49 protein-coding genes and 4 pseudogenes (2 of these 53 cut by a window edge) are annotated in these 57,671 nt (G+C 27.6%); 32 read left to right on the top strand and 21 right to left on the bottom strand.

Annotation, left to right across the window (positions count from 1 at the left end):
* The 6 genes from gtfA to EGD97_RS06705 form a co-directional block, all read left to right on the top strand.
* Positions 1–650, top strand: partial view of a sucrose phosphorylase gene (gene gtfA, locus EGD97_RS06730; RefSeq protein ID WP_078681842.1) — the final stretch only. The gene continues 820 nt to the left of window position 1, outside the view; the window shows 650 of its 1,470 coding nt (coding positions 821–1,470); its start codon lies beyond the left edge, outside the window; its stop codon occupies positions 648–650.
* 13 nt (positions 651–663) lie between these two features.
* A complete protein-coding gene (locus EGD97_RS06725) occupies positions 664–1,638 on the top strand; it encodes a LacI family DNA-binding transcriptional regulator (RefSeq protein ID WP_078681841.1) in 975 nt (324 codons plus the stop codon).
* Between the two features lie 235 nt (positions 1,639–1,873).
* Positions 1,874–3,538, top strand: coding sequence for a glycoside hydrolase family 13 protein (locus tag EGD97_RS06720; protein WP_127836851.1), 1,665 nt, complete (start codon positions 1,874–1,876; stop codon positions 3,536–3,538).
* 130 nt (positions 3,539–3,668) lie between these two features.
* Positions 3,669–4,958 (top strand): ABC transporter substrate-binding protein, encoded by a 1,290-nt coding sequence (locus EGD97_RS06715; RefSeq protein WP_078681839.1) that lies wholly within the window; start codon positions 3,669–3,671, stop codon positions 4,956–4,958.
* 115 nt (positions 4,959–5,073) lie between these two features.
* Positions 5,074–5,958: a carbohydrate ABC transporter permease gene (locus EGD97_RS06710; RefSeq protein ID WP_078681838.1), complete on the top strand. Its 885-nt coding sequence runs from the start codon at positions 5,074–5,076 to the stop codon at positions 5,956–5,958.
* On the top strand, positions 5,958–6,794 hold the full coding sequence (locus EGD97_RS06705) for a carbohydrate ABC transporter permease (RefSeq protein WP_078681837.1): 837 nt from the start codon (positions 5,958–5,960) through the stop codon (positions 6,792–6,794). The genes EGD97_RS06710 and EGD97_RS06705 overlap by 1 nt, the downstream gene beginning before the upstream one ends.
* A 108-nt stretch (positions 6,795–6,902) precedes the next feature.
* Here the strand turns inward: EGD97_RS06705 and EGD97_RS06700 are convergent, their stop codons facing one another.
* A complete protein-coding gene (locus tag EGD97_RS06700; protein ID WP_078681836.1) occupies positions 6,903–7,850 on the bottom strand; it encodes an L-lactate dehydrogenase in 948 nt (315 codons plus the stop codon).
* Between the two features lie 373 nt (positions 7,851–8,223).
* On the opposite strand from EGD97_RS06700, the gene EGD97_RS06695 reads away from it, so the two are divergent.
* The 7 genes and pseudogenes from EGD97_RS06695 to EGD97_RS06665 all read left to right on the top strand — a co-directional run.
* Positions 8,224–8,625, top strand: coding sequence for a bacteriohemerythrin (locus EGD97_RS06695; protein ID WP_078681835.1), 402 nt, complete (start codon positions 8,224–8,226; stop codon positions 8,623–8,625).
* Between the two features lie 62 nt (positions 8,626–8,687).
* A complete protein-coding gene (locus EGD97_RS06690) occupies positions 8,688–9,482 on the top strand; it encodes a thymidylate synthase (RefSeq protein WP_078681834.1) in 795 nt (264 codons plus the stop codon).
* Positions 9,483–9,977, top strand: coding sequence for a dihydrofolate reductase (locus EGD97_RS06685; RefSeq protein ID WP_127836850.1), 495 nt, complete (start codon positions 9,483–9,485; stop codon positions 9,975–9,977).
* A gap of 188 nt (positions 9,978–10,165) precedes the next feature.
* Positions 10,166–10,930, top strand: a complete 765-nt coding sequence (locus EGD97_RS06680) for a MurR/RpiR family transcriptional regulator (protein ID WP_127836849.1) — start codon at positions 10,166–10,168, stop codon at positions 10,928–10,930.
* Between the two features lie 133 nt (positions 10,931–11,063).
* Positions 11,064–11,378: pseudogene (locus tag EGD97_RS06675) on the top strand (PTS transporter subunit EIIC); the annotation flags it as partial.
* Positions 11,332–12,006 carry a family 4 glycosyl hydrolase gene (locus tag EGD97_RS06670; RefSeq protein WP_127836848.1) on the top strand — a complete coding sequence of 225 codons (675 nt, stop codon included), beginning with the start codon at positions 11,332–11,334 and terminating at the stop codon, positions 12,004–12,006. The pseudogene EGD97_RS06675 and the gene EGD97_RS06670, both read left to right, overlap by 47 nt.
* 117 nt (positions 12,007–12,123) lie before the next feature.
* Positions 12,124–12,234, top strand: a pseudogene (locus EGD97_RS06665) (IS200/IS605 family transposase); the annotation flags it as partial.
* A 31-nt stretch (positions 12,235–12,265) separates the two neighbouring features.
* Here the strand turns inward: EGD97_RS06665 and EGD97_RS12790 are convergent.
* From EGD97_RS12790 to EGD97_RS12560, 3 genes and pseudogenes are all read right to left on the bottom strand, one after another.
* Complete coding sequence (locus EGD97_RS12790; protein ID WP_407643131.1) at positions 12,266–12,352, bottom strand: hypothetical protein; 87 nt, start codon at positions 12,350–12,352, stop codon at positions 12,266–12,268.
* A 26-nt stretch (positions 12,353–12,378) separates the two neighbouring features.
* Positions 12,379–12,561, bottom strand: a pseudogene (locus EGD97_RS12785) (IS3 family transposase); the annotation flags it as partial.
* Between the two features lie 197 nt (positions 12,562–12,758).
* Positions 12,759–12,998, bottom strand: a pseudogene (locus EGD97_RS12560) (IS982 family transposase); the annotation flags it as partial.
* A 131-nt stretch (positions 12,999–13,129) separates the two neighbouring features.
* Between EGD97_RS12560 and EGD97_RS06650 the strand changes: the two are divergent.
* The 4 genes from EGD97_RS06650 (at position 13,130) to cutA (ending at position 16,670) form a co-directional block, all read left to right on the top strand.
* Complete coding sequence (locus tag EGD97_RS06650; RefSeq protein ID WP_127836846.1) at positions 13,130–13,882, top strand: hypothetical protein; 753 nt, start codon at positions 13,130–13,132, stop codon at positions 13,880–13,882.
* On the top strand, positions 13,866–15,362 hold the full coding sequence (locus EGD97_RS06645; protein WP_078681828.1) for a hypothetical protein: 1,497 nt from the start codon (positions 13,866–13,868) through the stop codon (positions 15,360–15,362). Before EGD97_RS06650 ends, EGD97_RS06645 begins: the two co-directional genes overlap by 17 nt.
* Complete coding sequence (locus tag EGD97_RS06640) at positions 15,349–16,026, top strand: ATP-binding cassette domain-containing protein (protein WP_078681827.1); 678 nt, start codon at positions 15,349–15,351, stop codon at positions 16,024–16,026. Before EGD97_RS06645 ends, EGD97_RS06640 begins: the two co-directional genes overlap by 14 nt.
* Positions 16,027–16,334: 308 nt before the next feature.
* Entirely contained in the window at positions 16,335–16,670 is a 336-nt protein-coding gene (gene cutA / locus EGD97_RS06635; protein WP_078681826.1) for a divalent cation tolerance protein CutA, read from the top strand.
* Positions 16,671–16,826: 156 nt separating this feature from the next.
* Here the strand turns inward: cutA and EGD97_RS06630 are convergent, their stop codons facing one another.
* Positions 16,827–17,396, bottom strand: coding sequence for an ANTAR domain-containing response regulator (locus tag EGD97_RS06630; RefSeq protein WP_078681825.1), 570 nt, complete (start codon positions 17,394–17,396; stop codon positions 16,827–16,829).
* Positions 17,397–17,431: 35 nt separating this feature from the next.
* On the bottom strand, positions 17,432–18,751 hold the full coding sequence (glnA, locus tag EGD97_RS06625; RefSeq protein ID WP_078681824.1) for a type I glutamate--ammonia ligase: 1,320 nt from the start codon (positions 18,749–18,751) through the stop codon (positions 17,432–17,434).
* 429 nt (positions 18,752–19,180) lie between these two features.
* Here glnA and gltB point away from each other — a divergent pair, with 429 nt between their 5' ends.
* The 4 genes from gltB (at position 19,181) to asnA (ending at position 28,204) form a co-directional block, all read left to right on the top strand.
* Complete coding sequence (gene gltB, locus EGD97_RS06620) at positions 19,181–23,692, top strand: glutamate synthase large subunit (protein ID WP_127836845.1); 4,512 nt, start codon at positions 19,181–19,183, stop codon at positions 23,690–23,692.
* 72 nt (positions 23,693–23,764) lie between these two features.
* Positions 23,765–25,183: a glutamate synthase subunit beta gene (locus tag EGD97_RS06615; protein WP_127836844.1), complete on the top strand. Its 1,419-nt coding sequence runs from the start codon at positions 23,765–23,767 to the stop codon at positions 25,181–25,183.
* 38 nt (positions 25,184–25,221) lie between these two features.
* Positions 25,222–27,129 (top strand): type I glutamate--ammonia ligase, encoded by a 1,908-nt coding sequence (locus EGD97_RS06610; protein ID WP_078681821.1) that lies wholly within the window; start codon positions 25,222–25,224, stop codon positions 27,127–27,129.
* A 67-nt stretch (positions 27,130–27,196) separates the two neighbouring features.
* Entirely contained in the window at positions 27,197–28,204 is a 1,008-nt protein-coding gene (gene asnA / locus EGD97_RS06605; protein ID WP_127836843.1) for an aspartate--ammonia ligase, read from the top strand.
* Positions 28,205–28,309: 105 nt separating this feature from the next.
* Here asnA and EGD97_RS06600 read toward each other — a convergent pair whose 3' ends face one another.
* A complete protein-coding gene (locus EGD97_RS06600; RefSeq protein WP_164850170.1) occupies positions 28,310–29,080 on the bottom strand; it encodes an N-acetylmuramoyl-L-alanine amidase in 771 nt (256 codons plus the stop codon).
* Positions 29,081–29,447: 367 nt separating this feature from the next.
* Here EGD97_RS06600 and EGD97_RS06595 point away from each other — a divergent pair, with 367 nt between their 5' ends.
* From EGD97_RS06595 to EGD97_RS06580, 4 genes are all read left to right on the top strand, one after another.
* Positions 29,448–30,635, top strand: coding sequence for an anaerobic nitric oxide reductase flavorubredoxin (locus EGD97_RS06595; RefSeq protein ID WP_127836842.1), 1,188 nt, complete (start codon positions 29,448–29,450; stop codon positions 30,633–30,635).
* A gap of 58 nt (positions 30,636–30,693) precedes the next feature.
* Positions 30,694–31,071 carry a fluoride efflux transporter CrcB gene (gene crcB, locus EGD97_RS06590; protein ID WP_078681817.1) on the top strand — a complete coding sequence of 126 codons (378 nt, stop codon included), beginning with the start codon at positions 30,694–30,696 and terminating at the stop codon, positions 31,069–31,071.
* Between the two features lie 20 nt (positions 31,072–31,091).
* Positions 31,092–32,162 carry a lactonase family protein gene (locus EGD97_RS06585; protein WP_078681816.1) on the top strand — a complete coding sequence of 357 codons (1,071 nt, stop codon included), beginning with the start codon at positions 31,092–31,094 and terminating at the stop codon, positions 32,160–32,162.
* 220 nt (positions 32,163–32,382) lie between these two features.
* Complete coding sequence (locus EGD97_RS06580; RefSeq protein ID WP_078681815.1) at positions 32,383–33,075, top strand: Yip1 family protein; 693 nt, start codon at positions 32,383–32,385, stop codon at positions 33,073–33,075.
* A gap of 83 nt (positions 33,076–33,158) precedes the next feature.
* Here the strand turns inward: EGD97_RS06580 and EGD97_RS06575 are convergent, their stop codons facing one another.
* The 5 genes from EGD97_RS06575 to pdxS all read right to left on the bottom strand — a co-directional run bounded on the left by EGD97_RS06575 (position 33,159) and on the right by pdxS (position 37,593).
* On the bottom strand, positions 33,159–34,445 hold the full coding sequence (locus EGD97_RS06575; protein WP_127836841.1) for an ABC transporter permease: 1,287 nt from the start codon (positions 34,443–34,445) through the stop codon (positions 33,159–33,161).
* 1 nt (position 34,446) lies between these two features.
* Positions 34,447–35,310: a COG1361 family protein gene (locus EGD97_RS06570; RefSeq protein ID WP_078681814.1), complete on the bottom strand. Its 864-nt coding sequence runs from the start codon at positions 35,308–35,310 to the stop codon at positions 34,447–34,449.
* Complete coding sequence (locus EGD97_RS06565; RefSeq protein WP_078681813.1) at positions 35,307–35,990, bottom strand: ABC transporter ATP-binding protein; 684 nt, start codon at positions 35,988–35,990, stop codon at positions 35,307–35,309. The genes EGD97_RS06570 and EGD97_RS06565 overlap by 4 nt, the downstream gene beginning before the upstream one ends.
* Positions 35,991–36,143: 153 nt before the next feature.
* Positions 36,144–36,722, bottom strand: coding sequence for a pyridoxal 5'-phosphate synthase glutaminase subunit PdxT (gene pdxT, locus EGD97_RS06560; RefSeq protein WP_078681812.1), 579 nt, complete (start codon positions 36,720–36,722; stop codon positions 36,144–36,146).
* Position 36,723: 1 nt separating this feature from the next.
* Positions 36,724–37,593 carry a pyridoxal 5'-phosphate synthase lyase subunit PdxS gene (gene pdxS, locus EGD97_RS06555; RefSeq protein ID WP_078681811.1) on the bottom strand — a complete coding sequence of 290 codons (870 nt, stop codon included), beginning with the start codon at positions 37,591–37,593 and terminating at the stop codon, positions 36,724–36,726.
* Between the two features lie 184 nt (positions 37,594–37,777).
* On the opposite strand from pdxS, the gene EGD97_RS06550 reads away from it, so the two are divergent.
* Positions 37,778–38,749, top strand: a complete 972-nt coding sequence (locus EGD97_RS06550; RefSeq protein WP_078681810.1) for a 2-hydroxyacid dehydrogenase — start codon at positions 37,778–37,780, stop codon at positions 38,747–38,749.
* A 246-nt stretch (positions 38,750–38,995) separates the two neighbouring features.
* On the opposite strand, the gene EGD97_RS06545 is transcribed toward EGD97_RS06550, so the two are convergent.
* Positions 38,996–40,342 (bottom strand): DUF346 domain-containing protein, encoded by a 1,347-nt coding sequence (locus EGD97_RS06545; protein ID WP_164850169.1) that lies wholly within the window; start codon positions 40,340–40,342, stop codon positions 38,996–38,998.
* A gap of 247 nt (positions 40,343–40,589) precedes the next feature.
* Here EGD97_RS06545 and EGD97_RS06540 point away from each other — a divergent pair, with 247 nt between their 5' ends.
* Positions 40,590–42,146 carry an ABC-F family ATP-binding cassette domain-containing protein gene (locus EGD97_RS06540; RefSeq protein ID WP_127836840.1) on the top strand — a complete coding sequence of 519 codons (1,557 nt, stop codon included), beginning with the start codon at positions 40,590–40,592 and terminating at the stop codon, positions 42,144–42,146.
* Between the two features lie 54 nt (positions 42,147–42,200).
* Here the strand turns inward: EGD97_RS06540 and EGD97_RS06535 are convergent, their stop codons facing one another.
* Both EGD97_RS06535 and EGD97_RS06530 read right to left on the bottom strand, forming a co-directional pair.
* The gene (locus tag EGD97_RS06535) at positions 42,201–42,659 is read right to left on the bottom strand and encodes a DUF3231 family protein (protein ID WP_078681807.1); all 459 of its coding nucleotides are present in this window, start codon (positions 42,657–42,659) and stop codon (positions 42,201–42,203) included.
* A 175-nt stretch (positions 42,660–42,834) separates the two neighbouring features.
* Complete coding sequence (locus EGD97_RS06530) at positions 42,835–43,986, bottom strand: GerMN domain-containing protein (protein ID WP_228201978.1); 1,152 nt, start codon at positions 43,984–43,986, stop codon at positions 42,835–42,837.
* A gap of 482 nt (positions 43,987–44,468) precedes the next feature.
* Here EGD97_RS06530 and EGD97_RS06525 point away from each other — a divergent pair, with 482 nt between their 5' ends.
* The 4 genes from EGD97_RS06525 to EGD97_RS06510 all read left to right on the top strand — a co-directional run bounded on the left by EGD97_RS06525 (position 44,469) and on the right by EGD97_RS06510 (position 49,072).
* Positions 44,469–45,233, top strand: coding sequence for a putative ABC transporter permease (locus tag EGD97_RS06525; RefSeq protein WP_127836838.1), 765 nt, complete (start codon positions 44,469–44,471; stop codon positions 45,231–45,233).
* A 180-nt stretch (positions 45,234–45,413) separates the two neighbouring features.
* Positions 45,414–45,782: a phage holin family protein gene (locus tag EGD97_RS06520; RefSeq protein WP_127836837.1), complete on the top strand. Its 369-nt coding sequence runs from the start codon at positions 45,414–45,416 to the stop codon at positions 45,780–45,782.
* Positions 45,783–46,202: 420 nt separating this feature from the next.
* The gene (locus tag EGD97_RS06515) at positions 46,203–47,474 is read left to right on the top strand and encodes a hypothetical protein (protein ID WP_127836836.1); all 1,272 of its coding nucleotides are present in this window, start codon (positions 46,203–46,205) and stop codon (positions 47,472–47,474) included.
* Between the two features lie 89 nt (positions 47,475–47,563).
* Positions 47,564–49,072 (top strand): DUF1846 domain-containing protein, encoded by a 1,509-nt coding sequence (locus EGD97_RS06510; protein WP_078681803.1) that lies wholly within the window; start codon positions 47,564–47,566, stop codon positions 49,070–49,072.
* A 107-nt stretch (positions 49,073–49,179) separates the two neighbouring features.
* On the opposite strand, the gene EGD97_RS06505 is transcribed toward EGD97_RS06510, so the two are convergent.
* Positions 49,180–49,956 (bottom strand): alpha/beta hydrolase, encoded by a 777-nt coding sequence (locus EGD97_RS06505; RefSeq protein ID WP_078681802.1) that lies wholly within the window; start codon positions 49,954–49,956, stop codon positions 49,180–49,182.
* A 318-nt stretch (positions 49,957–50,274) separates the two neighbouring features.
* On the opposite strand from EGD97_RS06505, the gene EGD97_RS06500 reads away from it, so the two are divergent.
* Positions 50,275–51,984, top strand: coding sequence for a hypothetical protein (locus EGD97_RS06500; RefSeq protein WP_078681801.1), 1,710 nt, complete (start codon positions 50,275–50,277; stop codon positions 51,982–51,984).
* 239 nt (positions 51,985–52,223) lie between these two features.
* On the opposite strand, the gene EGD97_RS06495 is transcribed toward EGD97_RS06500, so the two are convergent.
* The 5 genes from EGD97_RS06495 to EGD97_RS06475 form a co-directional block, all read right to left on the bottom strand.
* Positions 52,224–53,921 carry an extracellular solute-binding protein gene (locus EGD97_RS06495; RefSeq protein WP_078681800.1) on the bottom strand — a complete coding sequence of 566 codons (1,698 nt, stop codon included), beginning with the start codon at positions 53,919–53,921 and terminating at the stop codon, positions 52,224–52,226.
* A gap of 87 nt (positions 53,922–54,008) precedes the next feature.
* On the bottom strand, positions 54,009–54,902 hold the full coding sequence (locus EGD97_RS06490; protein WP_228201977.1) for a carbohydrate ABC transporter permease: 894 nt from the start codon (positions 54,900–54,902) through the stop codon (positions 54,009–54,011).
* 15 nt (positions 54,903–54,917) lie between these two features.
* The gene (locus EGD97_RS06485) at positions 54,918–55,808 is read right to left on the bottom strand and encodes an ABC transporter permease (RefSeq protein ID WP_078681799.1); all 891 of its coding nucleotides are present in this window, start codon (positions 55,806–55,808) and stop codon (positions 54,918–54,920) included.
* 613 nt (positions 55,809–56,421) lie between these two features.
* Positions 56,422–57,495 carry a response regulator transcription factor gene (locus EGD97_RS06480; protein WP_164850168.1) on the bottom strand — a complete coding sequence of 358 codons (1,074 nt, stop codon included), beginning with the start codon at positions 57,493–57,495 and terminating at the stop codon, positions 56,422–56,424.
* Between the two features lie 52 nt (positions 57,496–57,547).
* On the bottom strand, positions 57,548–57,671 hold the final stretch of the coding sequence (locus tag EGD97_RS06475) for a sensor histidine kinase (protein ID WP_127836835.1). Its footprint extends 1,643 nt past the window's final position; the window shows 124 of its 1,767 coding nt (coding positions 1,644–1,767); its start codon lies beyond the right edge, outside the window; the stop codon is at positions 57,548–57,550.

Below are 57,671 nucleotides of genomic sequence, written 5' to 3'. Positions count from 1 at the left end.
CTAGTGAAAAGCTTTTAAATTATATTAAAACAAGACCAAGTAAACAGTTTACAATGCTTGACTGTCATGATGGTGTTCCTGTTAAACCCGATATGGATGATTTAATAGATACAAAAGAAGCTAGAAAAGTAGTTGATATATGCCTTAAAAGAGGTTCAAATTTAAGTTATATTGTATCTGATGAACATAAAGATCCAGATGGTTTTGATGTTCATCAAATTAGAGGAACATATTATTCAATGCTTAACTGTGATGATGATGCATATTTAGCAGCTAGAGCTATACAATTATTTGTACCAGGAATTCCTCAAATATATTATGTAGGGTTACTTGCTGGAGAAAATGACTTTAAAGCTGTAGAAAAAACTGGTGAAGGACGTGAAATTAACCGTCATAATTTTACTTTAGAAGAAATTGAAAAATCACTTGAAAAGCAAGTTGTACAAAGATTATTAAAACTTATAAGATTTAGAAATGAATATCCAGCTTTTGACGGAGAGTTTAAAGTTTTAGATTCTAAAAATAATGAAATTCGTCTTTCTTGGCAAAAGGATGAAAAATATTGTATACTATTTATAGATTTAAGAACTAATAAATCTGTAGTAGATTATGTTGATGAAAACAATAATGTGGTAAAATATTTTATATAGGGTGAGGATTTTTATGGCTACTATAAAAGATGTTGCACGAATAGCAGGAGTAACGGTAACAACAGTTTCAAGAGTTTTAAATAATAGAGGATATATAAGTGAAGCAACTAGGAAAAAAGTATATGATGCAATGGAAGAATTAAATTATCAGCCTAATGAGATAGCTCGTTCTTTGTTTAGAAGAAAATCTAATATTTTAGGGCTTATAGTACCTAATGTATCTCATCCATTCTTTGCAGAATTTGCAAATTATGTAGAATACTATGCATATGAAGCTGGATATAAGGTTCTTATATGTAATTCTTATCAAGACAGCGTTAAAGAAAAAGATTATGTTGAAATGATTAAAAGAAATCAGGTAGATGGAATAATAATGGGAAGTCATACTTTAGAAACTTCAGAATATTTAATTCCAGAACTTCCCATAGTAGCCCTTGATAGAAATTTTGGGAATAATATACCTTTTGTTACATCGGATAATTATCAAGGGGGATTATTAGCTACGAACCTCTTAATAGATAAAGGCTGCAAAAAACTTGCACATATAAGCGGGCCGCTAGAGCTTAGTACTCCAGCTAATAAACGTTATCAAGCCTTTATAGATGTAGTAAATTCTAAAGGTGTTGATTATATTATAAAAGAAGCAAAGCTTGATATATTTGAAAGTTATGAAAAGTTAGCATATAGTTTATTAAATGAGCATCCTGATATAGATGGGATTTTTGCAAGTAGTGATATGATAGCTGCATCTATAATACATGTGGCTAATTCAATTGGGAAAAAGATACCTGATGACTTAAAAATAGTAGGTTATGATGATATTAACCTTTCTTATTTAATAGTTCCTCCATTAACAACTATAAAACAGCCAATTAAAGAAATGGGAGAGCTATCAGTAAAGCTTTTAATTGAACAAATAGAAGAAAAGAAAAAAACTGCTATAGAAAATATTCTTCCTATAAGTTTAGTAGAAAGAAAAACCACATAAATAAATTTAAAAAGTTTAATTTAATAAGCAAAAGCTTTTATAATGCTTTTGCTTATTAAAAATTTTGTGCAAACGATTGACAAAGATTTAAACAAGGTGTAATATAATTCTGTAAAGTAAAATTAAACTTAAAATCTAAATATAATATAATTTAATATTTAATATTTAATTTGGGGATATTAACATATAAAACATATAAAAATTTTATTTTATTGACAATAAAGGAGTGCAGATAATGAATAAAAAATGGTGGAAGGAAGCGATATGTTACCAAATATATCCTCGAAGTTTTATGGATTCTAATGGAGATGGAATAGGTGATTTAAAAGGTATTATTTCTAAATTAGATTATATAAAAGATTTAGGAGTAGATGTAATTTGGATTTGCCCTATATATAAATCACCTAATGATGATAATGGCTATGATATTAGCGATTATCAAGATATAATGGATGAATTTGGAACAATGAAAGATTTTGATTTTCTTTTAGATGAAGCTCATAAACGTAATATGAAAATAATATTAGATTTAGTTATTAACCATACAAGTGATGAACATCCATGGTTTTTAGAATCTCGCTCTTCAAAAGATAACGATAAGCGTGATTGGTATATTTGGAGAGATGGCAAAAATGGGAAAGAACCTAATAATTGGGAAAGTATTTTTGGTGGTTCTGCTTGGGAATATGATGAAAAAACTGATCAATACTATTTACATATATTTTCTAAAAAACAGCCTGATTTAAATTGGGAAAATAAAGATATGCGTAAAGCTGTATATAATATGATTAATTGGTGGCTTGATAAAGGAATTGATGGTTTTAGAATAGATGCTATTAGTCATTTAAAAAAAGAAGAAGGTTTAAAAGATATACCCAATGAAAAAGGATTAAAATATGTACCAAGTTTTGATAAGCATATGAATGTAGAAGGCATACATGAATATTTAGAAGATATAAAAAAGAATACATTTTCTAAATATGACATTATGACAGTTGGAGAAGCAAGCGGAGTTAATGTTGATGAGGCACCCCTTTGGGTAGGAGAAGAAAAAGGCAAATTTAATATGATATTTCAATTTGAACATTTAAAATTATGGGATAATGAAGGCAATAAAAAACCTGATATTAAAGCATTAAAAAATATTTTATCAAAATGGCAAAAAGGACTTGAAAATAAAGGATGGAATGCTTTATTTATTGAAAATCATGATTTGCCTCGTGCGGTTTCTACTTGGGGAGAGGATAAAAAGTATTGGAGAGAAAGTGCAACTTCTTTAGCAGCCATGTATTTTATGATGCAAGGTACACCTTTTATATATCAAGGTCAGGAAATTGGTATGACTAATGTTAAATTTGAAAATATAGAAGATTATAATTGTGTAAGTACTAAAAATATGTATGTTTTAAAAAGAGAAGAAGGTGTACCACATGAAAAAATAATGGAAATTATATGGGCATCTTCAAGAGATAATTCTCGTACTCCAATGCAATGGAATAGTTCGCTTAATGCTGGATTTTCCACAGGAAAACCTTGGCTTAAGGTAAATCCTAATTATTTAAAAATTAATGTAGAATCTCAAGAAAAAGATCCTGATTCAATACTTAATTTTTATAAAAAAATGATTTCATTAAAAAAACAAAATCCATTATTTATATATGGCACTTATGATTTAATTTTAGAAGAAGATGAACAAATTTATGCATATACTCGCACTTTAAATAAAGAAAAAGCTGTTATTATATGTAATTTAACAGAAAAAGAAGCTATTTACGATTACAATGATATTGAATTGTTTTATGAAGAATTAATATTAAATAATTATCCTGTTAAAGAGCATAAAAAAACTACTAAATTAATATTAAACCCCTATGAAACAAGAATTTATTTAAAAAGATAAAAATTTTTTTAATATTTAAAAAAATATAGAAAAAAATATGTGAAACGCTTGACATATTATGAAAACGAATGTATAATCAAATCATGGTAAACGTATAAAACCCAAATTCAAAATTAACGGAGGGAAAAATATGAAAAAGTTCTTATCAATTAGTTTAGCATTAGCACTTACAACATCATTAGCAGCTTGTACTCCAAAACAAAAAACTGCTGAAGAAGATAAATCCAATGGTAAAGTTTCAATTATCATAACAAATGGTAAAGGAGAAATTGCAAACCAATTTACACAAGCAGCAAAAGATTTTATGGCATCAAATCCAGATATAAATGTTGAAGTACATTCAGTAGCTGTTGGAGATCCTGTAAATATACTTGATAAGCTTACATCATCAGGTAAAACTGTTACACTTGCAATGGTAGAACCAAGTTCTGTATTAGGTAAATATAAAGATTTTGGTATAGATCTTTCAGATCAAAAATGGAACCAAGATACAGTTTATGGATTTAAAAATGCAGAGGGTAAAGTTGTAGGATTCCCATTTGCAATTGAAGGTTTCGGACTTGTTTATAATCAAAAAGTACTTGATAAAGCAGTTGGAGGTACTTTTGATCCATTTACAATAAATACACGTGATAAACTTAAAGATCTTCTTGATAAAATTAAAGCTTCAGGAGTTAAATATCCAGTAGCTTATCAAACAGAAGATTGGTCAGTAGCTAATCATTATAGCTCACAGTTTCTCAATCAAGCTGAAGATCCAAATAAATTGGTATCAGATATTATAGAAGGTAAATTTGACTTTGCATCAAATCCAGTATGGAATGGATATTATGATACATTAGACCTTTTAACTTCAAAAGAATACAATAAATATGGAGAACGTCCTCTTGGAAAATACTATGATGACGCACATTTATCAGTAGGTAAAGGAGAATCCGCTATATTATTCAATGGAAACTGGGCTTATGATTCACTTAAAGCAGTTGCAGATGAAAAATTTGGATTTATACCTGTACCTGTAGATAATAACCCAGATAATCCTTTAAACAATAAAATTACTGCTGGACCAACTCAAGTATTTTTAATAAACAAAAAAGCTACTGCAGCTCAACAAGAGGCAGCAAAGAAATTCCTTAATTGGTTAGTATATGATAAGGCTGGTCAAGATTTTGTAGTAAATAAATGTCAAATAATTTCTGCATTTAAGAATAATCCTAATAAAGTAACTAATCCTTTAGGCGTAGCTATTGCAAATGCTATAGAAAAGGGTAAAACAATGCCTTTTAGCACAAACTATGTAGTAACTTCTGAATATCAAAATATACTTGGACCTCATGTTCAAAAATATATTGATAAAAAAGAAACTCGTGCAGAATTAGCAAAGAATTTTGCAGACTACTATAAGACAAAAAAACAATAAAATAAGTTATAATAACTTTAATTAGATGGGTGAGTCTAAAATTCACCCATCAGTTTTATAAAAAATTATTTTTGCAGCACATAAGTTTTACTAAATATAGAAGTGGAGGTAGCCTATGATTTCAGAAAAAAAACCGTTAAAAAAACTTGGTGAGCAAATGTTTTTTACATTTCCTACGATGTTTGTTTTTACTATTACAGTATTAATTCCTTTTATATATGGTATTTATCTAACATTTATGAAAATGGAAACAGTTATAAGCACTCCTGAATTTGGAGGACTTATTAACTATAAAGCAGCAATTAAAGATCCTCTTTTTTGGAGTTCAATGAGATTAACTGTTAAATATGTTATAATTTCAATAATACTTGTTAATGCTCTTGGATTTCTTCTTGCATATCTTGTTACTTCAGGAGTAAAGGGGCAAAACTTTTTTAGAACTTCTCTTTTTACTCCTAATCTTATAGGAGGATTAGTACTTGGATATATATGGCAGTTTATTTTTGTCCAAAGTTTACCAAGCATTGGGGAGAAGTTAGGAATTGAGATGTTAAGGCTTGGATGGCTTGGAGATGAAAAATTAGCATTTTGGGCCATAGTTATTGTTACAGTATGGCAGATGGCTGGCTATATGATGATTATTTTTATTGCAGGATTAGTAAATATTCCAAAAGATGTTATAGAAGCTTCAACTATTGATGGGGCTAATGGCTGGCAAAGACTTATAAAAATTACAATACCATTAATGAGACCGGCTTTTGTAATAACTATGTTTATGACATTAAAAAATACATTTATGGTATATGATATAAACTATTCTTTAACTGGCGGCGGTCCTTTTAACAGTACTATGATGGTAACCATGAATATAGTTAATAAAGCTTTTATTGAAAATAATTATGGTATGGGACAGGCTGAAGCAATTATTTTATTTGTAATAGTAGCTATAATTTCTGGAATTCAAGTTTATCTTGGTAAGAGAGGAGAGCTGGAAGCATAATGGCAAATAGAAAATTATTATCTAAAATTTTAACTTATATAATTCTAATAATTTCTTTTATAACATTTGTATTTCCATTCTTTTTAATGATTGTAAACTCATTTAAAAGTAATGGAGAAATATTAGAAAATCCATTTGCTTTGCCTCAAACTTACAATTTTGATCACTTTGCAGAAGTAATACAAAAAATGAATTTTCTTACCACATTTACAAACAGTCTTATAATTACTGTTATAAGTACTGCATTAATACTATTATTTTCAGCTATGACAGCTTATTACTTAGTAAGAAATAATAATAAGTTTAATAATATATTTTTTTCAATATTAGTAGCTTCTATGATAATACCTTTTCAATCTATAATGATACCTTTGATGTATATATATGGAGCTAGATTAAATTTAATTGATACTATACCAATTCCTTTATTAATAGTTTTCTATGCAGGATTTGGAAGTGCACTTTCAGTTTTTATATTTCATGGATTTATTAAATCTATTCCTCTTGAACTTGAGGAAGCTGCATTAATTGATGGATGTGGACGTAAGAGAACTTTCTTTAGTATAGTACTTCCTATGTTAAAACCAACAGCAGTTACTATTGCTATACTAAATGTAATGTGGATATGGAACGACTATTTACTTCCTTCTCTTATATTAAATAAACCAGAATTATATACTATGCCAATACAAATGAAAGTATTTAATGGTACGTATATGAACAACTGGGAGTTATTAATACCAGCATTATTGCTTACAATTTTACCTATACTTATAGGATACTTTATTGCACAAAAACAAATTATTGAAGGTGTAATGCAAGGATCAATAAAATAATTTTAAAATATAATAATAAAAAAGCTGCAGCCTAAAATAAAATTTATTTAGACTGCAGTATTTTTATATGCTATATAAAAAACTTAATTATATGTTAGTTTTATTAAATTATATTTTTGCACTATTTAATAATTCTTTTAAAGTTTTAGCAGAATATTTTAGCTTATTAAGCTCTTCTTTATTTAAAGGTACTTCTAATACTTTTTTTACACCCGATAAACCAACGATAGAGGGTATTCCAAGATAAATATCATCTATTCCATATTCTCCTTTTAAAAGAGTAGAAACAGTTAAAATAGAATTCTCATCTCTTATAATTGCTTCAACTATACGTCTTATTGCTAATGCAACTGCATAGTAGGTAGCACCCTTTTTTTCAATAATTTCGTAAGCTGCATTTTTTACTGATTTATGAATATCCTCTTTCCTTTCACCACCGCATTTTTTGCATATATTTTTGCAAAATTCATCCATACTCATGCCAGCTATATTTGTAAGGCTCCAAGTAGCTATTTCGGAATCTCCATGTTCACCTATTATATAAGTATGAATATTTCTTGCATCAATTCCTGAATTTTCACTAAGAATATATTTAAGCCTTGAAGTATCTAAAACAGTACCTGAACCAATAACTCTTTCTTTGGGAAAACCTGAAAGCTTATAAGTTATATAAGTTAAAATATCAACAGGATTTGAGACTACAAGAAGTATTGAATTAGGACTATATTTTACTACTTCAGGAACAATAGATTTAAATATAGATAAATTTCTTCCTACTAAATCTAATCTTGTTTCGCCAATCTTCTGGGCAGCACCTGCAGTAATAATAACTATATCTGAATCTTTAGTATCTTTATAATCGCCAGCTTTTATATCAACAGGTTTAACAAAGGATACACCATGAGATAAATCCATAGCTTCTCCCTCAGCCTTATCTTTATTTATATCAACTATAACTATTTCCGAAGCAGTTCCACTCATCATTAAAGCAAAAGCAGTAGTTGAACCTACAAAACCGGAACCTATAATTGATATCTTAGTACCTTTATATCTCATAAACAAACCCTCCTAAAATTATTTATTAATAAATTATAAATATAAAATTTTAAATTTAATTTAGCTATATAGTAAAACAATAATTATATTTTATAAAAATATTTCATTCTTGAATTATTATTTTCTATTTAGTTTTCATGTAATAGATATAATTAATAATATCTATTAATTAATATCTATATTACAAATTAAATTATAAAGTTATAATGCTATAAATACTGTGATTATAATCAAATTATAAATAATAAAAATTTAGTTTTCATTGAAGAGTTTACCCTTTTATAAAGAAAATTATTTTATGTTTATATTGATATTTAATATCTTAATTGATATAGTTTATATCATAGTAATAAATAAAAATGGGTGGTGCTTTATGATAAAATGGGATGAAAAATATGCTTTAGGTATTGAAATGATAGATGAGCAACATAAGAAATTATTTGAAATAGCAGAAAGAGCTTATAATTTATTAAAAAATGAATTTAAAATAGACAAATACGACGACATTGTAGATATATTAAAAGAACTTAAAGATTATACTGTATTTCATTTTAATTTTGAAGAACAATATATGATTAGTATAGGATATAAAAAATACTTATCTCATAAAGTTTATCATGAAGATTTTGTTAATACTATAAACAATATAGACTTAAATAGCATTGATACTAATCAAGATGAATCTATTATGGAAATACTTAATTTTATAGTAAATTGGATAAGTGAACATATATTAGAACATGATAAATTAATAGCACTTTACAAAAAAGATTAAATTTATTTTTTACGTTGAATATATATATTAATTTTTAATATATAGAAAGGATGATTAAAACCATGAGCATTGCAGATAAACAGTATTTAAGTTTAGTTAGAGATATATTAGATAATGGATATTATGAAAAAGAAAATAGGACAGGTATACCAACATATAAGCTTCCTCATAAAATGTTTCAATTCAATTTAGAAAAAGAATTCCCTATACTTACAACAAAATTTGTTGCTTTTAAGACTGCTGTAAAAGAGCTTCTATGGATATATAAAGATCAATCTAATGATGTTAGAAAACTTCAGGAGCAAAATGTACATATATGGGATGAATGGATGAAGGAAGATGGAACTATAGGTACTGCTTATGGATGGGTAGTTAAAGAATATAATCAAATAGATAAACTTATTGAAGGTTTAAAAAAAGATCCTCAAGGCAGAAGACATATTATGAGTCTTTGGCAAATACCACATCTTGATGGTGGAACGCTTCATCCTTGTGCCTTTATGACCATGTGGGATGTAACAGATGGAAGATTAAACTGTATGCTTGTTCAGCGTTCTATGGATGTACCTCTTGGAGGACCTTTTAATATGACTCAATATGCAGTTTTGGTTCATTTAATAGCTCAAGTAACAGGTTTAAAACCAGGATTATTTACTCACGTTATAAATAATGCTCATATTTATGAAAATCAAGTAGAAGGAATGAGACTTCAGCTTACAAGAGAAAATGAAGCTTACGATGCACCTAAACTTTGGATAAATCCAGAAATTAAAAATTTTTATGATTTTACTATAGATGATATAAAGCTTATTGATTATAAATATCATCCAGCTATAAAAATGGAGGTGGCAGTTTAAGTGCTGAGCTTTGTAGTTGCTATTGCAAATAATAATGTTATAGGTAAAAATGAAGAAATGCCTTGGCACCTTCCTAATGATTTAAAAAGGTTTAAAGAGATAACTCTTTCTAAAAGCAAAACTATAATTATGGGAAGAAAAACTTTTGAATCTTTAAAAAAAATTCTTCCAGGAAGAAAACATATAGTTCTTACACAAAACAAAAATTATAAAATTGAAAATGAAAATGTAGAAGTTATATATAGTATTGATGATATTATGAAATATGTAGATTCTAATGAAGAGTATTTTGTCATAGGGGGAGCTCAAATTTTTAATAGTCTTTTTCCTTATGCAAAAAAGATATATTTAACAGAAATCTATGAAAACTTTGAAGGAGATGCCTTTTTTCCACAATATGATAAATCAAAGTGGAATATTATAGAAATAAAAGAAGGCATGATTGATGAAAAAAATAAATATAAACATACTTTTTTAACCTTAGAAAGAGCTTGAATTAAAATGTTTTGTTATTTTTTATCAATATTTTTCATATATTAATACAAATTTAAATTATAAAAGAAAGCTGCCTATATGGCATCTTTTTCTTTACTATTTGCAACATATAATTTTATTAAAATTGTTAAGTATTGTTTATATTAAGGATACATAATAATTAAATTAATTAGTGAGGATGAAATCTTATGAAACCAGATTTAGATAAGATTATTAATAATAAAGATATAACTAAATTAGAATATCAAGTATTAGAATATATAGTAAATAATATAAATAATGTTATAAAGCTTGGGGTTAGAGGAGTTGCAAAAGAAAACTTTACATCAACATCAACAGTCATGCGACTTGCTAAAAAACTTGGATATGATGGCTTTATAGATATGGTATATAATTTTATGCCTATGATAAGTAATGAAATTAAATCTGTTCGTAAAGAAGTAGATGTTATTAAAGGTATAGATTTAGATAATTTTCTTCAGTATATATCTGATGAAGATGTAGATGATTTTGTAGATATATTGATGAATGTAAAAAATAAAGTTATATTTGTTTACGGAACTGGATTTTCAAGGTTACCAGCTGAATATTTAAGTAATAGACTTCTTATAATAGGGAAAAAAAGTATATTTTCAAGTGGTGGAGATTCTATAGGAATTTTTGAAAATCATTTAGAAGACATGCAGGTTTTAGTTGTAGTATCAAAATCTGGAGAAACTAAGCTTGTTCTTGATAAAGTAAATTCAGCTAAAAAAAGAGGAATTAAAGTGATTTCAATTACAAGAGAAATCGAAAATAGTATCGCTAGATTAGCAGACATAAGTTTTAAAATTTTTGATATGAATAAGTTAGATGATAAAAATTATTATCCAAATACTTTTTTTCCAAACGTATATATGTTTATAGAATATATTATATTTAAATATTTTAAAAAATCAGATAAATGTAAATGATAACATGTTATTTTATGAGATAACATGTTTTTTTATGTTTGAAAACTATTTTTTTATGAAAACGATGTTAATATAATAAAACTATAAAAGTTATATTAACAATTAAAAAATAAATTAATGAGGAGGCTAATTTATGAAAAAAAAAGTTTTAGATGCAATGCAACAGTTTTCAAAAGGTATGTTTGTACCTATTCTTATTCTTCCAATTGCAGGTCTTTTAATTGCTTTGGGTAATGTACTTACAAATGTAAAGCTTGCAGCATTATTACCATTTATGAAAAATCCTATAATATACGGATTTGGAAAGATGTTGTCAGGTTCTTTAGTATCCATATTAACAAATTTAGGGCTCATATTTTGTGTTGGTCTTTCAATAGGACTAGCTAAAGAGAAAAAGTCTCATGCAGCATTCACAGCAATATTATCTTATGCAAGATATGTCAAAAGTAGATTCACAACACTCTGATCCATCATGGCTAAAGACTTGGGGAAATATTAAATACTTAGTTGAAATGTTTTCAGAATATTTACCTAACCCATATATGCAGTATTATTTATTATCTGACTATATAGTTGGTCATGCTAATAAGGTGAAAACAAGAGCGAATGAAGTTATGGAAGGAAGGGAAAAAAAATTATTTGATGCAGTTGATAAATATATTGCAACTGGGAAATTAGATAAAAATGCTTTTTATGTAGGTGTACATGGCCAATTTATAGTTGATGTTGCTATGTCATTAGCTTTCAATTTAAGAAAAAGATTTTTAGTTATAGTTGAAAATAAAGGAGCAATATCTAATATACAAAGTGATGCAATGGTTGAAGTACCAGCATATATTACTTCAAATGGACCAGAAGTAGTAAGAATTGGAGAAATACCGACTTTTTATAAAGGTTTAATTGAGCAGCAATTAGCATCAGAAAAGTTACTTGTAGATGCAGCAATTGAAGGTTCATATATGAAAGCATTAATGGCTTTAACAATGAACAAAACAGTTAAATCTGCTTTTCAAGCCAAACATATACTTGATGACCTTATTGAAGCAAATAAAGATTATTGGCCAAAACTTCAATAATAAATTAAGTTATATAATAAAGCTTTTAGTTATAAATAGAAAAAACAAAACCTCCGATGTAAAATTAGTAGTAGGTTCGCCGACCACAACTAAAGATACAAAGGAGGTATATCCAATATGGATAATAGTAGTTTAGCACATAGCAAATGGAATTGTAAATATCATATAGTTTTTGCCTCAAAGTATAAAATACAAATAATTTATGGAAAAATCAAAGCTGATATAGGAGTGGATTATCAACACTTTTTTTGTACAATTATTATTCGGTCATTTTTGCTAGACTATATTCTACAGAAGTCATATAATTTAATGAACTATGAATACGTTTATAGCTATACCATAACACGTAACCTCTTAAATCTTTTTTTATTCTTCTAATCCTCTATCAGTATTGAATACTTTTACTTTAGTTAAATTTATATTAGTGCTCATAAATGATTCATAAACTAACTCAGCATCTTTTTTATCACCTACTGAATAACCTATTATTTCTCTGTTAAAGAGGTTGATTAATAAACATATATAATTATAATGCCATTTACCAGCAACATTAACAATGAAATGGAGGTTGAAGCAGTGGTTGAATAAGATGAAAATAGATTTCAATAAATAGATCATTTGATAAATATATGACGAATATTGTAAAAATATAGAATATGAAAATTATTGACATTTTTGTAATAGGGGGGGTAACATTATAAATGTAGACAAGTTATTTATATTACTATGATAGTACATTCATATGATACACATCCTCTATATGTCTTGTGAAATCTTGCTCTACCAAACTTACAAGCATATATAGGCATTCTGTCTACGATTCTAAAATAATCATAATGATATCCAAAACATTTTGTGAGGTTATGTCTTATTAGTTCTATGGTTTTATGCAATGGCCTACGGGTTCTGTTGAATTTAGTTTGACTACAGAAGCTTGGAAATAATTCTTTTAAATTCTTTTTGCAATAGGCAACCCAAGCATTCTCTGAATCATAGCACTACAGTTGGTAGAGTTAATGGTAAAGGTTACATAAGTTATCAAACAAAAGCAACTAGCAGTCATAGGAGATTATTCTATAATAAATAGTCTCCTATTTTAAATATTGAGACTTGGAGGAATACGATGAGGCTATACTTGAATTCTATAAAAAGACAAATGATGCCTGTGCTAATTACGAGTGTAATATATGTTGCTGCTTTATTGCTATTAATAGCGTATTATAACTCTAATAGCATGATATATTATAAAATAAGCCCATATGAATATGCTTCAGAACCAATAGACTTTTTCTTTGGATTGATTGTAAGTTTACCATTCGCCTTTGGCATATTTTTTATGAAAAAAGATAATTTTTTAGAATATGTACCTCTGCGAATGTCCAAGGGTAAATATTTATTTATACAAATAACTTCTTCAATTATAATGTGTTTTACTATGGTATTTTTAGTAAATGTTGTTGGTGTGACATTCTCTAATGTAATTGCAGATGTGATAGAGGTAGGGGATAAACCAACTTTAATGGGCTATCTTCTTGGAGAAATGCAAATGGTGAACCCCATTGCTTTTGGAATAATATGGTCATTACAAAAAGCGTTTATAGGAATATTGATTTGCTTATTTGCGCAGATATCGGCACTTTATATAGAAAATTTATTTTTAGCTTTACTTACGCCATTTGTATATGTTCTTTTAGAAAATTTCTTTACTTCAATATTAGGTTTATCAAAATACAGTCTAACAACAACATTTGTTCTAAACCGTCTAAAACCTGATGCAATGAAATTTAGTAACATATGTATGGGTATCCTTGTTTCCATAACAATTATCATAATTACTTGGGTGGTGTTAAGAGGTAGTTATGAAAGGGAAAAATAAGAGATTCATTTTTAGAATATTTAGTGAAAATAAAATTTTGCTCCTTATAAATTTTTTTGTTTTGTGTTTTATTTGTGGGCGTGAATTAAAATATTTTAAAAATATAAACATGGGAGTTTGGGGTTATATAATGATAATTCTCACAAACCATTATTATGTATTATACTGTGTACTACCAATTCTATTTATTGTTATTGCAAAACATATAAAAGGTATTAGTCAGATAGAAATCATAAGATATAGAAATTCATTCCACCAAATCAGAAGTACTGTTAATGAATACATTCAGTGGTTATTTGTATATTTTATTTTACACTTGTTAATATTATTTGTTATTGGAATTGGAACATTTGGATTGAACTTTCAATTAAAAGCCATTGATTTAACAGGTTATAATGAATTGATTTTGCTTTTAAACAAGTATATAGAAAATTTTCACAGCCCGTATATCGCTATAATTTCCATTATTTTATATTATATTTTTGGATTTATGGTATTATTGTCGTTGCTCTCTTATGTTAATTATAGATTTGGATATAAGAAAGTAATAGTTGTTTCCGTTATTGTTTATGTTATGACATTCATAGGTTTTAAAACAGAACTTAAAACAATATTACCTGTAGTTTGTTTTAATAATTTTATACTGCTTCACCATGGATTGTTTGTAAACGGTATTGCAAAATTTATATTAGTGATTTTGTTTGGCTTAGGAGTAGTAATGTTTTGCTTTGGTAAAAAAATAAAGCATTCTGGGTTTAATTCATTTATCATTACAAGAAAAGAAAAAATAATAACCTTAAGCATTGTGCTTGTTTTGATATTATTAGAAATATTTCGTAGTTTTAATATAAGAGATGTAATGTTGACCACTATGTTTGGAATAAGTGAAAACTCTATATCTTTTATAGGTTGGATGAGATTAACGATTATGTATATGCTACCTCTGTTTTTTATTGGAATTGCAGATAGTAGGGTGGAAAGATATAGTCAAGCGCCAATTTTAATTAGATTTAAGAATAAAGCATCCTTTGAATATGCATTTTCAAAGGAATATATTAAATACATTTGTTTGTATACATTGAGCTTATTCATTATAGGAAATCTGACATTTCATTTAGGAGGATCCACAAATGTTGGTGATTACCTATTTGAAACATTTGGAATTGCATTTACTAATAAAATATTAAATATTTACCTTAGTATTTTCTTTATAAATTTACTTTTTGAGTTTGTTATTTTTGAAATTTTAAATAACTTTATAAATGATGTAGGAACTGTTATTTTGATGTTGTTAGTTAAGTTTATCTTTTTCCTTGCACCACAAATAAACTATTTAAATATTAATTTTGGTATCATTAACTTGTATGATAATGTTAATTCAATCGGAAAATTGTGCTTCAAAACGAGCATTTTAATAGTAGCTATTTTGGCATATTATATCTTTTTGTATGTGAGGAGGGTAAAACATGTCAATAATTGAGATCAAGAATATATGTAAAAAATACAAGCAAAATGTCTTATATGATGATGCATCATTGCGAATTGAAGCTGGAAAAACTATAGGCATTGTTGGAGGTAATGGAACAGGAAAGAGCGTTCTATTTAAAATAATAGCAGGTTTAGAATATGCAGATGAAGGGGAAGTATATGTTAGAGGAAGAAGAGTAGGTAAGGACTTAAATTTCCCTGAAGACGTTGGACTATTTGTTAATCAACCTGGATACATTGACTTTTATGATGGGTTTACAAATTTAAAATTATTAGCTGATATACAAGGGAAGATATCTGATAATGATATAAAAACATGTATGAAAAAAGTTGGATTAGATCCAAATGATAAGACAAGAGTAAAAAACTATTCTTCTGGAATGAAACAAAAATTAGGTATTACGCAAGCAATAATGGAACATCAAGATATAATAATGCTAGATGAACCATTTAACGCACTTGATTTTCAAACCAATGTTGAAGTTTTGTCAATATTATCAAACTTAAAAAAAGAAGGTAAAACAATTTTATTAACTTCACATCAACATGAGTATTTAGAAAAAGTATGTGACGAGATTTATATGATTTTGAACAAGAAATTAGTTCATTTTGATGATAAATTGAAAAATACATATTTTTCTATTTTTACTAAATAACAATAATACAATAAACAAAAAACAATTAAGAATTGGAATACAGCAAAAAACTGATTCCAATCTTTGGAACCTTTTTAACAGATGGCTCTTTTAATATTTAGATAATGTATCCATAATATTTAATTTGGACTATCTAAGTGTGCTACGCACTAAAAACATGGAATAATAAACCTAAATATGCATAAGTAGGAATTATTTTTTATTTAGCACAACAGGTTAATTTATATTTTAAAAATTTAATATAAATTAATTATACATAAATGCTATAATTAAGTAAATTATAGAAAATGTTTGAAAGGGGTTAAAATATGGAATTTAGTTTAGTAAAAATAGAAACTTTTATACCGGAGGAATATGTTAATAACCTTCGTGAAGAATTAAACAAAATAGATGCTTTAACAGTTGACGGTATTTATGATTACTGTATGGCAGTTTCAAAGGTAAAAGGTTCTTGGAGACCTCTTAAAGATGCAAATCCTTTTAAAGGAGAAAGAGGGGAAATATGTGAAGTTGAAGAGGTAAAAGTAGAATTTACTTGCAAGAAAGAGATTTACAAAAAAGCTGTAGAAACTATAAAAAAGGTACATCCTTATGAAAAACCTGTGATTAATGTTATGCCTGTAATTACAATTGATGAGTTTTAATTAGAAAAGTTTTATATACTAATATGCTAATATAGTGATTAAAAAACTAAAAAATTTAATATTTATTAAAAACTTAATTTAAAAAATAAATATTAAGGGAAGTTAATGATTTCCCTTAATATTATGATGAACAATATTAAAATAAAGATAAAAATTTTAATAATTTCCGTAAAATTTTAAAATTTCTATTGCTAAGTCTTTTTTTGTAATTCGTCTATCCATAGCTTGTTTTTCAATAAATTTATGTGCTTGTGCTTCTGACATGTTTAAATATTCAATAAGAACACATTTAGCTCTATCAACGAACTTTATATCTTCGATTTTCTTTTGCAGCTTAGTATTTTCATCTTTTAAACCACGTATTCTGTTATGAGCAGCTGTCATTAATTTTAAAGCATTCCAAAAGATTTGACGATTAATAGGCTTTGATATAACAAATACACCAAAATCTTCTACCTTTGCAGAAACTTCATCTGCAATTTCACTTTTTACAATTAACATTACCTGCATTAAATTTGTATTTATTATATTTATTGCAAGATCCGTTCCAAATTCATCAGATAATGGGGCATTGATAATGCATAAATCAAATGTCCTTTCAATTAAAACTCGTCTAGCTTCGCTGCCATTTTTAGCTATTATCATTTCTTCATATGAATTTTTTAAAAGCTCATCAAAAAATACTTTAGTATTTTTTGAACTTGAAACAATAAGTACACTATTCATATCCCCATTCACCAACTTTACCTATTTATTCTGCCTTAAATAAATTTGAAATACATTTGTTTTTCTATATATTCATTTTCTATATTTGTTATATATTTTTCCCATTCATCAAGCTTTATAGCTAAGTATTTATCAAGCATTTTTTTATCTAAAAAATTTTTTACAAAATTGCTTTGGGATAATATATCTAGTGCTTCTTTTAAATTTTCAGGAAGAATTTTTAAATTGTTAAGTTTAGTGTGTTCTGCTGTGTATATATTAAAGTCAGTTGGCTCAGAAAGTTTAAGTCCTTTTTCTATTCCATCAAGTCCAGCGTGTAAAATAAGAGCAAATGTTATATAAGGATTGCAAACTGGATCTGGAGAGCGTAATTCTATTCTTGAATATTCATTTTTGGCAGCAGGAATTCTTATAAGCTGAGAGCGGTTTTGCTGTGACCAAGATATATATTTTGGAGCTTTAAAGCTTCCTAAGCGTGCATATGAATTTGTAATTGGATTAGAAAATGCTGTTATTTCTGATATTCTTTCAAGTATACCAGCTATGAAACTTTTGGCTTCAGAATTATTTTTGGTATTAATATCTTTAAAAATATTAACTCCATTTTTTAAAAGCGATAAATTAATATGAAGTCCACTTCCGCTTTTATTTTTTATTGGCTTAGGCATAAATGAAGCAAAAAGTCCATTTCTAGAGGCAATAGCTTTTACAACTGATTTAAATGTAATTAAATTATCTGCAGCTGTAAGTGCATCACTATATTTAAAATCAATTTCATTTTGACCGGGGCCTTCTTCATGATGAGATGTTTCTGGCATTATTCCCATTTGTTCTAAAGTTAAGCAAATTTCCCTTCTAACATTTTCACATTTATCAAGGGGTGAAATATCTAAATAGCTGCCCTCATCATAAGGAGTATCTGTAGGATTTCCATTTTCATCTTCTTTAAAAAGATAAAATTCACATTCAGCTCCTAATTTGCAAGTATACCCCATATCTGCAGCACGTTTTATAGCTTGTTTTAAAACATTTCTTGTATCCCCTTCATATTCAGTATCATCAGGGTGTTTTATATCACAAAAGAAACGAATTACACTTCCTTGCTGCGGTCTCCATGGTAAAACATTTAAAGTTGAAGGATCAGGATGCAAAAATAAATCCGATTTTTCAACATTCATAAATCCTGAAATTGCAGAAGCATCAAAAGATATGCCGCTTTCAAAGGCTCTTTCAAGTTCTTGAGGCATTATAGATATATTCTTTTGATTGCCTAAAATATCACAAAAGGCAAGACGAATGAATTTAACATCATTTTCTTTTACAAATTGTAAAATCTCTTTCATTGTATAAGTCATATTTTTATAAACCTCCTTTAAAGGATTATGTTATAATATTACAATATAAAATAATAGCGTTCACGAAATAGTATAAATTATTTCGTGAACGCCTTTGTTCATTATAATTATAATATAATATAAACATAAATTTGTCAACAAAATCCATGAAAGAATTAAACTGTAAACTTTCACTACAATATTTGTTTTTATATAAGACATACAAAATTGAATTTGTTTTGAAATTTTTAAATATAATTATTTCATTTTTTTTAAAATTAATATTTACAGATATAAAATTTAATGATACAATATTTTCATAAACAGCAAAGGCGCTGTAGGGTTTATACCTTAGGTGTCTTTGCTGTTTTTTTGTTTTATATAAATTTCATTTATAAAATAAAAATTTCAGTTGTTTTTAATGAAGTTATATAGATAGGGGGACAATATATGAATTATGAAATGGGTCTACCAAAACCACAGGGACTTTATGATCCAAGTAATGAAAAAGATAGTTGTGGAGTTGGATTTGTAGCAAATATTAAAGGTGAAAAAAGCCATGGTATTATAAAAAAAGCATTAAAAGTTCTTAATAATCTTACTCATAGAGGAGCAGTAGGCTCTGATCCAAATACCGGCGATGGAGCAGGAATTCTTACTCAAATTCCTGATGAGTTTTTTAGAATATGTTGTGAAAATTTAGGTATTAAACTTCCAAAAGATAATCAATATGCTGTTGGAATGGTATTTTTACCACGAGAACCTGCTGCAAGATTACAGTGTGAGGGCATTTTTGAAAGGATTATATATGAAGAAGGTCAAAAGGTTCTTGGTTGGAGAGATGTACCTGTTAACAACGGAGTAATAGGAGAAACTGCTAAAGGAACAGAACCTGCAATAAGGCAGATTTTTATAGAAAGTAACTGCAAAAGTAAAAAAGAATTTGAAAAAACACTTTATATTATTAGAAAGAGAACTGAAAATGAAGTAAGCAAGCTTGTAAAAAGAGGCTCTGAGTATTTTTATGTATGTAGTTTATCAAGCAGAACAATTGTTTATAAAGGGTTATTTGTAGCTCAACAAATTGGAAATTACTATATAGATCTTGAGGATATTAATTTTAAAAGTGCAATAGCAGTTGTGCATCAAAGATATAGTACAAACACTTTCCCAACTTGGGGATTAGCACAGCCTTTTAGATTTTTAGCTCATAATGGTGAAATAAATACCATAAGAGGAAATAGAAATTGGATGCATGCACGTGAAGGAGTTCTTAAGTCAGATATAATAGGAGACGATATTAAAAAAATATTTCCAATAGTTAAAAATAGCGGTAGTGATTCAGAGTCTTTAGATAATATATTTGAACTTTTAGAATGTGATGGTAGAAGTATGGCTCATGCAATGATGATGCTTATACCTGAAGCATGGAAACATGATAAAAAAATGGAAGATTACAAAAGAGCTTTTTATGAATATCATGCTTCTTTAATTGAACCATGGGATGGCCCTGCTGCAATAATTTTTTCTGATGGTGCTCAAGTTGGAGCAGTTGTAGATAGAAATGGGTTAAGACCAGCTAGATATATTGTTACAAAAGATGGATTGGTAATAGTTGCATCAGAAGTTGGAGTACTTAATATTAAACCTGAAGAAGTAGAAAGAAAAGGAAAGCTTAAACCAGGGAAAATGTTCCTCGTTGATACAAAGGAAGGAAGAATTATAGAAGATTATGAAATAAAGAAAAAAGTTTGTATGGAAAAACCTTATGCTGAAATGATTGCTAAAAATAAAATAAGATTAGAAGATTATAAAGAAACCGAAGATGACTGTATAGTAAATACTGAATGTTTGATGGAAAAACAAGGAGCTTTTGGATATACATTAGAAGACTTAAATATTATTTTAGGAACAATGGCAAAAACAGGAGCAGAACCTATAGGTTCTATGGGGAATGATACTCCTCTTGCAGTGTTATCCAATAAACCTCAGCTTTTATTTTCTTACTTCAAACAACTTTTTGCACAAGTTACCAATCCCCCAATAGATCCAATAAGAGAAGAATTAGTTATGTCTCTTATGAATTATATTGGATCTCAAGGAAATTTATTAAATAAGGGAACTTATGAAAATCCATTTATTGAAATAGAAAGTCCTGTACTCACTAATAAAGATATGGCAAAAATAAAAAATTTAAAAGATAAAAATTTTAAAAGTACAGTTATTCCAATAACATTTAAATATGATACAGGAGTTGAAGGGTTTAAAAAAGCTTTAACAAAGATTTGTGAAAGAGCATCTGAGAGAGTAAGTGAAGGGTATAACATAATTATTCTTAGCGATAAAAAAGTAGATGCTTATGATGCAGCTATACCTAGCTTACTTGCTGTAGGAGCTGTACAGCATCATCTTATAAGAGAAAAAACAAGAACAAAAGTATCTATAATAGTTGAAACTGGAGAGATGAGAGAAACAATGCATCTTGCATTGCTTATAGGCTATGGTGCTACTGCAGTAAATCCTTATTTAGCTTTTGAAACTATTGAACATATGGTTAAAGAAGGTGATATTACAGGAATTACTGCTGAAAAAGCTAAAGAAAATTATATAAATGCTTTAAATCATGGATTACTTAAAATATTATCTAAAATGGGTATATGTACACTTCAAAGTTATCATGGAGCTCAAATATTTGAAGCTATTGGGCTTAATAAAGAACTAATAGATAATTATTTTGAAGGTACTCCTTCTAGAATAGGAGGAATAGGAATAGATGTAATAGCACAAGAGGTGCTTATAAGACATAAAAATGCTTATAACAATATAAGAAAACCAATGAAAGAATTAGAAACAGGTGGACAGTATGCTTGGAGGAAAAATGGAGAATTTCATTTATTTAATCCAGATACTATATCAAAACTTCAAATAGCAGTAAGACAAGGCAGATACGATATATTTAAAGAATACACTAGTCTTGTTAATGAACAATCTAAAAATCTTTGCACTTTAAGATCTCTTTTGAGATTTAAGAAAAATAATTCACCTATTCCAATTGATGAGGTTGAACCTGTAAGTGAAATAGTAAAGAGATTTTGTACAGGAGCAATGTCATTTGGTTCTATAAGTAAAGAGGCTCATGAAACAATAGCTATAGCAATGAATAGATTAGGTGGGAAGAGTAATTCTGGAGAAGGTGGAGAAGACCGTACAAGATATATAGAAGATGAAAATGGTGATAGCAGAAGAAGTGCTATTAAACAAATAGCTTCAGCACGTTTTGGAGTAACTACAGAATATCTTGTAAATGCAAATGAACTTCAAATAAAGATGGCACAAGGAGCTAAACCTGGAGAAGGAGGGCAGCTTCCAGGTAAAAAGGTAGATGAAGTAATAGCAAAAGTAAGACATTCAACTCCAGGAATTGATCTTATATCACCTCCACCTCATCATGATATTTATTCAATAGAAGACTTAGCACAGCTTATATATGATCTTAAAAATGTTAATCCATCAGCAAGAGTAAGTGTAAAGCTTGTTTCAGAAGTAGGAGTTGGAACAATTGCAGCAGGTGTTGCTAAGGCTCATGCAGATGCTATTCTCATAAGTGGATATGATGGAGGAACTGGTGCATCTCCAATATCATCTATAAAACATGCAGGAATACCTTGGGAGCTGGGACTTTCAGAAACTCATCAAGTGCTTCTTATGAATAATCTTAGAAGCAGAGTTAGAATACAAACAGATGGTCAGTTAAAAACTGGACGTGATATAGTAATTGCTGCACTTCTTGGGGCAGAAGAATTTGGATTTGCTACATCAGTATTGGTAGCTATGGGATGTACTATGCTTAGAAATTGCCATATGAATACATGTGAAATGGGTATAGCAACTCAAGATCCTGAACTTAGAAAAAACTTTAAAGGCAAACCTGAATATATTATAAATCTTTTTACTTATCTTGCTATGGAAGTAAGAGAAATTATGGCAGAACTTGGATTTAGAAGTATAAATGAAATGGTTGGAAGAGTCGATAAACTTGAAATAAACACAGAAATTGATCATTGGAAAGCTAAATATTTAGATCTTTCGGCAATACTTTATAGACCTGATGTGCCTACTAGAATTAAACCTTATTGTGTTATGTCTCAAAATAATAATTTGCATAATACAATAGATTATAAGTTAATTCAGGTTGCAGAAAAATCTCTTAAAGAGAAAATTCCTGTAAAAGGAGATTTTGAAATTAGAAATACAGATCGCTCAGTAGGAGCTATGATTAGCGGTAAAATTGCTAAAGAATATGGACATGAAGGACTTTTAGAAGATACTATTGTTTTTAATTTCAAAGGTTCAGCAGGACAAAGTTTTGGAGCATTTGGAGCTAAAGGACTAACTTTAATATTAGAAGGAGATGCCAATGATTATGTTGCTAAAGGTCTTTCAGGAGCTAAAATAATAATAAAAACTCCTAAAAATGCAGATTTTGATCAGGATTTAAATACTATAGCAGGAAATACCATATTATATGGTGCAACTAGTGGCAAAGTATTTATAAATGGTTCTGCTGGTGAAAGATTTGCCGTAAGAAATAGTGGAGCTCAAGCTGTTGTAGAGGGCGTAGGAGATCACTGCTGCGAATATATGACTGGAGGAATTGTAGTTGTTATTGGTAATACAGGGAAAAATTTTGCAGCAGGAATGAGCGGAGGCATAGCTTATATTCTTGATGAAAATGGAGATTTCTCAGAAAAATGCAATATGGAATTTATAGAAATAGAAAAACTTCATGAAGATGAAGACATAGATACTCTTAATAAAATAATAATAGAGCACTATGAATATACAAATAGCAAAAAAGCTAAAAAAATATTGGATAATTGGGATGAGTATATAGTTAAGTTTAAAAAAGTTATTCCAACAGTTTATAAAGAAATACTTGCTTCTAAAAAACTAAAAAAGTAGTTTATATTTTAATGATGAAGTATATATTTATAAATTTTGTGTCTTGAGCATAGCGAAAGGAATGGTTGTCATATGGGAAAAGTAACTGGATTTAAGGAATATAAAAGAGAAACATCCTATAAACGCCCTATAGAAGAAAGAATAAAAGACTATAAAGAAGTTAAAGTAATGCTTCCCGAAGATAAACTCAAAATTCAAGGGGCTAGATGTATGAATTGTGGTACACCGTTTTGCAATTATGGCTGTCCTTTGGGAAATCTTATACCAGATTATAACAACATGGTATATTTAGGACAATGGGAAAAAGCTTATAAAAGATTATCTATTACTCATCCTTTCCCAGAATTTACTGGAAGAGTTTGCCCAGCTCTTTGCGAAGGTTCTTGTACTTTAGGTATTAACAGGGAAGCTGTAGCTATTGAAGATATAGAACTAGCAATTATAGAAAAAGCTTATGAAAAAGGCTGGGTTAAACCAAATATTCCAAGAGTAAGAACTGGTAAAAAAGTTGCAGTAATAGGGTCTGGACCTTCAGGATTGGCGGTTTCTGTAAAGCTTAATTCTTATGGACATAAAGTAACGGTATTTGAAAAAGATGATGCTCCTGGTGGTTTATTAAGATATGGAATTCCTGATTTTAAACTTGAAAAAAATATAATTGATAGAAGAATTTCTATTATGGAAGAAGAAGGTATAATTTTTAAAACTAATTGTGAAATAGGTAAAGACTATTCTTTAGATAGTATAAGACATAATTTTGATGCTGTTATTCTTACTGGAGGCTGTCAAGTTCCGAGAAACCTTAATATAGAAGGAAGGGAACTTAATGGAATATATTATGCAATGGAATATCTTACAGCACAAAACAGAAAAAATGCCGGAAAAGAATTAAAAGATAAATATATAGATGCGAAAGGGAAAGTTGTAGTTGTTATAGGAGGAGGAGATACAGGTTCTGATTGTATAGGAACTGCTAGAAGGCAAGGTGCAAAGGAAATTTATCAATATGAAATACTCCCTAAACCTCCTATAAGTAGAGATGATTCTATGCCATGGCCTGAATTTCCAAGAACATTAAAAACATCTACTTCTCATGAAGAAGGATGCATAAGAAAATGGTGTATTACAACAAAGAGATTTGAAGGTAAAAACGGTAAATTAACTAAGCTTTATGGAGCAGAGGTAAGATGGGATAAAGATGAAAATGGGAAATTTATTATGACAGAAATCCAAGGCAGCGAATTTGAACAAGATGTTGATTTAGTGCTTATAGCTATGGGATTTAGCAACCCAATATATGAAGGTATGCTAAAAGAACTTGATATAAAACTTGATAACAGAGGTAATGTATATACAGATGAAAATTATATGACATCTGTAAAAGGTATTTTTGCAGCAGGGGATATGAGAACTGGACAATCACTTGTAGTAAGAGCAATAAGTGATGGATTAAAGGCAGCAGAATCAGTAGACAAATATCTTATGAAATAAATATATTTATATTTTAATAATATATTGGAGGTTTTATAATGTTAAAAGATTTAATATTTACAATTCCTAAAGAAAATCATTCAGAAGATACAATTACAAATATATTAAAATCTCATCCTGAAATACAATTTGTTTCTTTAGTAGGAATAGATTTATCTGGGAATGATACAGATGAAAAAATACCTGTAAAAATATTTCTTGATGACATAACTACATTTTTAAAAGGTTCTGTTCAAACTGACGGTTCATCTGTTGTTCTTCCAGGAATAGCAACAATAAATAACGCTAAAATAGATATGGTTGCAGATTTAGATGTTAATTGGTATGTTGATTACAATTTTGAAAATATTGACGAAGAAACAGGGAAACCAGTAGGTACACTAAGAATTCCATGCTTTCTTATTCATGAAGGAAAGGCTGTTGATTCAAGAAATATATTAAAAAAATCTATTGAATATTTTAAAACTACGCTTTTTTCACTTTTAAAAAAATATCCTCATACTTTAAAAGATTATGGTATATCTGTTGATGATATAGAAGATGTAGTTGCTACATCAGCTACAGAACTTGAATTTTGGGTAAAGACACCTAATGATATAGCTGAAATGGAAGAAATAGAAGCATTATCTACATCACAAGCACTTCAAGAACAATATTGGAAAAGAACAAAAGGAGCTGTAAGAACTTCTCTTGAACAATGTTTGATGTTTATGAATAAATATGGACTTGATCCTGAAATGGGACATAAAGAAGTTGGAGGAGTTAAAGGCAAAATAGATGAATCAGGTAAATTTAACCATATAATGGAACAGCTTGAGATTGACTGGAAATATTCAGATGCCATTCAAGCTGCAGATAATGATTTACTTGTTAGAACATTAGTAAAAGAAGTATTTAGAAGAAATGGTCTGGATGTTACATTTCAAGCAAAACCTATAGAAGGGGTTGCAGGAAGTGGAAAGCATACTCATATAGGAATGGCATTAAAACTTAAAAATGGGAAAAGAATTAATTTGTTTACTGCTACTAAAAAACATTATTTAAGTGTATTTGGTTATGCTTCATTAATGGGAATATTAAAAAATTATGAAGTAATTAATCCATTTGTATCTGCAACTAATGATTCTTTAAGAAGGCTAAAACCTGGTTTTGAAGCTCCAATTTGTATAGTTACATCTTTAGGTCATGCTGTTGAAGAACCATCTAGAAATAGAACTGTATTGATTGGTTTAGTAAGAGATATTCAAAGCCCTTTAGCTACACGTTTTGAACTAAGAGCCCCAAATCCTCATACAAATACTTATTTATCACTTGCTACTATGTATTTAACAATGATAGATGGTATAAAGTATGCATTAGAAAATTCTAAAAATGAAGATGATCTTCTTAAAGAGATTTCTAAAGCTCCAGAGGAGGATGCAGATTATTTAGAAAAAGGAAGAGCTTATAGGTCAGAGGAAGATGTATTTGAACATTATTCAGAAAAAGAAAGAGAAGCTATATTTGGTAAAGCTCCGGCAACAGTATTTGAAAATATCTCTGCTTTTTCTAAATATCCTGAAAAACTTGCTGTTTTAAATCAAGGTGAAATTCTTAATTCTAAAATAATTGAAAGTTATAAAATGGCAGTAATTAAGAGATGGGTAACTGAAATAAATAATAGAATTATATCCAATTATATGGACGAAATAAGAAGTTTTAAGATGCTTCATAATCCAGAAAAAGCATTGGATCTTGATATAAGCAATTGGATGGCTATTAATGAATTAAGAATGTATCTTATGAAAGATACTTATACAAGTAAAAGTTTATTTACAAGAATAAAAGAAGCTTCAGCTTCAGAGGATTATGATAAATTATCAAATCTTCAACTTGAATTAGATATGAAAATGAAAGTGTTAAGAGAGCTTTATTATTCTTATAAGAAAAATCTTGTTGATATTTAAATAATAAATATTATTTAAATATTTAAAGAGCAAGTATATTTATAAAATTTTCAAAGGAGTTGAAATAATGAGTAAATTAATAATTCCCAAAGGTTATAAATCTGTGCTTAACCTTTATGAAACACAAACTGCAATAGGAAAACTTAAAAGAATTTTTGAAGATAATTTTAAAGAAGCTTTAAATCTTAAAAGAGTGTCAGCACCCTTATTTGTAGATCCTTCAACAGGACTAAATGATAATTTAAATGGAATAGAACGCCCAGTAAGTTTTGATATTATGGAAATTAAAACTGAAGCAGAAATAGTACACTCTCTAGCTAAATGGAAAAGAATGGCTTTATATAAATATGGATTTAGTGCTGGGGAAGGATTATATACAGATATGAATGCAATTCGAAGAGATGAAGAATTAGATGAATTACATTCAATTTATGTAGATCAATGGGATTGGGAAAAGGTTATTAGAAAAGAAGATCGCAATATAGAGTATTTAAAGAAAACTGTGGAATTAATTGTAAATGCAATTTGTGATACATTAGATAAACTAAAAGAAGAATTTCCACAAATTCCAGTTGTCTTAGATAGAAATATAAGTTATGTAACAACTTATGAACTTGAAGATATGTATCCTTTATTATCTCCTAAAGAACGTGAAAATGCTTATTTAAAAGAACATAAAACAGCTTTTATTATGCAGATAGGAGATAAATTAAAATCAGGAGAAAAACATGATGGACGTTCTCCTGATTATGATGATTGGTCTTTAAATGGAGATATTCTATTTTGGAATGATATTTTACAAAGAGCATTTGAAGTTTCGTCTATGGGAATAAGAGTTGATGCAAAGGCTTTAGATGAACAGTTAACAAAAGCAAATTGTGATGATAGACGTAAGTTTCCGTTTCATAAAATGCTTTTAAATGGAAAACTTCCATTAACAATGGGGGGAGGCATAGGACAATCAAGGCTATGTATGCTATTGCTTGCAAAAGCTCATATAGGCGAAGTGCAAGTATCTCTTTGGGATAGCGATACAATTGAGAAGTGCCAAAATGCAGGTATAAATCTTTTATAAATAAAAAATATTTTATGATTAAAATTTAAAGAGAGTAAATTTTATTTTGTATAAATCAAAAAGACTAAATCAATATAAAATTGGTTTAGTCTTTTTATTATAAGTTTAATCTTCATATACGAATGTATTGTAGCCATCTGCTTTTAATTTTGACGCTAATTTATCAGCATTTTCTTTTTTAGAAAAAGCGCCTACTTGAACTTTATATAAGCTATCAGTATCTTTATACATATATACACTATATCCTTGAGATTTAAGTTTATTTGTTAAATTTTCAGCATTTTCTTTTTTAGAAAAAGCACCTACTTGAACTTTATATAATTTTCCTGTTTTACTGCTTTGCTGAGATTTTTGAGGTTGTGGTTTTTTAAATGTTACATTAAAATAATCACAAATACCTTTTACAATAGCTTCAGCTATTAAAGGCATATTATTTATAATAAATCGAGCATCATCTCTATTATCATGAAAAGATATTTCTATTAAAACTGCTGGAGCCTTTGTATTATTTAATTCATACAGTTTATTAGTATTTTTTATGCCTCTATCTTTAGAAGGGGTAAGAGGCTCTATATACTTATATAAACTTGAAGCTAATAATTTCCCAGCATTACTTGTATAATAAATTTCAGATCCACTCCCACCACCAGCATTTGAATGTAAAGCTACATGAGCATCTACATTTTTATTATTACTATCTTCAACCACTTTCTGCAAAGACATATTTGGATTGTTTCTATAAACTGTAAAATTATTATATTCCAAAAGAGGTACAACTATATCAGCTAGTTCATTCATTCGTTTTTTTTCTGTTCCATAATTTAATACTCCAACATTATTTTCTTGAGTACTTGGACTAATATATATTTTTATCATAAACATCTCAACTCCTTTACAATATAATATATTCATTTAATTAATTAAATTTTGCTATTTATAAAATAAAGTTAAATATTTGTATTATATATTATTAAAAATAAATATTTATTGCTACTATTTATTGACGTTATTTAAAAATTATATTTGTAAATAACTTATTTTACTAAAGATTTTTTATATTTATTAGTTAATATATTTTTAAAATTAATATAGTTTATTGACTTAATATAAATAATACATTACATTAGAGTTATAATATTATACAGATTTATTTTATTAGAAGGCAATTTAAGCTTTCAAATTGGTATTTATAATTATATTTAGAAAAATATAATAAATTTATTGAAATTAGGGAGGTATTTTTATGAGTTTTAAAATTAATGATAAAGTTACATGGGTAGGTAAAATTGATTGGGAATTAAGAACTTTTCATGGAGAAGAATATTCTACACATAGAGGAAGCTCATATAATTCATATTTAATAAGAGATGAAAAAACTGTTTTAATAGATACAGTGTGGGCACCATTTTCTAAAGAATTTGTTTCAAATCTTAAAAATGAAATAGACTTAAATGAAATAGACTATATAATAGTAAATCATGCTGAAATAGATCATAGCGGAGCTTTAGATGAATTGCTTAAAGAAATACCGGATACTCCAATATATTGCACTAAAAATGGTAAAGACATAATAAAAGGGCATTATCATAAAGATTGGAATTTTGTAACTGTTAAAACTGGAGATACTTTAGATATTGGTAAAAATAAATTAACATTTATAGAAGCAAGAATGCTTCATTGGCCTGATACTATGTTTACATATTATAATGGTGAAAATATACTTTTTAGTAATGATGCTTTTGGACAGCATTACGCGTCAGAATTTATGTATAATGATAAAGTGGATTATGCTGAACTTATGCAGGAGGCTATAAAATATTATTCTAATATATTAACACCTTATAGTTCTTTTGTAACAAAAAAGATTGAAGAAGTTATGGGATTTAATTTACCAATTGATATGATATGCCCAAGTCATGGGATTATATGGAGAGAAAATCCTGCTCAGATAATAAATAAATATATGGAATGGTCTCAAAATTATCAAGAAAATCAAATAACTATAATATATGATACAATGTGGAATAGTACAAGAAGGATGGCTGAAGCAATTGCAGAGGGTATTAAATCAGCAGATAATAATGTTAATATTAAATTATTTAACTCTGGCAAATCTGATAAAAATGATATTATAACAGAAGTATTTAAATCAAAAGCTGTACTTGTAGGTTCATGTACTATAAATAATGGTATTTTATCTTCTACAGCAGGTATTTTAGAAATGATGAGAGGACTTAGATTTAAAGGGAAAAAAGCAGCAGCTTTTGGAAGCTATGGCTGGGGCGGAGAAAGTGTAAAAATGATTACTGAAGAGCTTAAAAAAGGTGGATTTGAAATATTAAATGATGGAATAAAAGAAAAATGGGTACCTGATGAAGAAGCTTTAGAAAGATGCAGACAATATGGAAGAGAAATTGCATCTATGGTTTAAAGTATAATTAAAGTTAAATTTTTATTATATAATTTATTGTATGGAGAATGAAAAAAATATGCAGAAATTGTTTTATGTAGGAATAGGCGGCTTTATTGGTGCTTGTGTACGATATATTGTATCTTCTAATTTAGCTAAAAGCTGTGGGAATCAATTTCCATATGGGACATTAATAGTTAATATATCAGGAGGTATATTGATTGGATTTATAATGGAATTAAGTCTTATATCAGACTTAATTCCACCTAATTTAAAATTATTTCTTACAACAGGTATTATGGGAGGGCTTACTACATTTTCAACTTTCAGTTATGAAACTATTAACTTTTTTAGTAGCGGGAAATATATTTTAGGTGTTTTAAACATTTGTTTAAATTTATTTTTAAGTCTTGGTGGTGTTGTGGCAGGAAAGTCTGCCGCTCATTTTTTTAAGTAATAAAGAAAGAGGGATATATTATGGAAAATAATTTTAAATTTATATCTTACATTGGCACTTATACAACTGGTGAAAGTAAAGGGATATATAAAGTTACAGTAGATACAAAAGATAAAAAAATAGAAAATGCAGAACTTGCAGCAGAAATTGAAAATCCTACATATTTAGCTATAAGTTCGGATAATAAATATCTTTATTCTGTTATGAAAAAGGATGATATGGGTGGTGTGGCTGCCTATTCAATTGATACTTCAACGGGTAAATTAAATCTTATAAATTATCAATTATCAAAAGGAAGTTCGCCTTGTCATGTCAGTTTAGATAAGGAAAATAAATTTTTATTTTCTGCAAATTATCATAGAGGTATTGTAGAAGTTTTCCCAATAGGTGAAAATGGAGAAATCAAACCTAATTCTTTTGTAATTAAACATGAAGGTTCAGGACCTAATAAAGAAAGGCAAGAAAAGGCACATATACATTATTCATCTTTAACTCCTGATCAAAAATATCTTTGTGCTGTTGATCTAGGTATAGATAAAGTGGCTTTGTATGCATTTGATAATGGAAAATTAAAAGAAGAAGAGAGACTTTCTAAAAAATTAAAACCTGGTTGTGGTCCAAGGCATATGGAATTCCATCCAAATGGAAAATTTGCTTATGTAATTACGGAACTTACAAGTGAGATTATAACTTTTGAATATTCTTTAAAGGATAATACACTTAATGAAATTGAATATATTAGTACACTTCCTGAAAATTATAGAGGGGAAAGTATTGCGAGTGCAATACATATATCTTGTGATGGGAAATATTTGTATGCTGGCAATCGTGGTCATGATAGCATTGCAATTTTTAGCATAGATAGTGTTACAGGAAGGTTAAAACTTATATCACATATAAGTACAGAAGGTTCATTTCCACGAGATTTTGAAATTGCTCCTAATGGAGATTTTATTTTAGCTGCTAATCAAAATTCCAGCAATATTTTAATTTTTGATAGAGATAAAAATACAGGTAAATTAACAAAAGGCTTAAATGAAATTTTTGTTCCAAACCCTGTATGCATAAAATTTTTAAATTATAATTTATAATTAATATTTTAAAATAATAGTAAGAATATAACAAAAATTTTTTACATTACCTCAAATTTATGCTAGTAGTTTTTTAACAGTCTATTTTTAAAAAACTTAAAATAAAAACTAACAATTGCAATTAGTGTTAAATATTTTTATATTTTACAAAAAATTATAGTATTTTCGTAAAAACTATGTTAAAATAAAAACGAACGCATATATTTGGGGGGATGTATTTATGGAGTCAAATGAAATGTCAAATCAAGAAAAAAGTTTAACTTTAGTAGAAAAGATTAAATTCTTTTTTATTAAACCACAGAAGCTTTTTGAGCAGTTTATTGAAAAACCAAAGTATTTAATTAACCTTATTATTATAGCTATAATATCAAGTATAACAAGTGTAGTTTCATCTAAAGTTTCAAAAAAAATAGTACAAGAAACCATGGATCAGCAGATTCAGGGAATTGATCCTTCGGCTGCTCAAATGGCAAAAGGTATTACAGATGTTATGACATCACCTGTAGTTGTAATTATAACAGGAATAATAAGTTTGCTTATATTAATTTATCTATCTTCTGCAATTTATTTTGCATTAGCTAAAATCTTTGGCGGTAATGGAACATATAAACAAATGGTATCAACATATGTACTTGCTTATTATCCTGTGGCAGTTGGAAATTTAATATCTGCAATTTCTAAATTAAATACTAATAGTATAACAGCTAATGTAACCATAGGAGATGCACTTATAAAGGCTTTTAATATATTTGGGCTTTGGAGAATAGTTTTACTTGCCATAGGCATTTCGGTTGTGTTTAAACTAAGCAGGAAAAAAGCTGCTATTATAGTAATAATAATATGGGCAGTACTTTTGATTTTTTCACTTATTAGTGTAGGCTTTACGCAAACAATGCAAAACATGGCACCTTAAGGAAATAATTATTTTACTATCACATTAAAGTAGATTTTTATAATTAACTTAAATAAAAAAAGGCTTACTTAGTAAAGCCTTTTTTATTCATCTTTAATAGAACTTATTACATCAAGTTTTGCTGCTTTTGATGCAGGAAGTATTCCTGATATAAAACCTATAAATGTACTAAATAAAAGTATAAACATTATTAAGCCAATACTTGCTGAGGCTATTTTTACATTTGTTAGCCCTCCATTTTGTTTCATATAAAAATTCATTAAAATATTAATTATAAAATTAATTATAAAACCTATAATTAATGCTGCAATTCCTCCCATAAGTCCAATAGTGCAAGCTTCCCCTACGAATATTTTTTTAATATCATTTACACTTCCACCTATAACCTTCATAACTCCAATTTCTTTTTTTCTTTCATATATAGCCATATTCATAGTATTTGTTATACCAAAGGATGCAACAAGAAGTGATATACCTCCAAGAGCTGCAAGTATAATTTTTACTCCATCTAATAAACTTCCTATACTTTTTTGAATTTCTTTAAAAGAATTTACTTGATATCCATTGTCTTTTAAAATTTTTTCAGCTTCATCTATTTTGTTTATATCTTTAAGAATAATTTCTACATTATCATATCCTTTATCTTCTTTATTTGGAGCATCTTGAGATTTCCATTTTTGAACATCTTCAAGTACTTTTAAAGGAGTTTTTATAACAAAATCATCCATAGCACTTTCTTTAGATATACCTACAATCATAAGATTTACTATTTTTTCATTAGAGGAAGGATCTGCTTCATTAGAAAATTTTAGTTTTACTGATTTTCTAAGTATCTTATTTAATTGACTTTCTTCAGGTTTATCAGTAGTTTTATATCCAAGAAGCGTTAAAGCTATTTTATATCCAATTACACATTCATTTTTATTGTCTACGGCAAATCTTCCCAATTGAAGTTTATCATCTTTTGATATATTTTTCATAGGCATACCAGTTACGCTTACACCTGTAGATATTTTTTTATATTCTAAAATTCCATAATCATTTAATTTAGGCACAACATATTTAACAAAATCATAATTTTTAAGATCTTTTAAAACTTTATCATCGAGTTTTGTTTTTAGTTTTTTCTCTTCAGAGCTAACTGGAGCACCAAACATAGAAGGTGGAATAGCAGGAGATATTGATATAACAGAAGTATCAAATACAGTTCCAAGCTCTTGCGTTATGTATTTTTCAAAACCATTTCCTAAAGAAATTATTGTAAATATTGCAATGCATCCGATAATTACACCAATCATAGTAAATATTGTTCTGCTTTTTCTCTTCCAAAGGTTTTTCCATATAAGCTGAAATAAGTCATTAAATCTCATTTTAACCACCAATTCCAAAAAGTTTCTTTATAAATGACCAAAAAGAGTTTTTGTTTTCTTCCTTTGAAGAAACAGCAGTTTTTTGAGTTTCAGAAGACTTTATATCAATTTCTTTAGTAACTTTTCCCTCAACACCCATTTCGTCAATATAAGATATTTCTAAGACACCTTTAGTATCTGAAGAAACAGGTTCTATATTTTCCTCAAAACTATCTTCAACCTCTGAATCTAAAGTACCATAATACTTAGAATAGGTTTTATCATTAACTTTAAAATTTATTAAAACATTACTAAGAGGACCTTTTCCTGCATTAATAAAATTTGAATAGATTTTATTATCGTTTATATCAAGAGAAGTAATAATTAACTTTGGAGTATTTTTTATAACAACACCTATAATTTTATTTATCTCTTCTTGAGGTTTCCCAGGAGAATTAAAAGTTACACTTACTATAAAATTATAAAGACCAACCTTTAAAGAAGGATCACTTATAAGTTTTATGGAAAGTTCTTTGCTTCCTTTTTTGTTTATAGTTCCACCATATATTTCATTAGTAGTTCCCACAGGAGAAAAACCCGTTAATAAATTTTTGCCTTCAACACCTGCAATTTTTAAAGATACATTTTCAAGTTTATTATTACTATTGTTTTCAAGTTTAAATTTAAGTTCAAAGATTTGACCTGGAGTTACTTCATTAACGCTGCTTGAGACATTTGTAATCAATATTTTTTTAGACTGTATATTATTTATAGAAACAGGTTGATTTAATTCAGCTGCATTTGTAATATCTTCGGCTTTTGCAGTAACTTGTACACTTAATACTAAAGCACAAGCTAAACTTAAAGCTATATATTTTTTTTTCATAAATTATCCCCACTTTCTAAATAGCCATCTTTCATTTTGATAATTCGATCAGCATAGTTATAAACCTGACTGGAATGAGTTACAACTACAAAAGTCATATTCAGACTTTTATTTAACTCTTTTAATAAATCTAAAATTTCAATGCTTGTTTTACTATCAAGATTACCAGTAGGTTCATCTGCTAAAATAAGTTCAGGGCTGTTTACTAAAGCTCTTGCAATAGACACCCTTTGCTGCTGCCCACCTGAAAGTTCGCTAGGTTTATGATTAATTCTATCTTTAAGTCCTACTTTTTCAAGTATTTCTAAGGCTTTTTTTTCTCTTTGCTTTTTAGGGACACCTAAAAAAATTAAAGGCATTTCAACATTTTCTAGTGCCGTAAGTTGAGGCAGAAGATTATATGATTGGAATATAAAACCTAGATGATTTCTTCTAAATAAAGCTAATTGGTTTTCGTTCAAGTTTTTTATTTTTGTTCCAGATACTATAATCTCACCAAAATCATAAGGCATAAGTCCGCCTAATACATTTAAAAAAGTAGATTTGCCAGAACCAGATTCTCCTACAATAGCAGTGAATTGACCAGCATTAATTTCAAGTGTTATTCCTTTAAGAACTTCTACTTTAACTTTACCTAAATTAAAGTTTTTAATTACATTTTTACACTCTACAATGGGCATTTATTCACCCCTTTCAATATATTGTTAAAAATAAAACATACCATTATTATACAGTATAAATACATATTTAACAAGTTTTTACACAAATTTAATACAAATTCTTTACTGTATTTTTATTACATATTTTAGTATTGAAAAGGTGAATTTTAAAAACTATTTTTTAAAATTTTTACACATTTCTATAAAATACTCATGCATTTTTAGGTTATCTGTTAATTCAGGATGAAAAGATGTTGCTAAAATATTATTCTGTCTTGCTGCAACTATATTATCATTTACTTTGCATAATATTTTTACATTATCTCCTACATTTTTTATATATGGTGCTCTTATAAATACTAATGGTATTGGCTCTTTAGAAACTTCTTCTATTATTTTTTCAGTAGAAAAACTATTAATTTGAGTGCCATAAGCATTTCTAACAACAGTTATATCCATTACCTGTAAATATCTGTTATTATCATTGGCAATTTCTTTTGCAAGTAATATCATTCCGGCACAAGTTCCCCAAACACATAGCCCATTTAATATTTTTTCTTTAAGTTTATTAAAAATGCCTGTTTTATTTAGTAAATTGCCAATAGTTGTACTTTCTCCACCAGGAAGAATAATTCCATCTAAGTCATCTAAATCTTCAGCCATTTTTACTTCTATAGCTTCACAATTAAGAGATTTTAAATGGTTAATATGCTCTGTTACACCACCTTGAAGGGACAATACTCCTATTTTCACTCTACCAGCCTCTTTCTTCAAACTTAGTTTCTAATTCACTGCAGTTTATACCAACCATTGGCTCTCCTAAATCTTCGGATATTTCTGCAAGAATTTTAGGATCATTATAATAAGTTGTTGCCATGACTATGGCTTTAGCTCTTTTTTCTGGATTTCCTGATTTAAATATTCCTGAACCTACAAAAACACCTTCTGCACCGAGTTTCATCATAAGTGCAGCATCTGCTGGAGTAGCAATTCCACCTGCTGCAAAATTAACTACTGGAAGTTTACCATTTTCCCAAATATATTCTACAAGATCGTAAGGTGCTTCAAATTCTTTTGCTAAAGTCATTAATTCATCTTTAGGTGAATTTTTTACTCTTCTAATATCATCCATGATACATCTCATGTGTTTAACAGCCTGAACTACATCTCCAGTACCAGCTTCACCTTTAGTTCTTATCATAGATGCTCCTTCTCCGATTCTTCTTAAAGCTTCTCCTAAATTTCTTGCACCACATACAAAAGGAACTTCAAAACTTTTTTTATCTATGTGATATTTATCATCTGCATAAGTTAAAACTTCACTTTCGTCTATAAAATCAATCCCAATAGCTTGTAATATTTCAGCTTCAACAAAATGACCTATTCTAACTTTTGCCATAACTGGAATAGATACAGCACTTTTTATCTCTTTTATCATTTTAGGATCAGACATTCTTGCGACTCCACCTTGTTTTCTTATATCTGCTGGTACTTTTTCAAGTGCCATAACTGCACATGCTCCTGCTTTTTCAGCAATTATAGCCTGCTTGGCATTTACTACATCCATTATTACTCCACCTTTTAGCATTTGAGCTAAGTTTTTGTTTAATTCATATTTTGCCATATAACATTCCCTCCAAATTTATTTTATTATTAAGATTAATTATAGGACGTATAAATTAAATTTCAAATGTACCCATACACTTAAAGGAGAGCTTAAAAATAAATTTATGTAAAATATTTGCATTTTTAAAAGGCTGTATTATATAATAAAATTATATAAATTTTAAAAAAAGAGGTAGAATGTTATGATTAAACCCAAAGTATATATAGAAGAAAAACTTCCTAAAAAAGTTTTAGATTACATTGGAACTTATTGTGAGTATGAAATGTGGCAGGGAGATGGAAAAATCTCGAGAAAAGAGCTTTTGCAGAAAATTTCAGATAAAGATGGCATAATTTTAATGGGAAGAAGAGTAGATGAAGAATTTTTAAATGCTGCACCAAAGCTTAAAGTTGTAAGCAATGTTTCTGTTGGGTATAATAATTTTGATTTGGAGGCTATGAAAAAAAGAAAAATTATAGGTACAAATACACCTTATGTTTTAGATGACACTGTTGCTGATTTAATTTTTGGATTAATATTATCTTCAGCAAGGAGAATTCCAGAATTAGATAGATATGTAAAAGAAGGAAAATGGGAATCTAAAGATTCAGATAATCTTTTTGGAATAGATGTTCATCATAAAAATTTAGGTATAATTGGAATGGGAAGAATAGGGGAGAAGGTAGCTAAAAGAGCAAAGCTTGGATTTGATATGGAAGTTTTTTATTATAACAGAAATAGAAAAAAAGAAGCAGAAGAAAAAATAGGAGCAAAATATTGTGACATGAATACACTTTTAAAAATTTCAGATTTTATAGTTCTTATGACACCACTTACAAAAGAAACATATCACTTAATTGATGCTGAAGAATTTAATCTTATGAAAAGTACTGCAATATTTATAAATGCGTCCAGAGGACAAACGGTTAATGAAAAAGCATTAATTGAAGCACTTAAAAATAAAAAAATTTTTGGAGCAGGTCTTGATGTTTTTGAAATAGAGCCAGTTAAAAAAGATAATGAACTTCTTAATATGCCTAATGTTATTACTCTTCCCCATATAGGTTCTGCAACAGAAAAAACTAGGTTTGATATGGCTATGTTAGCAGCAGAAAATTTAGTTAAGGGGGTACTTGGAGAAAAAGTGCCTAATATAGTACCAGAGCTTTTATAGAATATGGTAATTCTTTAAGTCAATCCATATTAATTATGATTCCTAAGTTATCATTTCCAAAATTATTTTGATCTTATTATGGGAATTTTGGAGAATGATAATAGTGATGTGGAAAACATTTCAAAATTCGTGCAATGGTAATATAATAGAAGATAAGATTATTTTTTAATAAATAGAAGTCGTAAAGCTTATTGCTTTACGACTTCTATAATTTCATTATTGATTAATAAATTTATTTTGTATTATTTAATTTTTCCAAATATGCCACATAGCATTATCAGTTCCTCTAACAAAAACATCTGTTCTATTTAATCCCCAGGATACAGCAGCTGGATCAGAGGTTAAAACACCACCAAGATTACTCCATCCACTCCAGCTAGATCCACTCCAACTCTTAGTAATAAGCTGATTATTACTATCTCTAGCAAAAACTTCAAGTCTATTAGCTGAACGTGAAGAAACTGCAGGAGAAGAAGTTATATTTCCACCTAGGTCTTCCCAATTACTCCAGTTAGATCCATTCCACCATTTATGATATAGATGATTTCCTTTTCCCCTTGCAAAAACATCAATTCTATTAAATCCCCATGAAACAGCAGCAGGAGAAGAAGTTAATTCTCCACCTAAATTTTCCCACATACTCCATTTAGAACCATCCCACCATTTGTGGTATAATGCATTATCAGTTCCTCTTACAAATGTATCAATTCTATTTGGTCCCCAAGAAGAAGCGGCAGGAGCTGAAGTTAATGTTCCACCTAAATCTTCCCACATGCTCCATTTAGAGCCATTCCAGAATATATGCCACATAGAATTATTTGTACCTCTTGTAAAAACATCAATTCTATTAAATCCCCATGAAACAGCAGCAGGAGCTGAAGTTAAAACTCCACCTATTCTAATCCAATCGCTCCATTTAGAACCATTCCAAAATTTTTGATATAATGCATTATCAGTACCAGCTGCAAATGTATCAATTCTATTTGGTCCCCAAGAAGAAGCGGCAGGAGCAGAATTTAATATACCTCCAAGATTTTCCCATTTACTCCATTTGCTGCTTGGAGGTTTTGTAGAAGAAGATATATTTTTTAAAGTAAATTTTATTACATCTTTAAAAACATTATTAATTACGTTACTTGGAACACCTAAAGCACGAAGAGAAATAAAAATCCAGCTTTGATATTTCATAAAATTATTAAATATTGAGTTAGTTTTTTGATCTATATTTCCAGTATATTTTGCCTCGTTATCTAAAGTATAAGCTATAGCTAATCTAAATTGAATATCAATAGTTGCTTTTTTTACTCCAAATTTTTGAAGTTCTTTAAAAAGATCAGGTCTTTGCTGGCTGAGAAGTTTAAAAATTCGAGTAACTTCTTTTTGTGGTGCTCTTTCTAAATTGAAGTCATCCATGTTAAAATAATTTAAACTGTTAAAGTCATTATTAAAACAACTATTAAATTCCTCAAATTTTTCAAAGTCATCAAATTCCTCAAATTTTTCAAAATCATTAACACTTCTGTTATTAATTGAATATGGACAAATAATTTGATTCATAGAATAAGGACAATAAAAAGGTGAATTATTATACATTTTACCTCCTAAGGTTAAAAAGCTATTATCAATTATAATTTATGATATTGTTATTAAAATGGTGACTATATGTAGTAATATTATAAATTTTTAAGTTCACAACTTTAATTGACAGAATAAGTTTATATAATTTAAACTATATATGTTAAATTTTAAAGTTTAATGTAGCAGTGTAGCAAAATAACAGTTATATCTGTTAAGAATAAAAGATAAATATATTCCAATTAAAAAGCAAGGAGAGAAATTAATGAGTATATTAACTGTAAAGAATGTAAGCCATGGTTTTGGAGATAGAGCTATATTTGAAGATATATCATTTAGACTTTTAAAAGGCGAACATGTTGGCCTTATAGGTGCTAATGGAGAAGGAAAATCAACTTTTATGAATATAATTACAGGAAAGGTTGTTCCAGACGAAGGTCAAATTGAATGGTCTAATAAAGTTAGGGTAGGATATATGGATCAACATTCTTCACTTGAGAGTGGTAAAACTATAAGAGATATTTTAAAAGAAGCTTTTAAGTATTTGTTTGATGCAGAAGATGAAATGAATAAACTATATGAAAAAATGGGCGATGCTTCAGAAGAAGAACTTGAAAAAATGCTTGAAAGGACAGCAGTAATTCAAGATATGCTTGATCATAATGGATTTTATGTTATTGATGCTAAAATAGAAGAAACAGCAAGAGGATTAGGGCTTTTAGATGTGGGGTTAGATAAAGATGTTAAAGATTTAAGTGGTGGACAAAGAACAAAGGTTTTACTTGCTAAACTTTTGCTCGAAACTCCTGATATATTACTTTTAGACGAACCTACTAATTATTTAGATGAAGTTCATATTGAATGGCTTAAAAAATTTTTAAATTCTTATGAAAATGCATTTATATTAATTTCTCATGATATTCCATTTTTAAATTCAGTAATTAATATTATATATCATGTGGAGAATAAAGGTCTTACAAGATATGTTGGAAATTATGATGAATTTAAAAGAGTATATGAGGCTAAAAAGAAACAATTAGAGCAAGCATATGAAAGACAACAGGCAGAAATTGCAAGACTGGAAGATTTTGTTGCAAGGAATAAAGCTAATGTAGCTACTGCAAATATGGCTAAATCAAGACAAAAGAAATTAGATAAAATTAATAAAATTGAACTTGTTTCTGATAAACCAAAACCTGTTTTTAATTTTAAACAAGCTAGAGCTTCGGGAAAAGTTATATTTGAAACAAAAGATCTAGTTATAGGCTATGATCATCCTCTTACAAAACCTCTTAATCTTTATATGGAAAGAGGGCAGAAAATTGCATTAGTTGGAGCTAATGGATTAGGTAAGACAACACTTCTTAAAAGTTTAATTGGACAAATTAAACCAATAAGCGGGAAAGTTGAACTTGGAGATTATCAATATATTGGATATTTTGAGCAAGAGAGCAGAGAAGGAAATACTAATACATGTATTGAAGAATTTTGGAGTGATTTTCCTGGATATACTCAGTATGAAGTTCGTTCTGCACTTGCAAAGTGTGGATTAACTACAAAACATATTGAAAGTATGATTATGGTTTTATCCGGAGGAGAGGCTGCTAAGGTAAGACTTGCAAAATTAATAAATAAAGAAACAAATATATTAATACTTGATGAGCCAACAAATCACTTAGATGTAGATGCAAAAACTGAGCTTAAAAGGGCATTAAAAGAATATAAAGGTTCAATACTTTTAGTTTGTCATGAGCCTGAATTTTACAAAGATATAGTAACTGAAATTTGGAATTGTGAAAATTGGACAACTAAAATAATATAATGACAGAATTAAATATTATTAAAGCCTAGCAAAAATTTTTGCTAGGCTTTTTTACTATGATGGGTTATACCAGCCGTTTGACTGCATTTCTCTAAATAATGTTTCAGCATGATTTTGTTCTTCCTGCTGGATATGCTGAAGCTGCTTTCTTATATTTGGATCAACAGATTCTAAAACAGCTGTGTTGTATGAGCTTGAAACATGTTTTTCAGTAGATAAAGCGTCATTTAAAAGCTGAGCATCTGTAATTCCTAAGTCGTGCTGTACATTAGATAAATTGTTTTCAGGCTTAGTATAAGTTTCAAAAATATTTTGACTGGTTATATTAGAACCTTGAAGCATTCCTTTTAATGTATCAGCATGCTGACGTTCTTTATCTGCAATGTCTGTAAACACTTTTTTTATATTTTGATCTGAAGCTAAAGAAGCATATTGCTCATATTTTCTTATACAAATATATTCTTGATTTAAATTATCCTCTATTAAAGTTTTTTCTTTGTTTGTTAATGCCATTATATAAAACTCCTTTCTTTTTTGATTAAGACAGAATATATTTTAGTGTTAATTATGTTTTATTTTGCATTGTAATTAAAATTTATAATTCTGCTTAATCTTTTTAATCCTTTTATAGTATGGCTTATTATAATATATAAAATACCTATAAATTTAAAAAAGGAGTTTTAAAACTTTATTTAAGTTTTACCAAATTTTTAGTATCTACTTTGAATACTTCACCTTTTTTCATTTCAATATGTCCAGAGCTATAAGGCTTATTTTCAATAGTTATATAAACTTTGTCTACTCCATAGTAGCCGCCTAAAGTATTTACTATACTTTGAAGAATTAATGATTCATAACCAGAGCCAGCATTCATTTCTGTAATAAAATTTTTATTAAAATCTACATAAACTGTATCATTATTTAAATAAAGACTGTTAATTTTTGCATTTGGACTTAAAGGTTTTCCGAGGCTTGCATTTGGAGATTCTTTAAATGCTTTTTCAAATGCAAATTTAGTTATATCATTAGTTTTAAAAGTTAAATTTTTATCTATATAATATAATTTATCATCATCTATATTAGGATAGTAAAATTTAACAGTTTGAACAAGAGATGCATTGTTTTGGATTTTTTTTAATGATGAAGTAACTTCCATATCTTTTGAAGTATATAAAGATTTTACAAGTCCCTTTTGAGGTACATAGTAATCTATATCTTTAAAATCTTTACCTTCTGTAGTTACCTCAACAGCTTTAAATGTTCCTAAAGGTGTATCAACATCTATATCTATATTAGAAATATATCTTTTTCTGTCATTTGAAACATTCCAAGAAGTACCTTTTACTATGGGTTCTTTTAAAAGTATTTCATCAGTATTTGGTTTTTTAGAAGTAAAATCTTCTCTGTAATAAGTTTCTTCCTTAGAATAAACAAGTTTAAGCTCACCATTTTTATATTCTATAACATTTGCAATTTCAGTGCCGCCATTATTTTTTCTAAGTTGTATCTTGTCATTTTTAATATAGTCTACCCAAACTGTGAAAGATGCATATTCATTGCCTTTTCCTTCATAAGTGTATAACGTATTTAATGTAAAAGGATATATGTCTTTTATAGTATATTTAGCATTGTTAGAAGTATTTTCATTAACTCCTATATTTGCATTATTATCTTTTGGCTCAACTGATGGATTATTATTTTTATTTTCATTTAAAATAGATCCATTTTGTAAATTTTGAGTGTTATTTTCATTATTTTGGGTATTGTCTTTTTTACATCCGTAAGAAAAAATTAAAAAAGTTGAAATTAAAAGAGTAAATATTATTTTTTTTATTTTCACTAAAAACACCTCCTTGAGATTTAGATGTAAAATTTTAAAATTATACATCTAAAATTTAGTTTTTCATAAAAAATAATTAATATGTTACTTTAATTATAAACCAAAATCAGGTAAATATAAACAATAATAAAATTTAATTATTATAATATCTAATTATTTTAAAAAATATATTCTATATATTCTGATTTCTTATAAAAATCTTTTTAAAATATTGATATATCCCAATATATAGATATAATAAAAATGTATTATTTATTTTAGGGTATATTAAGTTCTTATTTTAGCTATATTATAAAAATTAGAATTATACTATCATTTAAAAAATTTAAATGATAAAATAGAAAATATGATAATTATAAAAATAAAAGTAATAAACAATTGTAATTATTAATATGATATAAAATTCAAATAATTTCTAATAAAAGATAAAACTTAAACATAGGTTGTTAGTATATAAAAATATATTATGAAGAGGTAGATATATGGAAAAATTTTATTATTTATTTTATTCTTTTATAATTTATTCTTTTTTAGGATGGGTTTTAGAAGTTATTTATCATTTATTAAGGGAAAAAAGGTTTATTAATAGAGGATTTTTAAGAGGACCTGTTTGCCCTATATATGGTACAACAGCTGTATTACTTATTATCTTGATAGATATAATAAGTAATAATTATATTTATATATTTGTTGCAGGAGCATTAATAGCTTCAATTATTGAGTTAGTTACAGGTTATGTTCTTGAAGCAGCTTTTAATACAAGATGGTGGGATTATTCTAATTTAAAATTCAATATAAAGGGATATGTTTGTTTAAGATTTTCAATATTTTGGGGAATTATTTCAGTATTTTTTGCTAAAATTATAAATCCTAAAGTATCAAAAATTGTGTATTTGATAGTAGATAAAAACAATAAATTGGTATTTATTACAGTATTAATTATTTTGTTATTAGATATAATTTTTACTATAAATAATTTAATTGCTTTTAAGAGATTATTTACTGAAATTCAAGACATATTAATGGAGATTAAAAATAATGTAGATAAACTTATGAATGAAAAAATAAATAAAGAAAGTATTCTAATTATAGATAAGAGAATAAATGCTCTTAAAGAATCAAAAGAAAAATTACTTCTTAAAATAAATTTAAGACAAAGAAGATTATTAAAGGCGTATCCACGTTTAAACTCAAAAAAATTTGAAAGTGCTATAGAAGAGATAAAGAAAAAAATTAAGAAAAAATAAAAATAAATATTTAATATAAGTTGATTTTACTTTGAAATTAAAAATTTATAAAATTACTTTTAAAAAAGTAAAAAATTGCATTATAAAATAATACATAAGATTCGAGTTATGTTTAAATAATAATATATATGATTAAGTTAAATAATCATAATATAAAATAAAATAAAAGGAGGTTTTTCTATGGAAGGCAAAAGAAAGGAAGCTGATAAGGAATTTGGTATAGGTCATATGATTGTAAGAATAATTGTTTCTGCAATTACATTAGCTGTAGTAGCTTTTCTTACACCAGGCTTTACTATTAGTGGTATTTGGCCGCTTCTTATAGCTTCTGCAGTAATAGGTGTCATAGATTATCTTATAGAAAAGCTTACAGGATTTGATGCAACTCCTTTTGGAAGAGGTATAACAGGTTTTTTAGTATCGGCAGCTATAATTTACTTAACAAGTTACATTGTATCAGGATTTAATATAAGTATGTTAAGCGCAATAATAGCCGCATTAATTATAGGAGTTATAAATATGATACTCCCAGGAAGAAAAGTTTTATAATTTTTAGTAATGATAAAAAACAAATGGCAGTTAGTAATTTCAGTGAATATTAACTAAAATTATTAACTGCCTTAAATTTTATTTATTTAAACTTTAAATTTATATATAAAATAAAATTATATGATTAAGCTTCAATAAGTTTTAAATTAACTTTTTATACAATTTATAGTATTTATTATATTATTAGTATTTATTATAGAATTTAAAGTTTACTATTGTACCTATATAGTTATATAACAGTTAATTTTCAATAAAAATACTTTTTATAGTGCAATCATTATATATAACAAAAATATTCACATAATAAAAATATAAAAAATATAAATACTAGTCTTTATATTATCATTATATATAGTTTATAATATAAGTTATAGTTTTTAAAAAAGTTCATTTTTGTGGATGTAAGAAAGGATGTAAAAATTGAATAAGGATATATTAAAATTTTGCAATAATAATGAATATATGAATGATATACTTAAACTTTTTACAGAAGATTTTTTCTTTGAATATAATGAATTTTCTCCAAAAGAGAAACGAATTATAGTAAAAGCGATACCTTATTTTTACAGAATATGGTATTATTCTTCTTTTGTAGATAACACTCCATTGTCTCCTTCAAATTTCGCAAATCTTCAAGTTCAAGATAAATTTGGGGATAAATTTAGAGTAGTTCCAATAATTAATCCCATTTATAAAAACAGAACTTTAAAGGAATTTAAATATGAATATAAATTATTTACTATTGATAACCATCCTGTTTTAGAAGACATTAAGTTATTTTTAGAATATTGTTCTCCAGATGTAGGCATAGATGAGTCAGGATTACTTTTAGAAGAAGAAAGAAATAAAATAATTAATAAATTAACTTTTAAAGAAATATTTTATGTAACTTTTTTAACTAATATTGCCTATGAACTTAATTTAATAAAAAAAATGCCTTCAATTGGTACATATAGAGCTATGCAAAATTTAAATAATGTTAAGAAATTTTTCAGCCTTTCTAAAATAGAACAATTAAAAAAAATAGTAGATGCAATAATTTCTAATGCCTCAAAAATTTTATTGCAATCTTTTAATTTTGATAGAAGTACTTTTTCAAAGAAAGCTTTATTTGAATTGTTTAATAATTCTCAAAATCTTAATGAATATAGTTATAAAATATTTAAAAAATTTAATATTGATATTGATATAACATCTTTAAGTGAATTACTTTTTAAACCTATAAGTGAAAGCGAAATATATAAAATACCTGAAGAAAGATTTTTTGGCATTGCTTTAAGTGTAGAGTTTTCATTTATTATGGATGCTTATTTATTGACTCCGCTTGGGCACTATTTACAATTTATACAGCCTATTTATAATAATAGATTTGATTTTTTGTTTAGTTTTGAACAGCTTATTCAGGCAGATATTTCTAACATTCCTTTGATTAAGCTTTATTTTATTATGGCAAATGGATTTGATATAACTTCTTTAGGTAAAGAAGTATTATTAGATGGAAATAGCCCTAAAAACGAATTTCAAAGGCTTATAGGTACAATTGATTTTAAAAATATTTATGAAGAAATTATAAACTATGTTGAACCTGAAGTAAGTATAGATGATTTTGAAGATGATTATGCAGAGGTTTTAAACTTTGAAGATTTTAAAGCATTAAAAAAAGAAATTGAAAATGCACACAAAAAAGAGTAAATTAGATTTGTACTATGTGATATAATAATAAAGTTGAAAATTGCAGCATTATATATAGAAAAACTTATGATAATTTGGTGGTGGGTAAAATGAAAAAAGGATTTGATCATGAAAAATATCTTAAAGAACAATCAAAATATATATTAGAGAGAGTTAATAATTATGACAAGCTTTATATTGAATTTGGAGGTAAGCTTCTTTTTGACATGCATGCTAAAAGAGTATTACCTGGATTTGATGAAAATGCTAAAATAAAGGTACTTCATGAACTTAAAGACAAGCTTGAGGTAATTATTTGCGTTTATGCAGGAGATATAGAAAGAAATAAGATAAGAGGAGATTTTGGAATAACCTATGATATGGATGTTTTAAGGCTTATAGACGACTTAAGAGAATATGACCTTGATATAAATAGTGTAGTTATAACAAGGTATAATGGGCAGCCTGCTACTAATGTTTTTATAAATAAACTTGAACGAAGAGGGATTAAGGTATATAAGCATAAAGCTATTGAAGGGTATCCAACAGATGTGGACAATATTGTAAGTGATAAAGGTTATGGCTCAAACCCATATATTGAAACAACAAAACCTATAGTAGTAGTAACTGCTCCAGGACCAGGCAGCGGAAAATTAGCTACTTGTTTAAGTCAGCTTTATCATGAATATAAAAGAGGCAAAGTTGCAGGATATTCAAAATTTGAAACATTCCCAGTTTGGAATATTCCTTTAAAGCATCCTTTAAATATAGCTTATGAAGCAGCTACAGTAGACCTTAAAGATGTTAATATGATTGATTCTTTTCATCTTGATGCATATAATGAATTAGCTGTAAATTATAATCGCGATATAGAAACTTTTCCGGTTCTTAAAAGAATTATAGAAAAAATAACAGGTAAAGAATCTATATATAAATCACCAACTGATATGGGAGTTAATAGAGTTGGTTTTGGAATTATTGATGATGAAGTTGTTAAAGAGGCTTCAAAACAAGAAATTATAAGAAGATATTTCGAAACAGCATGTGAATATAAAAAAGGATATGTTGATTTAGAAACTTTTCAAAGAATTAAAATTATTATGGAAGAACTTAAACTTAAGCCAGAAGATAGAAAGGTTGTTATACCTGCAAGAGAACGTGCATCTAAATTAAAAGGAGAAATTAATGGAAGTGAAGTGTGTTCTGTTGTAGCTCTTGAATTAGAAGATGGTACTATTTTAACAGGTAAAAGCTCAGATGTTATGAATGCAACTGCGGCTGTAATTTTAAATGCTGTTAAATATCTTGCTAATATAGATGATGATATTTATCTTATATCACCATTAATACTTGAGCCTATTATAAATTTAAAATCACAAAATTTAAAAAGTAAGAGTACAGCATTAAACTGTGAAGAAATTTTGATTGCACTTAGCATATGTGCTGCTACAAATCCCATAGCAGAAGTAGCACTTCAAAAACTTCCACTGTTAAAAGGATGTCAAGCACATTCAACTACAATATTAAGCAGATCAGATGAAGAAATATTTAGAAGACTTGATATAGATGTTACTAGTGATGCTCAATATCCTTCAGAAAATCTTTATTATATAAATTAAGAATAAATAGAAAGAGATGATTAAACAAATTTAATTATATATTTAAATTTGCTTAATCACCTTTAATTTATATTTAAATATATGAATTAATTAATAATTGATTTGAATTATAATGGAAGCCAGTTTAAAACGTTTTGAATATTTTTATCCCAGTAATCCCATGTATGACTTCCAGGTCCTTCAATATATGTATAATCAAAATCAGTTTTTACTATAAAATTCTTAAAATTTTGATTATTTTCATATAGAAAGTCTTCAGTGCCGCAGCATTGAAAAAGTTTTGGCTTAATTGAACCTGAATTTATTAAATTTTGAGCTAAATAAAATAAATCATGTTCACTATTAGGTACAGAATCTAACTCGCCAAAAATATTATATAATTCATTATTACTTATAATATCATCACTTTTTACGCGGCTATTTATATCTAAAACTCCAGAAAGACTTGCTGCAGCAGCATATTTTTCAGGACAGCTTAAAGCTATTTTAAAAGCACCATATCCTCCCATAGATAATCCTGCAATAAAATTATCTTCTCTTTTTTCAGAAAGAGGGAAAAATTGCCTTGCTATATTAGGAAGTTCTTCTGATATAAATGTAAAATAATTATATCCATGCTTCATATTTGTATAAAAACTTCTTCCAGCGTTTGGCATTACAACAGCAATTCCCAGTTCAGAAACATATCTTTCAATAGAAGTTCGCCTTTGCCAAATAGTATGATCATCAGATAGTCCATGAAGTAAATATAAAGTTGGATATTTTTCCTTTTTTATAGAACCTTTCATTCCAATTTGAGAAATTGTATTTTGAGGCAGTATTACACACATTGAAGTTGAAAAACCTAATACTTCAGAAAAAAAATCACAATGAATTAAAGCCATGATTATTATCTCCTTTAAAATTATAGATTTTCTTCAATTATATCATATTAATAGAAAAAAGTGGATAATAATAGCGGCTTATTAAAGAAAACTTTAAAATTAACGATTATATTATAAATATAGAGAAATATAAAGAAAAAATAAGATTACAGAATTTAATAATATATATAAAGCTTTAAAGATGTAAGGCAAATGTATTAGGATAAAAATGATAAAAAAGTTATTTGCAATATGGTATTGTATAACTTATAATAATTTTATTAATATTGCATTTTGTGTTTCAGAATACAAAATGTATTAAATATGAGGGGGATAAAAATGTATTATTTATTACTTATTTTATTGTTTTTAAAACCTAGTATTAAAAAAGAAGATTTACAAGAACAAATTATAAGGGGAATTTTAGGAGGGATAATATCATTTTTTGTGTTTTATATTTGTAAATACGATAAAAGTATTTCTTTTATTTTTTCTATGCTTTATATTCCAATTATTATTCAAATTATATTTTATACTATATCAAGCGAGAAAAACAAATATAAGAATAAATCTAAATCTAAATCTTTCTTTGTACCAGTTATGATTTTATTTTTTATTTTAAGTATATTATATAATACTCTGCCTTATATAACAGGTAATGCTAAAAAACTTGCACAAATGGTACCAGTTAAAGAAAGTACAGAAAAAATTTCTCAAATAGATGCTGAACATGTCATTATTATATCACCAGAAACAGCTTATTATGAAATGCAGAAAATGCTTGGAACACTTCCTAATCCTAGTGTTTATAAAGTAGGTGAACTTGGAATAACTATGGCTAAAGGAGAGGCTTTTTATGTAGCACCAATTGAGGTAGATGGATTTTTTAGATCACTTACAAATAAAGAAATACCTGGAGTTATGGTTGTTTCAGCAGAAAAGCAGGAAGAGGCAAAAATTATTAATATGCCTATTAATAAAGCAGAATCTTTATCTTTTGGGCATAATCTTTATAGGGCACTTAGAAGAGCTAAACCTGGAGCAATACTGTTTCAAGCAAATGCTGAACTTGATGAAGAAGGAAATCCTTATTATGTAGGAAGTTATGGACATTATAAATATGGACGTAAAGGTGCAGTTGTTGATGGTGTACTTTTAGTGTCTTTTAAGGATGGAAAAATTACTGATTATAGTAAAGATAAAGCTCCTGAATGGGTAGATGAAGTTTATCCTTCTGATATTTCTGAAGATTATAATAGATATTTTGGTACACTTTCTAAAGGATTTTTCAATAAAATTTTTGCAAAGATAGGAGTTCATGTACCTACAAATTGGGTTTCTCAAACAAGTATAGGAGGACTTGATGTAAATTCTACTGAAGTTACTGGAGTCATAGATAGTGATGGAAGAATGAAGTGGTTTACTGACCATACAAATACATCAGAAAATTCAACAACTATGACAGGATATACTCTTATGGATATGAGAAATGGAGATATGATTTATTATAAAACATCAGGATATATAAATGGCAAAGGAGCTATGAATGCTGTAGATAAAACTATAGGAGCTAATAAAGCAAATTGGACTCCTGTACAGCCTTTGTTTTATAATATTTTCGGTGCTGAAGCATGGGTAGTTCCAGTGGTAAATAAAACTGATGGAGCTTTAGTAAAGGTAGGGATAGTTTCTGCTAAAAATAGTTATGTAGTGCTTGAAGATAATAAAACTGCAGCCCTTGATTCATTTAAAAATGCTATTGCTTATGGCAAAATAAATGAAGTAGGAGATAAAAATGCAAATAGTATTAAAGCTGAGGAAAAGACTATTACAGGAAAAGTTTCAAGAATAAATGCAATAACTGAAGACGGAAATACAATTTTTTATCTTAAACTTGATGGATTAGAAACTATTTATATGGTAAATAAATCTGCCGGAGTTGATATAGTTTTAACTAAAGAAGGAGATATGGTTGAAATAAAATATTTAGATATTAAAGATAATAACATAGTTTCAACAACAAGTTTTAAAAATAATAATATAAAATAAAAAAGAATATTTACAGTTAAAATAAAATTAGAGGAAATCATATCCTCTAATTTTACTTTTTTATAGTATTATTAACTCACAATAAGCTTTAAATTAATTTCTACTATACAATTTATAGTGTTTTTAAATTTCTATTATATTATATATAATGGTCAATATTTAATAAAAGACATTTTGTGAGTTAATAATAGTTATTTTGAATAATGAACTATTATTTTATAATTTTAATGTATATAATATTATTTACTTATTTCAGCAATTTCTTTTAATATTTTTTCTCCTCCTTGTGCGTTCCATTTATTAACAAAATCATCGAAAGAATCTATAGGAGCAGTACCCATAATTATTTTAGCGAAAGTTTCTTTTTCTAGTTTTTGAAGATTAGACCATCTGGAAGTCATAGTATCTGTTTGACCGTAATAAAGGCTATATACTTCTTTAATGTTCTTTTCTGTTGAAAGAGGTCTATCTCCAACCATGATAGATACAAGACGAGGTAGATTGCTAGATACAAGATCACTCTTTAAATCCCAATTATTTATAGAATAATCATCTAGTGGTTCTTTTTTAAGTTTTTTAATTGCTTCCATATCTCCTTTAAGAAGTTTATGAGTACTAAAATCTACATCTTCAATAGTAGTTTCACCTTTCATGTATTTATTAAGTATATTATAAGAGGATTCAAGTTCATCTACATTATCAAATACAGCGAATAAAGGATAAGCAGCTCCTGTACCTGTATTTTTACTTAAGCCGTTTTCTATCCATTTTGCTTCATCTCTTAAAAGAAGATTAATAACTTTTACAGCAGCTTCAGGGTTTTTACAATTTTTATTTACAACTAAGAAATTAGTAGCTGGAGAAGATAAATGAACATAGTAATTTCCATCTTCAGCTCTTGGAGATGCATAAGCTTGCCAATCTGGAGCAGGATTTTGCTTATAAACATCAGCAATGTTATAACCTTCCCACCAAGGCCCGAAGAATATACCAGCTTTACCATCAAGAACTGGCTGCATGCTGTCATCACGTACTAGTAATTCTTTATCAATTAATCCTTCTTTATACATATTTGATAATGCTTCTAAAGCTTTTTTTGTTTCAGGTTGAGTAGAACCATATACAACTTTACCGTTACTGTCTTTTAACCAGTAACCTGGATAAGATTGATGTGCACTAAAAATAGGATCTAGTCCAAATTGATTACCATCTGTTCCTGCTAAAGTACCAGATTTAGCTGGGCCAACAATACCTATTGTGTCTTTTTTACCATTCCCGTCTGGATCTTGTTCAACAAAAGCTTTAGCAGTAGCTTTTAATTCTTCCATATTTGTAGGAACCTTTAAATTTAATTTTTTTAACCAATCTTGACGAATCCACATTTCATTAAAACCATTTGCCTTTGGAGAAGTAGCAGGAATACCCATAATTTTACCGTCTCTCTCTGTTAGTTTTTTTAGAGATTCTCCGCCGCTATTATAAAAACTTTTAAGTAAATCACAAGCATAATCATTATATACACTTGTTAAATCTGCAATTTGATCAAATTTAAGCATAGCATTAAATTTTGTAGTATCTACAATAACAGCATCTGGCAGATTGTTTGATGAAATTGCCAAGCTGATTTTTTGATCCCAATCACCAGGTGCACAAATCCAATCAAATTTAATATCAATGTTTAAATTCTTTTTAATTTCATCAATATATCCATTTTTTTCAATGGATTGTCCTTCATCAAATTTTACATTAGGATCAAGGGTACGAACAAGTCTTAAGGTAACAGGTTCATTATATTTACCAAATGGACCTGGTTCGGAAGATGTTTTTTTAGAAACTGTATTTTGCACATCTTTTGTATCAGCTTTATTACATGAAGTCAAAGTTGCAGCTAGCATAGTTAAAGTTAAAAAAGAAGTTAAAAGTTTTGTTTTTTTCATTTATTATCCCCCTCATTAAACATATTTTAATATATTTTATTTGCACAAATAATTATGCAATTAAAATCAAGGCAAATTTTATATAAATTATTCTTTTACGGAACCTAAAGTAATTCCAGTTATAAAGTATTTTTGTAAGAATGGATAAATTGCTAAAACTGGTATCATAGCTATAAATATTTTAGCTGCGTTTAAAGATTTATTATTAAGCTGTGATGCAAGTTTAATCTGTTCTACATCCATGGTGTTAAAATCTAAATTTACAACTAATTGCTGTATATAAGTTTGCAATGGATAATTTGATTGTTTAGTATTTAAAACTAGCCCTTGAAAGAACTCATTCCAATGTCCAACTATAGTAAACAAAGTAATAGTTGCAATTACTGGTCCTGAAAGAGGAATAAATATTTGGATAAAAGTACGCCAAGGACCTGCGCCATCTATATATGCTGCTTCTTCTAATGCTGAAGGTATATTTTTGAAAAAGTTTATTACTAATATAACATTAAATATTGGAAGACTTCCTGAAAGAACCAATCCCCATATATTGTCAATTAAACCATAACTTCGGACTGTTAAGTACCAAGGTATTGTACCGCCATTAAATAGCATACAGAATATTAATATCCACATATAAACATTACGATGAGGTAATTGTTTAGATGTTTTAGACAAAGGATAAGCCATTAATAAAGTAGTTCCAACACTTACTATTGTGCCAAGTACAACTCTTTTTATTGATACCCAAAAGGATACGAAAAAAGCTGATTCACTAAGTATTTTGCTGTAAGATAGAAGATTAAATCCTACTGGCCAAAATGTAACAGCACCAGCATTAACGGCTGATTTTTCACTAAGTGAAACCATTAAAATGTACCAAAGAGGTACTAGGCATAAAAGAGAAATTGAAATTAGTAAAACTATGTTTACAACGTTAAATATTTTAGAAGATAAAGATTTATTTTCAACCAAAGAATTCACCCCCCGTTTTAGATTTTAAAAAATCTTATATCCAGTAAACTTATCTGCAAGTATATAGCTTAGTATAATAAGTATAAAGCTCACAACAGATTTTAAAAGACCAACTGCAGTAGCAAGGCTAAACTGTAAATCTACAAGACCTGCACGATATACCCATGTATCAATAATATCTCCAGTTGAATAAACTAAAGGATTATATAAATTATAAATTTGATCAAATCCAGCATTAAGAACATTACCAAGTGAAAGAATTGCCAAAAGTATTATAGTAGTTTTTATTCCAGGTAAAGTAACATGTAATAGTCTTTTAAATCTTCCAGCACCATCAATAGCTGCAGCTTCATGAAGTGCGGGATCAATTCCTGTTAAAGCTGCAAGATAAATAACTGCATTATATCCAAAGCATTTCCATATATCAGAACCTATTACTAAAGGCCTAAATAAATCTGGCCTACCAAAAAATACAATAGGTTTCATTCCCAAAGATGTTAGTAAATTATTAATTGGACCTGTTACTCCAAAAATGTTTAAAACAATATTTGCTAAAATAACCCAAGATAAGAAATAAGGTAAATATACTATGGTTTGAATAGGTCTAACTAATTTTTTTACAGTTAATTCGTTAAGAAGTAATGCAAAAATTAATGGTATTATTAAATTTCCTATTAATTTACCTACTGCTATAACTACTGTATTAATAAATACCTGCTTAATATCATTCATACTGAACATATATTTAAAATTTTCTAAACCTACAAATGGGGATTTGAAAATTCCTAAACTTGGGTTAAAATCTTGAAATGCCATTATAACTCCAAACATAGGTACTATACTAAATAGTATCAGCCAAATATAACCAGGGGCCATCATTATCCAATAATGTTTTATATTTTTTTTATTATACATTTATTAATTTTCTCCTTTCTATATAAGTTTAATTAAATTACAGTTATGTTTTCGTTTACATTTAAAGTATAACATCATTAAATTTTTGTACATATAGATATATGTTGTTTAATTATTGGTATTTTGTTATATAATTAGGTTAATATTGATAGATTATATAAAAATAGCACTAATGTTTTTGATTTTGAGAATATTAAACATGATGGTATTGGTTATATTTATTAATTTAAAGTTTAATGTTAAAGTCTAGGAAAATAATAATCCTCCCTGGTCAAATAAAAGATATTCCCTTATCGGATTATTATTTTCCTAGACTAAATATTAAAAATGGTGTTAAAGTCTAGTAAAAATAATAATCCTCCCTGGTCAAATAAAAGATATTCCCTTATCGTATTATTATTTTCTTAGACTAAGTATTAAAAATGGTGTTAAAGTCTAGTAAAAATAATAATCCTCCCTGGTCAAATAAAAGATATTTTCTTATCGTATTATTATTTTCTTAGACTAAGTATTAAAATGGTGTTAAAGTGTAGTAAAAATAATAATCCTCCCTGGCTAAATAAAATATATCAGCTGGTAGGATTATTATTTTTACTATATTAAATTTTAAAATTTAATGGTAAAGTTGTTTTTTATATTCCCCAGGAGTGGTTCCTGTTAATTCATAAAAGACTCTTATAAAATAATTAACATCTTCATAGCCTATATCATGTGCAATATCGGATACTAAAGCATCTTTTTTTACAAGCAAAGTTTTGGCATATCTTATACGTTCTCTGCGTATGAACTCTTTAAATGACATTCCAGTATATTTTTTAAAATTAATAGAAAAATAACTTCTGCTAAGGTTTATGATTTGAGCAGTCTTTTCTGTACTAAGTGAACTTTTTAAATTTTCTTTTATATAAATTACAGCTTTAAGTATACAAAGCTGAATTTTATCAAGATTAGTTTCTTTAGAAGCTTTTTTATATAATGATTCTCTAAATGAAATAAGCCACTTAAAGAAATCATCAATATTTTCATATTCAGGAATATTTTTTTTAATGCTAACTATATTTTTTTCAGCTTCACTGGTTAAATGAAGTAATACTTGTGCTACTCTCCAAATAGAAACATTAATTTCTTTTGTACGATAAATAAGTTCTTCAAAAATGTCATCATCGTAAATCCAATACATTTCATTCCATTTTTTAACAAGATACTGCCATTTATTTTCATCAAAATTATTTTTAGGAGGAATAGTATTTGAAGAAGGTTTTAAAATATTTTCTTTATAATTAAAATTAATATTTCTTCTTAGCATAATGTTTTCAACTTTTTCACTTATTCGTTTAAGAAGTTCATCACAATTTGTGCTTTCCATTTCTAATTTAGAAATATAATCTATAGCTCCAATTCTTAAAGCTGCTTGTACATAATGAAAATCTTCATGAAATGTTAATACAACAAAAAGTAAATTTGGATTAATAATATGACTTTTTTCCATTAAAGAAATTCCATCCATAACTGGCATAGACAAATCTACGAATAATAAATCTACTGGTGTTTTTTGTAAAAATTCTAATGCTTTTTCACCATTTTGTGCTTCTCCTGCAACTACCATTCCATATTTTTCCCATGGCATCATTGAAATAATTCCTTGCCGTGCTAGCCTATCATCATCTACAATTAATACTTTGTACATATTTATAAAACCTCCTTTAGTAATGCATTTTAATGTTAATAAATTAAATAATTTATTTTTCATAATAAATTGGCATAATCAAAGTTACTTTAGTTCCATGGCTTAATTCACTTTCAATAGTAATTTTAGCTTTATCTTTATAAAACGACTCTAGCATATAACATACATATTTAAGC

This window comes from Clostridium prolinivorans (assembly GCF_004011155.1).
Taxonomy (GTDB): Bacteria; Bacillota; Clostridia; order Clostridiales; family Clostridiaceae; genus Clostridium_AT; species Clostridium_AT prolinivorans.
Note: the sequence above shows the minus strand (reverse complement) of the source record. Positions and strands in the feature narration are given on the sequence as shown.

What these genes read in the sequence shown, in the direction of transcription:
- pdxS (WP_078681811.1), bottom strand. Translation starts at nt 37,593, where the DNA reads ATGGCAAAATATGAATTAAACAAAAACTTAGCTCAAATGCTAAAAGGT.
- asnA (WP_127836843.1), top strand. Translation starts at nt 27,197, where the DNA reads ATGAGTAAATTAATAATTCCCAAAGGTTATAAATCTGTGCTTAACCTT.
- EGD97_RS06585 (WP_078681816.1), top strand. Translation starts at nt 31,092, where the DNA reads ATGGAAAATAATTTTAAATTTATATCTTACATTGGCACTTATACAACT.
- EGD97_RS06595 (WP_127836842.1), top strand. Translation starts at nt 29,448, where the DNA reads ATGAGTTTTAAAATTAATGATAAAGTTACATGGGTAGGTAAAATTGAT.
- EGD97_RS06715 (WP_078681839.1), top strand. Translation starts at nt 3,669, where the DNA reads ATGAAAAAGTTCTTATCAATTAGTTTAGCATTAGCACTTACAACATCA.
- EGD97_RS06610 (WP_078681821.1), top strand. Translation starts at nt 25,222, where the DNA reads ATGTTAAAAGATTTAATATTTACAATTCCTAAAGAAAATCATTCAGAA.
- EGD97_RS06535 (WP_078681807.1), bottom strand. Translation starts at nt 42,659, where the DNA reads ATGGCATTAACAAACAAAGAAAAAACTTTAATAGAGGATAATTTAAAT.
- crcB (WP_078681817.1), top strand. Translation starts at nt 30,694, where the DNA reads ATGCAGAAATTGTTTTATGTAGGAATAGGCGGCTTTATTGGTGCTTGT.
- glnA (WP_078681824.1), bottom strand. Translation starts at nt 18,751, where the DNA reads ATGACTTATACAATGAAAGAGATTTTACAATTTGTAAAAGAAAATGAT.
- EGD97_RS06565 (WP_078681813.1), bottom strand. Translation starts at nt 35,990, where the DNA reads ATGCCCATTGTAGAGTGTAAAAATGTAATTAAAAACTTTAATTTAGGT.
- EGD97_RS06510 (WP_078681803.1), top strand. Translation starts at nt 47,564, where the DNA reads ATGAAAAAAGGATTTGATCATGAAAAATATCTTAAAGAACAATCAAAA.
- EGD97_RS06700 (WP_078681836.1), bottom strand. Translation starts at nt 7,850, where the DNA reads ATGAGATATAAAGGTACTAAGATATCAATTATAGGTTCCGGTTTTGTA.
- EGD97_RS06705 (WP_078681837.1), top strand. Translation starts at nt 5,958, where the DNA reads ATGGCAAATAGAAAATTATTATCTAAAATTTTAACTTATATAATTCTA.
- EGD97_RS06645 (WP_078681828.1), top strand. Translation starts at nt 13,866, where the DNA reads ATGAAAGGGAAAAATAAGAGATTCATTTTTAGAATATTTAGTGAAAAT.
- EGD97_RS06630 (WP_078681825.1), bottom strand. Translation starts at nt 17,396, where the DNA reads ATGAATAGTGTACTTATTGTTTCAAGTTCAAAAAATACTAAAGTATTT.
- EGD97_RS06710 (WP_078681838.1), top strand. Translation starts at nt 5,074, where the DNA reads ATGATTTCAGAAAAAAAACCGTTAAAAAAACTTGGTGAGCAAATGTTT.
- EGD97_RS06600 (WP_164850170.1), bottom strand. Translation starts at nt 29,080, where the DNA reads ATGATAAAAATATATATTAGTCCAAGTACTCAAGAAAATAATGTTGGA.
- EGD97_RS06550 (WP_078681810.1), top strand. Translation starts at nt 37,778, where the DNA reads ATGATTAAACCCAAAGTATATATAGAAGAAAAACTTCCTAAAAAAGTT.
- EGD97_RS06695 (WP_078681835.1), top strand. Translation starts at nt 8,224, where the DNA reads ATGATAAAATGGGATGAAAAATATGCTTTAGGTATTGAAATGATAGAT.
- EGD97_RS06670 (WP_127836848.1), top strand. Translation starts at nt 11,332, where the DNA reads ATGCAGCATTCACAGCAATATTATCTTATGCAAGATATGTCAAAAGTA.
- EGD97_RS06485 (WP_078681799.1), bottom strand. Translation starts at nt 55,808, where the DNA reads ATGTATAATAAAAAAAATATAAAACATTATTGGATAATGATGGCCCCT.
- EGD97_RS06725 (WP_078681841.1), top strand. Translation starts at nt 664, where the DNA reads ATGGCTACTATAAAAGATGTTGCACGAATAGCAGGAGTAACGGTAACA.
- EGD97_RS06540 (WP_127836840.1), top strand. Translation starts at nt 40,590, where the DNA reads ATGAGTATATTAACTGTAAAGAATGTAAGCCATGGTTTTGGAGATAGA.
- EGD97_RS06570 (WP_078681814.1), bottom strand. Translation starts at nt 35,310, where the DNA reads ATGAAAAAAAAATATATAGCTTTAAGTTTAGCTTGTGCTTTAGTATTA.
- EGD97_RS06545 (WP_164850169.1), bottom strand. Translation starts at nt 40,342, where the DNA reads ATGTATAATAATTCACCTTTTTATTGTCCTTATTCTATGAATCAAATT.
- EGD97_RS06580 (WP_078681815.1), top strand. Translation starts at nt 32,383, where the DNA reads ATGGAGTCAAATGAAATGTCAAATCAAGAAAAAAGTTTAACTTTAGTA.
- EGD97_RS06640 (WP_078681827.1), top strand. Translation starts at nt 15,349, where the DNA reads ATGTCAATAATTGAGATCAAGAATATATGTAAAAAATACAAGCAAAAT.
- EGD97_RS06615 (WP_127836844.1), top strand. Translation starts at nt 23,765, where the DNA reads ATGGGAAAAGTAACTGGATTTAAGGAATATAAAAGAGAAACATCCTAT.
- EGD97_RS06680 (WP_127836849.1), top strand. Translation starts at nt 10,166, where the DNA reads ATGAAACCAGATTTAGATAAGATTATTAATAATAAAGATATAACTAAA.
- EGD97_RS06480 (WP_164850168.1), bottom strand. Translation starts at nt 57,495, where the DNA reads ATGTACAAAGTATTAATTGTAGATGATGATAGGCTAGCACGGCAAGGA.
- EGD97_RS06505 (WP_078681802.1), bottom strand. Translation starts at nt 49,956, where the DNA reads ATGGCTTTAATTCATTGTGATTTTTTTTCTGAAGTATTAGGTTTTTCA.
- EGD97_RS06520 (WP_127836837.1), top strand. Translation starts at nt 45,414, where the DNA reads ATGGAAGGCAAAAGAAAGGAAGCTGATAAGGAATTTGGTATAGGTCAT.
- EGD97_RS06495 (WP_078681800.1), bottom strand. Translation starts at nt 53,921, where the DNA reads ATGAAAAAAACAAAACTTTTAACTTCTTTTTTAACTTTAACTATGCTA.
- EGD97_RS06690 (WP_078681834.1), top strand. Translation starts at nt 8,688, where the DNA reads ATGAGCATTGCAGATAAACAGTATTTAAGTTTAGTTAGAGATATATTA.
- EGD97_RS06525 (WP_127836838.1), top strand. Translation starts at nt 44,469, where the DNA reads ATGGAAAAATTTTATTATTTATTTTATTCTTTTATAATTTATTCTTTT.
- EGD97_RS06720 (WP_127836851.1), top strand. Translation starts at nt 1,874, where the DNA reads ATGAATAAAAAATGGTGGAAGGAAGCGATATGTTACCAAATATATCCT.
- EGD97_RS06575 (WP_127836841.1), bottom strand. Translation starts at nt 34,445, where the DNA reads ATGAGATTTAATGACTTATTTCAGCTTATATGGAAAAACCTTTGGAAG.
- EGD97_RS06500 (WP_078681801.1), top strand. Translation starts at nt 50,275, where the DNA reads ATGTATTATTTATTACTTATTTTATTGTTTTTAAAACCTAGTATTAAA.
- EGD97_RS06650 (WP_127836846.1), top strand. Translation starts at nt 13,130, where the DNA reads ATGAGGCTATACTTGAATTCTATAAAAAGACAAATGATGCCTGTGCTA.
- cutA (WP_078681826.1), top strand. Translation starts at nt 16,335, where the DNA reads ATGGAATTTAGTTTAGTAAAAATAGAAACTTTTATACCGGAGGAATAT.
- gltB (WP_127836845.1), top strand. Translation starts at nt 19,181, where the DNA reads ATGAATTATGAAATGGGTCTACCAAAACCACAGGGACTTTATGATCCA.